52 protein-coding genes and 1 tRNA gene (1 of these 53 only partly in view) are annotated in these 49429 nt (G+C 62.5%); 33 read left to right on the plus strand and 20 right to left on the minus strand.

Translation table 11 applies throughout. The features are described 5' to 3' along the window. The 3 genes from ASD76_RS17145 to ASD76_RS17155 form a co-directional block, all read left to right on the plus strand. Positions 1-599, plus strand: the final stretch of a protein-coding gene (locus tag ASD76_RS17145) for an AIPR family protein (RefSeq protein ID WP_055926139.1). Its footprint begins 1096 nt before the window's first position; 599 of the gene's 1695 nt are visible here — the last part of the coding sequence; its start codon lies off the left edge, out of view; the stop codon is at positions 597-599. Positions 600-1026: 427 nt separating this feature from the next. Continuing rightward, positions 1027-2403, plus strand: coding sequence for an SIR2 family protein (locus tag ASD76_RS17150; RefSeq protein WP_055926142.1), 1377 nt, complete (start codon positions 1027-1029; stop codon positions 2401-2403). Between the two features lie 2 nt (positions 2404-2405). Continuing rightward, entirely contained in the window at positions 2406-4505 is a 2100-nt protein-coding gene (locus ASD76_RS17155; protein ID WP_082553946.1) for an ATP-binding protein, read from the plus strand. 98 nt (positions 4506-4603) lie between these two features. Here ASD76_RS17155 and ASD76_RS17160 read toward each other — a convergent pair whose 3' ends face one another. Beyond that, entirely contained in the window at positions 4604-6289 is a 1686-nt protein-coding gene (locus tag ASD76_RS17160) for an RNA-directed DNA polymerase (protein WP_162249696.1), read from the minus strand. Positions 6290-6820: 531 nt separating this feature from the next. Between ASD76_RS17160 and ASD76_RS17165 the strand changes: the two genes are divergently transcribed. Beyond that, positions 6821-7348: a hypothetical protein gene (locus ASD76_RS17165; RefSeq protein WP_055926148.1), complete on the plus strand. Its 528-nt coding sequence runs from the start codon at positions 6821-6823 to the stop codon at positions 7346-7348. 28 nt (positions 7349-7376) lie between these two features. On the opposite strand, the gene ASD76_RS17170 is transcribed toward ASD76_RS17165, so the two are convergent. The 3 genes from ASD76_RS17170 to ASD76_RS17180 form a co-directional block, all read right to left on the minus strand. Then, positions 7377-8213: a DUF5681 domain-containing protein gene (locus ASD76_RS17170; protein ID WP_156457795.1), complete on the minus strand. Its 837-nt coding sequence runs from the start codon at positions 8211-8213 to the stop codon at positions 7377-7379. Beyond that, positions 8210-9589, minus strand: a complete 1380-nt coding sequence (locus ASD76_RS17175; protein ID WP_414826697.1) for a site-specific DNA-methyltransferase — start codon at positions 9587-9589, stop codon at positions 8210-8212. Before ASD76_RS17175 ends, ASD76_RS17170 begins: the two co-directional genes overlap by 4 nt. A 1126-nt stretch (positions 9590-10715) precedes the next feature. After that, positions 10716-10806, minus strand: a tRNA-Ser gene (locus ASD76_RS17180). A 95-nt stretch (positions 10807-10901) separates the two neighbouring features. Here ASD76_RS17180 and ASD76_RS17185 point away from each other — a divergent pair. From ASD76_RS17185 to ASD76_RS17195, 3 genes are read left to right on the plus strand one after another with little or no spacing between them, the layout of a single operon-like run. Then, positions 10902-11306 (plus strand): metallopeptidase family protein, encoded by a 405-nt coding sequence (locus tag ASD76_RS17185; protein WP_055926155.1) that lies wholly within the window; start codon positions 10902-10904, stop codon positions 11304-11306. Positions 11307-11321: 15 nt separating this feature from the next. Then, entirely contained in the window at positions 11322-12311 is a 990-nt protein-coding gene (locus ASD76_RS17190) for a peptidylprolyl isomerase (protein ID WP_055926159.1), read from the plus strand. After that, on the plus strand, positions 12308-12634 hold the full coding sequence (locus ASD76_RS17195; RefSeq protein WP_055926163.1) for a DUF1905 domain-containing protein: 327 nt from the start codon (positions 12308-12310) through the stop codon (positions 12632-12634). The genes ASD76_RS17190 and ASD76_RS17195 overlap by 4 nt, the downstream gene beginning before the upstream one ends. Here ASD76_RS17195 and ASD76_RS17200 read toward each other — a convergent pair. Beyond that, positions 12631-14712: a RelA/SpoT family protein gene (locus tag ASD76_RS17200; protein ID WP_055926166.1), complete on the minus strand. Its 2082-nt coding sequence runs from the start codon at positions 14710-14712 to the stop codon at positions 12631-12633. The genes ASD76_RS17195 and ASD76_RS17200 overlap by 4 nt on opposite strands. A gap of 111 nt (positions 14713-14823) precedes the next feature. Between ASD76_RS17200 and ASD76_RS17205 the strand changes: the two genes are divergently transcribed. The 3 genes from ASD76_RS17205 to ASD76_RS17215 are packed head-to-tail and all read left to right on the plus strand — an operon-like array spanning position 14824 to position 16731. After that, the gene (locus tag ASD76_RS17205) at positions 14824-15087 is read left to right on the plus strand and encodes a helix-turn-helix transcriptional regulator (RefSeq protein WP_055926169.1); all 264 of its coding nucleotides are present in this window, start codon (positions 14824-14826) and stop codon (positions 15085-15087) included. Next, positions 15071-15598, plus strand: a complete 528-nt coding sequence (locus tag ASD76_RS17210) for a hypothetical protein (RefSeq protein ID WP_156457796.1) — start codon at positions 15071-15073, stop codon at positions 15596-15598. The genes ASD76_RS17205 and ASD76_RS17210 overlap by 17 nt, the downstream gene beginning before the upstream one ends. Beyond that, complete coding sequence (locus tag ASD76_RS17215) at positions 15595-16731, plus strand: aminotransferase (protein WP_055926175.1); 1137 nt, start codon at positions 15595-15597, stop codon at positions 16729-16731. Before ASD76_RS17210 ends, ASD76_RS17215 begins: the two co-directional genes overlap by 4 nt. Positions 16732-16878: 147 nt before the next feature. Here ASD76_RS17215 and ASD76_RS17220 read toward each other — a convergent pair whose 3' ends face one another. The 3 genes from ASD76_RS17220 to hemF all read right to left on the minus strand — a co-directional run bounded on the left by ASD76_RS17220 (position 16879) and on the right by hemF (position 20159). Continuing rightward, positions 16879-18768 (minus strand): M1 family metallopeptidase, encoded by a 1890-nt coding sequence (locus ASD76_RS17220; RefSeq protein ID WP_055926177.1) that lies wholly within the window; start codon positions 18766-18768, stop codon positions 16879-16881. 103 nt (positions 18769-18871) lie between these two features. Beyond that, positions 18872-19300, minus strand: a complete 429-nt coding sequence (locus tag ASD76_RS17225) for a GlcG/HbpS family heme-binding protein (RefSeq protein WP_055926180.1) — start codon at positions 19298-19300, stop codon at positions 18872-18874. Between the two features lie 4 nt (positions 19301-19304). Continuing rightward, entirely contained in the window at positions 19305-20159 is an 855-nt protein-coding gene (gene hemF, locus ASD76_RS17230; protein WP_055926183.1) for an oxygen-dependent coproporphyrinogen oxidase, read from the minus strand. A 125-nt stretch (positions 20160-20284) separates the two neighbouring features. Here hemF and pdeM point away from each other — a divergent pair, with 125 nt between their 5' ends. Both pdeM and infC read left to right on the plus strand, forming a co-directional pair. Then, positions 20285-20977, plus strand: coding sequence for a ligase-associated DNA damage response endonuclease PdeM (gene pdeM / locus ASD76_RS17235; protein WP_055926278.1), 693 nt, complete (start codon positions 20285-20287; stop codon positions 20975-20977). Positions 20978-21076: 99 nt separating this feature from the next. Further along, positions 21077-21598, plus strand: a complete 522-nt coding sequence (infC, locus tag ASD76_RS17240; RefSeq protein WP_055926186.1) for a translation initiation factor IF-3 — start codon at positions 21077-21079, stop codon at positions 21596-21598. Positions 21599-21615: 17 nt separating this feature from the next. Here infC and ASD76_RS17245 read toward each other — a convergent pair whose 3' ends face one another. Beyond that, a complete protein-coding gene (locus ASD76_RS17245; RefSeq protein ID WP_055926189.1) occupies positions 21616-22011 on the minus strand; it encodes a VOC family protein in 396 nt (131 codons plus the stop codon). 78 nt (positions 22012-22089) lie between these two features. Between ASD76_RS17245 and ASD76_RS17250 the strand changes: the two genes are divergently transcribed. From ASD76_RS17250 to ASD76_RS17260, 3 genes are read left to right on the plus strand one after another with little or no spacing between them, the layout of a single operon-like run. Further along, positions 22090-23499: an SLC13 family permease gene (locus ASD76_RS17250; RefSeq protein ID WP_055926192.1), complete on the plus strand. Its 1410-nt coding sequence runs from the start codon at positions 22090-22092 to the stop codon at positions 23497-23499. Positions 23500-23536: 37 nt separating this feature from the next. After that, positions 23537-24844 (plus strand): cystathionine gamma-synthase family protein, encoded by a 1308-nt coding sequence (locus ASD76_RS17255; RefSeq protein WP_055926194.1) that lies wholly within the window; start codon positions 23537-23539, stop codon positions 24842-24844. Positions 24845-24898: 54 nt separating this feature from the next. Then, a complete protein-coding gene (locus ASD76_RS17260) occupies positions 24899-25468 on the plus strand; it encodes a hypothetical protein (RefSeq protein WP_055926196.1) in 570 nt (189 codons plus the stop codon). Between the two features lie 27 nt (positions 25469-25495). Here ASD76_RS17260 and ASD76_RS17265 read toward each other — a convergent pair whose 3' ends face one another. Beyond that, positions 25496-26332 carry an SDR family oxidoreductase gene (locus tag ASD76_RS17265; protein ID WP_055926199.1) on the minus strand — a complete coding sequence of 279 codons (837 nt, stop codon included), beginning with the start codon at positions 26330-26332 and terminating at the stop codon, positions 25496-25498. A 127-nt stretch (positions 26333-26459) separates the two neighbouring features. On the opposite strand from ASD76_RS17265, the gene ASD76_RS17270 reads away from it, so the two are divergent. From ASD76_RS17270 to ASD76_RS18815, 5 genes are all read left to right on the plus strand, one after another. Continuing rightward, the gene (locus ASD76_RS17270; RefSeq protein WP_156457797.1) at positions 26460-27524 is read left to right on the plus strand and encodes a hypothetical protein; all 1065 of its coding nucleotides are present in this window, start codon (positions 26460-26462) and stop codon (positions 27522-27524) included. A 68-nt stretch (positions 27525-27592) separates the two neighbouring features. Next, positions 27593-28072 carry a nuclear transport factor 2 family protein gene (locus ASD76_RS17275; protein WP_055926204.1) on the plus strand — a complete coding sequence of 160 codons (480 nt, stop codon included), beginning with the start codon at positions 27593-27595 and terminating at the stop codon, positions 28070-28072. A gap of 310 nt (positions 28073-28382) precedes the next feature. Beyond that, positions 28383-29282, plus strand: a complete 900-nt coding sequence (locus ASD76_RS17280; RefSeq protein WP_055926207.1) for an OmpA family protein — start codon at positions 28383-28385, stop codon at positions 29280-29282. A gap of 139 nt (positions 29283-29421) precedes the next feature. Continuing rightward, positions 29422-30534, plus strand: a complete 1113-nt coding sequence (gene opgC / locus ASD76_RS17285; protein WP_055926210.1) for an OpgC domain-containing protein — start codon at positions 29422-29424, stop codon at positions 30532-30534. 180 nt (positions 30535-30714) lie between these two features. Next, entirely contained in the window at positions 30715-30894 is a 180-nt protein-coding gene (locus ASD76_RS18815; protein WP_156457798.1) for a hypothetical protein, read from the plus strand. Positions 30895-31027: 133 nt separating this feature from the next. On the opposite strand, the gene ASD76_RS17295 is transcribed toward ASD76_RS18815, so the two are convergent. Next, the gene (locus ASD76_RS17295) at positions 31028-32488 is read right to left on the minus strand and encodes a tetratricopeptide repeat-containing sulfotransferase family protein (RefSeq protein ID WP_082553939.1); all 1461 of its coding nucleotides are present in this window, start codon (positions 32486-32488) and stop codon (positions 31028-31030) included. 355 nt (positions 32489-32843) lie between these two features. Between ASD76_RS17295 and ASD76_RS18690 the strand changes: the two genes are divergently transcribed. Next, positions 32844-33053, plus strand: coding sequence for a hypothetical protein (locus ASD76_RS18690; RefSeq protein ID WP_055926225.1), 210 nt, complete (start codon positions 32844-32846; stop codon positions 33051-33053). Between the two features lie 57 nt (positions 33054-33110). Here ASD76_RS18690 and ASD76_RS17305 read toward each other — a convergent pair whose 3' ends face one another. Both ASD76_RS17305 and ASD76_RS17310 read right to left on the minus strand, forming a co-directional pair. Continuing rightward, positions 33111-33497, minus strand: a complete 387-nt coding sequence (locus tag ASD76_RS17305) for a hypothetical protein (protein WP_156457799.1) — start codon at positions 33495-33497, stop codon at positions 33111-33113. A gap of 79 nt (positions 33498-33576) precedes the next feature. Next, entirely contained in the window at positions 33577-34200 is a 624-nt protein-coding gene (locus ASD76_RS17310) for a LysE family translocator (protein WP_055926282.1), read from the minus strand. A gap of 263 nt (positions 34201-34463) precedes the next feature. Between ASD76_RS17310 and ASD76_RS17315 the strand changes: the two genes are divergently transcribed. Both ASD76_RS17315 and ASD76_RS17320 read left to right on the plus strand, forming a co-directional pair. Beyond that, positions 34464-34964: a 2,4'-dihydroxyacetophenone dioxygenase family protein gene (locus tag ASD76_RS17315; protein WP_055926231.1), complete on the plus strand. Its 501-nt coding sequence runs from the start codon at positions 34464-34466 to the stop codon at positions 34962-34964. After that, a complete protein-coding gene (locus ASD76_RS17320; RefSeq protein WP_055926234.1) occupies positions 34961-35665 on the plus strand; it encodes a nuclear transport factor 2 family protein in 705 nt (234 codons plus the stop codon). Before ASD76_RS17315 ends, ASD76_RS17320 begins: the two co-directional genes overlap by 4 nt. Before the next feature lie 49 nt (positions 35666-35714). Here the strand turns inward: ASD76_RS17320 and ASD76_RS17325 are convergent, their stop codons facing one another. Beyond that, a complete protein-coding gene (locus ASD76_RS17325; protein ID WP_055926236.1) occupies positions 35715-36269 on the minus strand; it encodes a YSC84-related protein in 555 nt (184 codons plus the stop codon). 307 nt (positions 36270-36576) lie between these two features. On the opposite strand from ASD76_RS17325, the gene ispG reads away from it, so the two are divergent. The 5 genes from ispG to ASD76_RS17350 all read left to right on the plus strand — a co-directional run bounded on the left by ispG (position 36577) and on the right by ASD76_RS17350 (position 39714). Further along, positions 36577-37716 (plus strand): flavodoxin-dependent (E)-4-hydroxy-3-methylbut-2-enyl-diphosphate synthase, encoded by a 1140-nt coding sequence (gene ispG, locus ASD76_RS17330; protein WP_055926238.1) that lies wholly within the window; start codon positions 36577-36579, stop codon positions 37714-37716. Next, complete coding sequence (locus ASD76_RS17335; RefSeq protein WP_235506894.1) at positions 37713-38003, plus strand: hypothetical protein; 291 nt, start codon at positions 37713-37715, stop codon at positions 38001-38003. Before ispG ends, ASD76_RS17335 begins: the two co-directional genes overlap by 4 nt. Beyond that, a complete protein-coding gene (locus ASD76_RS17340) occupies positions 38000-38485 on the plus strand; it encodes a GNAT family N-acetyltransferase (RefSeq protein ID WP_055926240.1) in 486 nt (161 codons plus the stop codon). Before ASD76_RS17335 ends, ASD76_RS17340 begins: the two co-directional genes overlap by 4 nt. 40 nt (positions 38486-38525) lie before the next feature. Beyond that, positions 38526-39035: a TIGR02281 family clan AA aspartic protease gene (locus ASD76_RS17345; protein WP_055926242.1), complete on the plus strand. Its 510-nt coding sequence runs from the start codon at positions 38526-38528 to the stop codon at positions 39033-39035. A 70-nt stretch (positions 39036-39105) separates the two neighbouring features. Beyond that, positions 39106-39714, plus strand: coding sequence for a murein L,D-transpeptidase catalytic domain-containing protein (locus ASD76_RS17350; RefSeq protein WP_082553940.1), 609 nt, complete (start codon positions 39106-39108; stop codon positions 39712-39714). A 4-nt stretch (positions 39715-39718) separates the two neighbouring features. Here ASD76_RS17350 and ASD76_RS17355 read toward each other — a convergent pair whose 3' ends face one another. After that, the gene (locus ASD76_RS17355; protein WP_055926243.1) at positions 39719-41059 is read right to left on the minus strand and encodes a L,D-transpeptidase family protein; all 1341 of its coding nucleotides are present in this window, start codon (positions 41057-41059) and stop codon (positions 39719-39721) included. A gap of 177 nt (positions 41060-41236) precedes the next feature. On the opposite strand from ASD76_RS17355, the gene ASD76_RS17360 reads away from it, so the two are divergent. Further along, a complete protein-coding gene (locus ASD76_RS17360; protein ID WP_055926245.1) occupies positions 41237-42124 on the plus strand; it encodes a DMT family transporter in 888 nt (295 codons plus the stop codon). Here ASD76_RS17360 and ASD76_RS18420 read toward each other — a convergent pair. After that, on the minus strand, positions 42121-42291 hold the full coding sequence (locus tag ASD76_RS18420; RefSeq protein WP_156457800.1) for a hypothetical protein: 171 nt from the start codon (positions 42289-42291) through the stop codon (positions 42121-42123). The genes ASD76_RS17360 and ASD76_RS18420 overlap by 4 nt on opposite strands. 115 nt (positions 42292-42406) lie before the next feature. On the opposite strand from ASD76_RS18420, the gene acnA reads away from it, so the two are divergent. Beyond that, positions 42407-45082, plus strand: coding sequence for an aconitate hydratase AcnA (gene acnA / locus ASD76_RS17365; RefSeq protein WP_055926247.1), 2676 nt, complete (start codon positions 42407-42409; stop codon positions 45080-45082). Between the two features lie 59 nt (positions 45083-45141). Next, the gene (locus ASD76_RS17370) at positions 45142-45666 is read left to right on the plus strand and encodes a rhodanese-like domain-containing protein (RefSeq protein ID WP_082553942.1); all 525 of its coding nucleotides are present in this window, start codon (positions 45142-45144) and stop codon (positions 45664-45666) included. 53 nt (positions 45667-45719) lie between these two features. Here the strand turns inward: ASD76_RS17370 and ASD76_RS18695 are convergent, their stop codons facing one another. Continuing rightward, positions 45720-45788, minus strand: coding sequence for a hypothetical protein (locus ASD76_RS18695; protein ID WP_414826698.1), 69 nt, complete (start codon positions 45786-45788; stop codon positions 45720-45722). Between ASD76_RS18695 and ASD76_RS18700 the strand changes: the two genes are divergently transcribed. Together ASD76_RS18700 and ASD76_RS18705 are read left to right on the plus strand one after the other, a co-directional pair. Further along, on the plus strand, positions 45757-46368 hold the full coding sequence (locus ASD76_RS18700; RefSeq protein ID WP_055926251.1) for a hypothetical protein: 612 nt from the start codon (positions 45757-45759) through the stop codon (positions 46366-46368). The two genes, ASD76_RS18695 and ASD76_RS18700, sit on opposite strands and share 32 nt — an antisense overlap. 12 nt (positions 46369-46380) lie before the next feature. Continuing rightward, positions 46381-46533, plus strand: coding sequence for a hypothetical protein (locus ASD76_RS18705; RefSeq protein WP_235506895.1), 153 nt, complete (start codon positions 46381-46383; stop codon positions 46531-46533). A gap of 329 nt (positions 46534-46862) precedes the next feature. Here the strand turns inward: ASD76_RS18705 and ruvB are convergent, their stop codons facing one another. From ruvB to ruvA, 3 genes are read right to left on the minus strand one after another with little or no spacing between them, the layout of a single operon-like run. Next, positions 46863-47891: a Holliday junction branch migration DNA helicase RuvB gene (ruvB, locus tag ASD76_RS17380; RefSeq protein WP_055926254.1), complete on the minus strand. Its 1029-nt coding sequence runs from the start codon at positions 47889-47891 to the stop codon at positions 46863-46865. Further along, positions 47881-48612: a hypothetical protein gene (locus ASD76_RS17385; RefSeq protein WP_156457801.1), complete on the minus strand. Its 732-nt coding sequence runs from the start codon at positions 48610-48612 to the stop codon at positions 47881-47883. The genes ruvB and ASD76_RS17385 overlap by 11 nt, the downstream gene beginning before the upstream one ends. Then, the gene (ruvA, locus tag ASD76_RS17390) at positions 48612-49214 is read right to left on the minus strand and encodes a Holliday junction branch migration protein RuvA (protein ID WP_055926291.1); all 603 of its coding nucleotides are present in this window, start codon (positions 49212-49214) and stop codon (positions 48612-48614) included. Before ruvA ends, ASD76_RS17385 begins: the two co-directional genes overlap by 1 nt. Positions 49215-49429 lie beyond the last annotated feature (215 nt).

A 49429-nucleotide genomic window follows, 5' to 3' on the forward strand; every position in this document is an offset into this window, starting at 1 on the left:
GCTCGAACGATTCGATCCAGATCCGGATCGAAAACGCGCTCGTTGGGCATGGCTATTTCTACGAGCGCAAGAATGATCAACACATCGAACAGCCGGCAGAGTCCCGAATCGATGCGGTGAAGCTGGGCCAGATTATCCTGGCCTACGTGCTACGCGAGCCGGACCGCGCCAAGACGTCGTCCAACAGGATTTTCGGCGAGTACTACGGCTGGGTTTTCGACGAGGCCATTCTCTCCGCAGAGAACATCATCGCCATGTGGCGCGTCTACCGAATGGTGGATGACGATCGGCGGCGCGCCCTTGCAGCGCTAAACTCCCGATTGAAGAAGACGTACGACGAGTCTTGGATCATCGAAGGCGTATACCACATCCTATACATGCTGAGCCTGACCTGTGAGCGCGAGGGAACAAGCCTCTACGATTTCGCGGGAGTGGAGAAGCACTATACATCGGTGAAAGCCCAAATCGACGATTTCATGGCTCAGAACAGGGGGCAGGCTGCCTATCGCGTTTTCCGTAGCGCTATGACGAAGCAGTTGCTTGCGCGCTTTGCCCGTGGCCATCAGCTAGAACTCGGTTTGGAAGCACCAACACCTTGAGCGCTTAAATGACGAGCGAGCTCTTAACCGCAGATCTGAACGGCAGGTGCTCACAGACGAGACTCGATTTGGATTGGTTCAACGGTCGGGCTGTCCGCGTCCCGATTTCCTAACCGGAACCTGCCCTCCCGCAAGTGGCCAGTTTGCGCCACTCCATGCAGAGCGAACCCCACGGACCGGGAATGGCCGTTAGCCGGCAGGCAGGTTTTGCGGAGGCGCCAGTGGATAGCTGCCATTCGCCGCCGCGTGATCACGCAGACAGGAACCGCCGCCATGTCAGACGTTGAGGGGGCCAAATGATCATCTCTACAGCGGTCGTTCGTTCATCCGGTTTGTAAAGGCGCGAAATGGAACATTCCTGTCGTCCCCAACGGTCAATCCTCTGTGATCGCTAGGCCGAGCACAAGTGGTTTGCTAACGTTGCAGTATGACAGAGCTAAAGGGCAATAATTCTAGCGAATATCGGCTAATCGGCCCCTCAGATGATGGGAAGGTTAGCGATCTTCTCAGTGGTATGAACGCGAAAGACAGTCGGCAGCGTCTTCAGGCACTCATCTCGGAATGGCTGAGGATGGAAAACTTGGTCGTGCTGACGGGGGCGGGCAGTTCGCGATCGTCCGGCGGCAAGCTGATGGGCGATCTTGAGGCGAGCGTACTGGCGACCGTCAGGGCGATGCCGCTTATTGCCCCAACTGCTGCCGCCATTTTGGACTCGCGGTTACAGCCTACAGACGAAGGCAAGAAAACGTGGTTAAGTTTTGAGGACTGGCTTTCGTATCTCGTCAATGCGGCGCATGTCGCAGGCAGCGATTCTTCACCCTTCACCGGCGTCATCTGGAAAGGCGATCTTAAACCTAATACAAAAGAGCTGAACTGGCTCGTCGATCGCATCGGCAAGGCGATCATGATTGAATGCACATTAAGGCTGCCGAATGATGTGTCTTCAAGCGACGCCGAAGTCACTTCTCCACATCTGGCGTTTCTCGCAAAGCTCGTTGCCCGCGATAGCAACTTGGGTCGGCCGCACCTCTTCACGCTGAATTACGATACCTTGTTCGAGCAGACGCTGGAGCTGCTTGGAATCCAGTATTTCGACGGTTTTACCGGCCGCGCCAACGCGCGATTCGACCCGTCCGTATACGGACTTGATATCTACTGGCCCGGAGAAATTTCCGAAGGCCGCGTCCGCCGATACGACAAGTTCCTTCATTTTTATAAGCTGCACGGCTCGGTTCACTGGCATATCAAGGACAGTGAGCTGCGCGCCCGTCACCCCGATTTGGCTGCGATCCAAACCTATCGACAACTGGAATTGGCGGAGCGCGCAAAGAAGCTCGACGAATTTGCAGCCAGCTTCCCTTCAGTCGGAATACTGCCGACCGCCAATAAGTTCACGCAAACCCTGACGATGCCATTTGCCCATCTTTTCCGATCTTTTCAGGTTCGACTGTCCGCGCCGCAGACATTCCTTCTTGTTATGGGCTACGGCTTTGGCGACGATCATGTCACGCGCGTTATCGAGACAGCGCTAATGAATCCGTCGCTCGTCATGCTTGTGGTAGAGCCTGATCCGAAGAGCGCAACGATCAAACGGATCATGAAATACAAGGAGCTGGGCAAGCGGGCGTTCGTGCTGACCTCCACTGAGAACGCGCACGCGGCTTCCCCGTTCAAGCTGGCGACCTTCGACGACTTCGCACGGAACATTATGCCCGACGTTCAGTGGCTGGAGGACTTCCTCCGACTTCGCCGGTTCGAAAAGCAGATTCAGGCTTCGCGATCACCTAACAGTGACGAGGAATGAGCTTGGAAAATCCGCGCATCATCGGTCACATTGTTGCAGTCCAAGGTTTCCGCGTAAAGGTGGAGCTGTTGCCGGAAACGCGTTCCGCGATGAGGGCAACGCTCGACGGCGTACAGGCAGCCGTCGCCATCAATGCCTACGTCACGTTCTCGATTGGCGCAGGACAGCTTGTAATTGGCATCATCTCCGACCTCGAAGCTCGGGAGAGTTATGATCCGTCGAGCGGGGACGATCTAACGCTCGAACTCATAAAGCCGCGCAGGATTGCGAGCGTTCAGTTACTCGGAACTATCGAACAAGACAGCGCGAGCGGCGCGTTTAGTCCGGGCATCACCATTCTTCCAACTCTCGACACCCCGGCGGAAATCGGCGCGCCGGAAATCCTGAAAGCCGTATTCGAAACACCGCCCCGCAGGAACCGGCCGGACGGGCATACAGGTGAGGACTACGACTTCGATCTCCATGTCGGTTGCCCCACCGGCCAACCTGCCAACAGGGTGAAGGCGTCCTATAACGATTTGTTTTCCCGCCCGCTGGCGATCGTCGGGAACACCGGGTCGGGCAAATCCTACACAGTCTCCAGTCTGGTTCAGAAAGCGATGGCGGCACTCGGTCAGGCCGGGAACGAGCCTCATATTTTCATACTCGACGTAAACGGCGAGTACGGACGCGCGTTCGGCGCGGCCGGAGAGGAGGGAAACAGGAAGCCAGACAGGATTTATTTGAATGGGGTGGAGTTCGCGATCCCGCTCTGGTTTTTCAATGCCAAGGAAATATGCGCCTGGCTTAGCGCCTCCGAGCAGACTCAGGAGCCAGTTCTCAAAGACTGGTGGGCGCTCGCGAAGGCTAAAAGCGGGGTCAAGAACGCCTCCTCGGACGCCAACTCAGTCCATCATGCCATCTCAAAGCTTCAGGAGATGCTGCGCCTACTCAACACCAACAAACCGCGTAAACAGGGGTGCGTACACCTTTGTAAGATCATCAAAGATTACCTTGGGGCTCGGGACACTGAAGGATATCCGAAGCTCCGCGAGACACTTCTTCCCTATAAAGATCAGTACGACGCGCAGAACCCGGACTGGAACGCTCCGCTTAACGAAGCCAATATCAGGGGGGCGGCCGAGGGTTTGATCATCGAGCTGAATGGCATCTTGTCTGGCGAGCTTGCGGTAGCCACGCTCAGCGCGACAACCGCTGATAGTCCAAGATACATTTCTAAGGATAAGCTGTTCGATCCAACGCTCTTGGACAGCGCCACATCGCCCGAAGACGCCGCACGCATAGAGTCTCACCTGGCTACGCTGAAGCTCCGCTTGAAGACGCGGCTTGATGATCCTCGCTGGCGTTCCTTTCTGAACTACGCAGATGCAGAAACGGAGATACCGTCGCTGGAAGAATGGATGCAACGCATCGGGCTCGGTGCAATGAACGGACCACGCGTTTCGATCATCGACCTGTCTATGCTCAGTCACGAAGTCCTGCCCTATGCGTGCACCGTGTTTGGTCGCGTGCTTCTCGAAGCCAGAGAAAATGTCGCGGCAGCACGCAGATACAAACACCCATGGGTGCTGGTTTTGGAGGAAGCTCATAATTATGCCCGGCCAGCGAGGTCGGACGAGGAAAGAGGGCAGACTCTTTCGCGCCTCGCTTTCGAAAGGATCGCGAAAGAAGGTCGCAAATTCGGCCTCTCCCTCGTGATCGCCAGCCAGCGCCCGAGCGAAATCAGTCCGACCATCATTAGTCAGTGCGCGAATTTTATAAGCCACCGTTTACAGAATCCGGATGATATCGATCATTTCCGGCGGATCATCCCGATGCAAGCACGCAGACTACTTGATCAAGTCACGATCCTTGCATCAGGTGAGGCGATCGTATTTGGGAGCGCGTTTCATGTACCCACGCGCGTGCAATTCGAGCCGCCCAAGCCGGGGCCCTACAGCCAAACTGCCGCGCCCTACCATGAGTGGAGCACTGATAAGACGCCATTCCCACTCGGCGAAGTTGTCACGTCGTGGGGGCTCGAAACACCCATTTTAGATGCCGAAGCTCCAGCTGTCGCTCAGCCTGCTAGACCGCTAGCCGGGGATGAAGCGCCCTTCTGAGTAAGTTGGGCTGACCGTTCTCGCTTCTGATTGAGAGTTTCACGATCCGCATAGCAGAACGCTAGGCAGCGTTCGGCCTCGCAAATCGTGAGGTCGAATCAAAGAAACTCGTCCAGATCAGGTAAATCTGGAGGAGCATTCCCATGCTCGTCATTTTCCCCTTCATCCTCTTGGTCGTCTTCGTCTTCGTCGCTTTCGTCGTCATCGTAATCGGAAGTGTAATCCTCGATTGCTTCATCAGGCCCCAAGTCCCCAAACCAATTGTCATCGTCGGGTCTCTCGGGGCGCTCGAATACGGCAGGGGCTGCTCCCCAATCGAAAAGGGTGCCGCCATTCATGTGAAGTTTTTTGACGGTATCGTCGCCGCCGCCGTCATCGAGTGCTGACGGTTTGGCATAGCCAAGGGTCATTAATTCCAGAGTGAGCGGCCAGAACGAGCCCGTGAAATGGTTTCCTTCAACGCTATTCCACAAATCGGCTCGAATTTGCCTATCGGTAGTGAGACCAGTGGCATGCATGTGAGCTAAAAACGCTGAAACAATGGGGCTGTTGGTCCTGATCATCTGACTAGACATCGCCTTGTTAATCTTCAAGTTCAGCTCCTTCATGAGCCAAAGGGACCATAGAGCTTCGGAATCCCGCCCTAACGTAGAAGATTGTCCTGCAACCTCACGTGTGACTTCTGCCCATAACGTTGCGTTGATGGCTAAGCCTTTACGGCGACGCCACGCGACGACCCGTGCGACATAATCGAATGAATGTGGATACTGGACAGCGCACTGCGCAAGAAAATGCTCGAGAACCTTCCAGTTCGCACTCCAAGAATGCCGTTCGTCGAGTTTTCGGATCGTGTGCCGGATTATGCCGTCGTCATTCGTCGAGCGCGCCCGTTCTAGCACCTTACCCAAAGTCGCGACCTGATCACCGCGAGGCTGGCCATAGCTTGGAAATACCTGACCCAGTTCTTCCGCTACCTCAAACGCCCATGACTCTCCGAACACCACGCTTGTGTTGACGATGCGGGTTTTGAGCTCGTTGATATCGAGCTCATACTCTCGAAGCGCCTGCCGAAGCACTTGAAGGTGCTTTTCGCACTCCTCCACGCTTGCCCCGCCGATCCAGTAGTCATCAACATGCCGCCTGTAGGTAACGCCTTTGGGGCCACTTCGCCTGATAAACTCTCGGTCAACAGCCGAGAGAATGATCTCACTGATGACGCGTGATGAGTCTGGTCCGACCGGGATTCCAATAGTCTGCCGATCCTGAGCCTGCCTTACCGCGAAATCCAATCGATTGCCGAATACGGTCGCCGAATTGGATTTTGTGTCATCTTTTGAAGCCGCTTTACCGTGGACCGCCCATGGAATGCTGTGGGTGTAAATCGACGGAAAACAGCGTGAGACATCGGTAACGAGGCAGAACTTGAACCTTGAAAATGCCTCGAGGCGGGCACGCGGCAGTGAAGAATGAGGCGTTATTTTTGTCGAACGGGGCCCGCTAACTGGGAAGTTTGGGCGCGACAGCGAGCCTGATGCGGCCTCCAGACCCGGTAGAATTTCACTCCAATGCTTTGCGAGGAATGCGGCTTGATCGTGGAAAAAAATGGGATGAGGCAAGCCAAACAGGCGTCGCTGAAATCCACGTTTGCTCGCATTGTAGGGTGAGACCCAGCCTGAACGCTTGGCAGTCACTATATAGGATGCATTGAACTCCTCGAAATGCGGCCAAAGCGCCTTCGAGGTTACAACGGATGGTAGGTTCTCAGGGAGCAGCCCCCGGTCCATCATCCTTTTCAAATCTGGCCGATTATGTGTCGCCATCGCCCCCCCAAGGATCGTACCTTAAAATGGTCGGGGCAGAATGGTAAAGAATCTTCGGTGATCCGCGTTGCGGGTGGCCTCACACGCGAGTGCCTAGCGTTGTCGGCGGACACGTCGCTGTCAGGTGACTTCCTCGGCAATTTCGTCACAACCAGACGTTCGTCGACGCAATATTTAGTGATCGGCTATGGCAGAAGGCGGTCGCAGCACCTTCGAGCTAACGTCCGCTTGATGTAGTCAGCGTCTGCAAGCTGACAGTCCAGACTGTCCGACTTTGCCGCCATCGTCATGTGTCGGGTAATGGGCGCGGGAGCGTCCGGTTTTAGGATCGACGCTCGGCGCGCTGGATGACGACAATGGGCGCAAAGGCGACTTTCGAAATGATTGCTCTGGCGAAGCTAGCCTTCCGCAAGCTAACCGTTGGGTCGAACACAAAGGAGAGGTATCCCGATCTTTGACTTTTCGAGCAACGATCCGACAGACGTGCGCACTCTCGTGGCTCACTTCACGGCGCCCAACGCGGGATGGATCCGTCTGCGGATTGAACCTTTGCACGATCTTTACGCCATTTCCTGCACACACATCTACGACCCGTTTGACGATCTAGTTGTCTGGCTTGAACAAATCGCCAGCGGAAGCGCAGCGGCGACCTGGTGCGTCAACCAAGAAGGTTCGGTAAGTCGTCTCCAGTTCTATGGAGGGGTGGTTGATGATCGCGCCGATTACCTGCTCCATGTCCAGAGCGATAAGCAGGGCATTGCCCGGATCCGCGGGGTACGAGTGGTACGGAGCCAGCTGGTCGAAAGCCTCTATTGCAGCTTTCGCTTAATGGCCGACGATCCCAACTACCAAGCCCGCGAATGGGAGGCCCATCCGCAGTTTCAGTTGCTGGATGACCTGGGCGACGATGAGTACACGCGCGAGATCCGCCGCTTCCCGTACAGCGGGCGGAACTTGCGAGAGGTGACTTCCGCTACGCTGGCGGCCTATCTCTCAGAGAATGACGACCCCGACCAATCGTGAGCCCGGGGCGTCTCGGGCGAGTGGGCCGCTATGAAAACTTGATCCCCAATTCTGAGAGCTCAACGACCGGCCAGTTTTTGCGCCGCCGCTCAAAGGGCAGCCCCAGTTCTTCGCATTCGCGCTCCAGATGGAACAGCCAATTACGGTGCACCGATTGCCGCCTTTCGATTGCGCGGTAGTCCTCCTTGGACATCCGCAAGCGCTTTGGCAGACCCACTTCGAGGGCGATGTGGCTCAGCAACCAAAAGCCGATCCGAGCCTTGTCGAGCGATCCCTCGCCGCGGCAGTGATCCTCTTCGTGGTATAGCGACAGCTCCAAACACAGGTGGCTGAGCCGTCTCTGCTGTTCCACCTGCGCGGCATCATCTGGGTCGCACGGTCCCGTAAATCTGACGGTGAGATGCGTATAGTCGAACACGATGTCGTCGGGATGGGGCAGGTACGTCGGCAGACCTTGGCCCCTTGTCGCAGCGTCTTGCATGCGGTCGCGCGCTTTCTGCACATAGCTCTGCCAGAACTTGAAACGCTCCTGTCTAAGACGAGCCTCCTCTCGGTCCAGCGCCGTTACCATCTGAATATAATTCCGCTGAGCGAGCGGTCCGCCTTTTAGGGCCGTATGCGCCAAGGCGCGGATTACCCCTCGGGTTGTAGAAATTTCCTCGCGCCCCTCGCCCTCTCGAACCGTGATAAGCCGCGTGGCCTCCTCCCGAAGGATCGCTTCGGTCGGCATAAGAGCAACGCTGGAAGGCTCTGGTGACCGCTTAGCAGGCCGGCCGGCCGGGTTGGCGGATTGACCCTTTTTGAAGCGCGAATGTTCAGGCGGCTTTTTGTAACCGACCGCGTAATCCTTGCCTTGCGCGCTCACAGCGCGCCTCCCTGGAGACGCTCGGCAGCGACGTCGTCGAAGCTGGCGCCGGTTGCTGCGAGTGCTGCCTGCTGACCCGTAAAGGTCTCGAAGCGGCGGATGATGGTGTCACAATAGAGCGGATCGAGCTCGATCACATGCGCGGTGCGACCAGTTTCGTGCGCCGCAATCAGGGTCGTGCCCGATCCTGCAAAAGGATCGAGCACGATATCGCCGCGCCGCGAACAGTCCTTCAACGCATCAGCCACCAAGGCGACCGGCTTGACGGTCGGGTGCATGGCCAGTTCTGCCTCTCGCGAAGCGGTCAGACTGCTAATCCCAGGATAGTCCCAAACATTGGTGCGATAGCGACCGGTCTCGCCCAAGCCGAAGCTGTTTACGTGCGGCGCCTGGCCGTGCTTGAAAACGAAGATCAGCTCGTGTTTCGAACGATAGAATGAACCCATGCCGCCGTTGGTCTTGTTCCAAACGACCAGGTTCTTGAGCTCCAGGCCCACCGCCTCGCCTGCATCGCTCAGCTCGCGCATGTGCCGCCAATCCATGCAAACATAGACGATGGCGCCATCGCGCACGTGACGGAGGGAAGCTCCAAGGGTGTCGGTGAGGAAGCTGGTGAACTGCGGGACGCTCATCTCGCCGACCCCCATGGCAAACTCGCGGTGCTGGATGCGGCCAAGACCCGAGACATGGCCCTCAATGGGTACGTTATAGGGCGGGTCGGTGAACACGATATCGGCCTGGCGATCTCCCATGAGAGCCGCATAGTCCTCGCCGCTACGTGCATCGCCGCACCGCAAGCGATGCCGCCCCAGCAACCACTGGTCACCCAGCCGACTGATCGCCGCAGTGCCAAGTTCGGGAACAAGGTCTGCGACCGCGTCCGAACTGGCCGGATCGCTATTGCGCGTAGCGTCGAGCGTGAAGTCAATCTCCGCCAGGCTGAAGCCCGTCAGCTCGACCTCAAAATCGAACTCGATCAGCTCCTTCAACTCGAGAGCCAGAAGATCCTGATCCCACCCTGCATTGAGCGCGATCTTGTTGTCGGCGAGTGCATAGGCCTTGCGTTCTTCGGGCGACAGATCGCCCACGCAAAGGACCGGCACCTGTGCCATGCCGAGCAACTTCGCCGCGGCCACGCGCCCGTGCCCGGCAAGGATCTGGTCATCGTGATCGACCAGCACGGGGTTGGTAAATCCGAAGCGCTCGATACTGTCCGCGATCTGTCGCAATTGTTTGCGCGAGTGAGTCCGTGGGTTGCGGTGCGCCGGCTTGAGCGCGTCAACCTTTCGCATGGTGACTTCACGACGGATTTTGATCGCTGGCTCGCTATTCATGCCCACCCCCTCATTCAGGAAGGTAAAGTATAGATAGTGCATTACTTTGCTGGCAAGCCGACCTCATGGATCATCAATACTATCGTTTAGAACCCTCTTAGGACAATCTTAGTACCCCCTCAACGATTCTTACTTATAATTTGCTTTCAGCGATACTTCTTCCATAGAAGTATAAACCGCGCGCCTGACCAGGCCGGACCCCAATAAGGAATCGCGAATGAAAGAAAAAAAGTTACCCCTTGGCTTTGATTAATTTATTTACTTTATCCCGCGCTCAGCTTCGAAAACGGCGAGAAGTAAACGTTCCCGGGCCGGCGGCTTAATGTCAGGCCGCGGTGCACCAACCGGATCCCGTGATTCGAGCCTGCTCATGCTGTCATCAACGCGCTGCGGGATCCCGCAACCAGCGCGATCGATCCCGCTACAGATCACCCCAGTTCCGCCAAAGGGCTTTCCGATCCCGCAATTGCGGGTGCGATTGCGATTATCGCTCTCGAAATCCCACTTTAGCCTTCGGTAATCCCGTAAAAGGGCAAGACAGTCCCGCAATAAGGGCCCTCAATCCCGCAATACCGTCAACAATCCCGCAATTGGCCGTTGAGAATTCCCTGTTCCTGGCTCGAGCCTTCCCTGTTCAGAGGCAACGAATTCCCTGTTTGGTGCGCGAAGCTTTCGGCACGACGGGAGGATAAGAGGCGTCACTTCAACCAGTTACATCGGCACAGCGGGTGATGCTCTAGGAAGCGCAGTTAGTCGTTTTCCGGCACTATCAGGGAATTCGCCAATCCGTACTGTGCCAAGGGGTCGCAGAGAACACCTGGGCATTCTCCCGGAATGCACGTTCAAGGATGATTCTCCGCACTACCGAAACGCACAAGAATCTCGCGGAACCGCGCCAAAAATGCGGCCCGGAATCCGAGATATTCCCTTCGTTTTCAGATGGATAAGACTGGGTGGCGGCCAGACGTGGATTCGAACCATCAATTCTGTTTGTGCCTGCTAACCTCCGGAAGTGTCGGCATTATTCCCGAAAAAGTGTGCGAAGAGACTGAAAAGCCTGCCAAATTCCAAAATGCGGAATTGGCCTCCAAAACAGTACCGTTCTGGATTGCGGTTTTTTGAGTCTCGATCGATCGGAGAAAAAACAGAGACTATTCAGGGGACTAGGTGGCGGAGCGGGTGGGATTCGAACCCACGATACGCTTTTGACGTATACACACTTTCCAGGCGTGCGCCTTCGACCACTCGGCCACCGCTCCGCATGCCTGACGGGAGCGGCGCACCTAGCGAGAGGGGCGCGGCATTACAAGCCATGTGACTTGTCGCAATGGATTGTGCCCCCTATCCAGATCGAATGACCCGTACGATCGGTCTGGCACCGTCCGCTGATGAAATCGAAACGCTTGCTCGCGCGGCGCTGGAGCGGTTGCCGGAGGAGTTTGCCGTCCACCTCCAGGATGTCATCCTCCTGGTTGAGGAATTCGCCGATCAAGAGCTGCTGGCCGAGTTCGGGATCGAGGACCCGTTCGAACTGAGCGGCGTCTACGAAGGCACGCCCCTGCACGAGAAGAGCATCGAGCATTCGGGGCGCATGCCGGATCGCATTCGCCTGTTCCGCGCCCCCATTCTCGACGAGTGGATTGCGCGAGGGGATGAGACGCTCGAGCATCTCGTGGCCCATGTGCTCGTGCACGAGGTCGGGCATCACTTCGGCCTAAGCGACGAAACCATGCACACGCTTGAGAATGCCGCGAGTTAGCGGCAGTGTGGGGGCATGAGACTGCTGCCCGCCCTCGCCCTCGCCCTTGCGCTCTTCGCCACGACCGCGTCCGCGCAGGAGAGTCCGCCACAGGTCACTCCGAGCTCCATCGTTGCGGCAGCGCCGGCGGCGGACTGGCGCGCGATCGACCCAGCGGACTTGCTGGTGATGACGCTCGCCCCCGACAGCAGCGGGAAGCCCCGGCAAGTCGTGATCCAGCTCCTTCCATCGCCCTTCAGCCAGGGATGGGTCGGGAACATCCGTACCCTCGCCGGCCAGCACTGGTGGGACGGAACCACGGTCTATCGGGTGGTCGACAACTGGGTGTCGCAATGGGGCGATGGCGAGGATGACAAGGCCGACGCCAAGCCGCTGCCCGATGGCCTCAGGGTGGTGCCGGAAAGCGAATATACCGCGCCGATGAAGTGCGAGGTCTATAAGTACGAAGGGAAGGTGCTCGACGAACGGTGCGAGCCGGCGTTCAACGCAATCGACGCGATCGATCCCTATGTCATGCAGGGTCAGACTGGCTTCTCTGCCGGTTGGCCGGTGGCTTTCCAGCTTACCCCGGAAGGCAACCGGATCTGGCCGACGCATTGCTATGGCACCGTGGGTGTGGCGCGCGACCTGTCGCCCGATACCGGGACCGGGGCCGAGCTCTATGCAGTGATCGGTCACGCACCTCGCGCGCTCGATCGCAACATCGCTGTTGTCGGGCGGGTTATCGAAGGGATCGAGCATCTCTCCACCCTGCCGCGCGGCAAGGGCGAGGCAGGGGTCTATGACGATCCCGCGCTCAAGGTCCCGATCGTCTCCGTCCGGTTTGGCAATGAGCTGCCCGAGGCAGAGCGGCCGCATTTCGAATACCTCGCCGGCGAGAGCGCAAGCTTCGGTTTGCTGATGAAGGTCCGCGCCAACCGCCGCGACGAGTTCTACAAAGTCCCTGCCGGTGGGGTGGACGTGTGCAACGTGCCGGTGCCTGTCCGGCGAGTGGCCGCGCGGTGAGTGCCGATCCGGTCACCTTCTCTGCCCCGCTGCAGATCTGGACCAACGAGGCTGAGAACAGTTCGGTCGGTTTCGTCATCCTGCCGGCCGAGGCTGCCGAGCAAGTCGCCGGGCATGAGCTGGTGCGGAGATTGGAACTCGGCAAGCGGCGTGGCTTCGGCTCGGTCAAGGTCACGGCTCACGTCGGCAGCAGCACCTGGGACACTTCGGTCTTCCCGCAGAAGGGCCGCGAGAGCTGGTTCATGGCGGTGAAGGTTGGCGTCCGCCGGGCCGAAGCGATCGAAGAAGGCGACCTGGTCGAGATCGAACTAGAGTTGCACTAGATACGCTCGGCCTCTGCCACCGCATCACTCGCCCGGAGGGCACTGACGATGCGGGTAAGGTGGGCGAGATCCTGCACTTCCATGTCCACCTCGTAAGTGTGGAACGGGTCGTCCAGTTCGGTCTGCTCCAACGTGATCACGTTGGCGCGGTTCTTGGCGAAGATGCCGGCCATTTCCGCCAGCGTACCTAGCTTGTGATAGAGCACGACCCGCAGCCGCCCAACGGCGCCTTGCGACCGTTCGCCCCACGAAAGGTCGATCCAGTCGGCATCGACGCCGTTGGCAAGCTCCATGCAGTCGATCGCATGAACCTCGACCCCTTCGCCCTTGCGCCTGAGGCCCACGATCCGGTCGCCCGGGACAGGGTGGCAGCATTCGGCGAGCGTGAAGCCCATGCCCGGCGTCAGGCCCTTGATCGAGATCGCCCGCGCCTGTGTCGGCTCGTCGGGGAGATCGACGGTGCTGCCGGGTACGAGCGCTTCCATCACCTCGCGATCGTCCACCTTGGCGGCGCCGATGGCGTACATGAGGTCTTCCTCGTCCTCGAGGTCGAGGCGCTCGGCGGCTGAGGCGATCGCCTTCTTGCCGATTTTGGCGGGCAGGCGCTCGGCGATCTGGGCGAACAGCTCGCGCCCGATGGTGACGACTTCCGCGCGCTCCTTCGCGCGCACCGAGCGGCGGATCGAGGCGCGCGCCTTGCCCGTCACCACGAAGGCGAGCCAGGACAATTGCGGCTCAGCGTTGGCGCCCTTGATGATCTCCACCACGTCGCCGTTGTTGAGCGGCGTGCGCAGCGGCATGTGGCGGCCGTTGATCTTGGCGCCGACGGTATGCGCCCCGAGGTCCGTGTGGACGGCGAAGGCGAAGTCGACCGGGGTCGCGCCTTTCGGCAGCTGGAACAGCGCGCCCTTGGGGGTGAAAGCGAAGATGCGGTCCTGGTAGATCGCCAGCCGGGTGTGTTCGAGCAGCTCTTCGGCGTCGTGGCTGGAATCGACGATCTCGATCAGGTCGCGCAGCCAGCCGACCTGGCCATCGGGCTTGTCGCCCTGCTTGTAGGCCCAGTGAGCGGCGAGGCCGAACTCGTTCAGGCGATGCATCTCGCGCGTGCGGATCTGCACTTCGACGCGCATCGAGTTCTCGAAAATCAAGGAGGTGTGGAGCGACCGGTAGCCGTTGGTCTTCGGGGTCGAGATGTAGTCCTTGAACCGGCCCGGCACGAACTGCCACGCCTGGTGCAACACTCCGAGCGCGCTGTAGCAATCGCCCACCGACTCCGCGAGCACGCGGAAGGCCATGATGTCGGTGATCTGTTCGAAGCTGACGTGCCGTTCGGCCATCTTCTTCCAGATCGAATAGGGGTGTTTCTCGCGTCCCCAGACTTCGACCTTCATCCCCTCAGCGGCCAGGGCCTGCTTGATCTTGAGCGCGATCGCATCGACTTGCCCGCCTTCGGAACTGCGGATCTGTTCGAGCCGTCCGGTGATGGTGGCGTAGGCTTCGGGCTCGAGCTGTTCGAACGCGAGCAACTGCATCTCGCGCATGTATTCGTACATGCCCACCCGCTCGGCCAGGGGGGCATAGATGTCCATCGTCTCGCGGGCGATGCGCTTGCGCTTCTCCGGGCTCTTGATGAAGTGCAGCGTGCGCATGTTGTGCAGCCGGTCGCCGAGCTTGACCAGGAGCACGCGGATGTCCTCGCTCATGGCGAGGAAGAACTTGCGCAGGTTCTCCGCCACGCGCTGGTTCTCGGCCAGCTGCTCGATCTTGGAGAGCTTGGTAACCCCGTCGACCAGCTTGGCGACATCCGAACCGAAGTTCTTCTCGATGTCCTCGATCGTCGCCAGCGTGTCCTCGACCGTGTCGTGCAGCAGCGCGGTGACGATCGTTTCCTGGTCGAGTTTGAGGTCGGTCATCAGGCCGGCCACTTCGACCGGGTGGCTGAAGTAGGGGTCCCCGCTCGCACGCTTCTGCGTGCCGTGCTTCTGCACGGTATAGACATAGGCGCGGTTGAGCAGCGCCTCGTCGGCATCCGGGTCATAAGCTTTGACCCGCTCCACTAGTTCGTACTGACGCAGCATTACCCCTGATGTGCGTTGCAGCGCGGCGGGGGGCAAGGGGGCTTTTTCCGCTCCTCGATCAGGAAACGCATAATTGTTGTGTTTACATAACGAATCAGCTTATATGCGAACATGAGCGCACGAATATACAACCGCATCGCTGTATTCCGCGCCGAGGTGGGGATGACCCGCAAGGCGCTTGCCGAAAAGGTCGGCGTCAATCCGCAGACGATCGGGTTCCTCGAACGGGGGGACTACAACCCCAGCCTCGAACTCGCGCTGCGTGTCTCGCAGGTGTTCAAGGTGCCGATCGAGCTGCTGTTTTCCTTTACCCCATTCCCGAGCGTGGCGGCGACCCTGCTCGGCCAGGAGAGTGATGATGCCTTACAAGGGTGATCCAATCGCCGAGAAGCTCGACAAGGTCGCAGAGGCAACCGGGATGCCGCAGTTCTCGCGCAGGCTGGCGAACCGGTATCCTGTTCGCTTCCGGATCTTGCCCCTCATCTTGCTGGCCGTCGCGTTCGGCGGTCTATGGGTGCAGATCGCCGTCAGCGAGATCTACGGCTACTTCGTGGTCATGTTTGCCTTCCTCGGCACCACGGGCCTCTTGCCATTCAGCCCCTTGAAGAAGGTAGGCCGTGGGTTCGACGAACGAGAAGCGGCGCTTGTTAAATCGGGCCACTTCATCGGCCTTCTCGTAACGGCGGGCATCGTAGTGCTCGGCTGCGTGGCCATCGGACTTGGGGTGGTTGCTACGCAGATTGGCTTTGGCCAGTTCTGGGCGCCGGCCAAAGTGACTGACTGGTTCGCGCTGGCGCTGTTGCTTGCTACCGTTGAGATCAATGTCGCGATTTTGGCGTCCAGTGCCCGGCTGCCTTCTGACGATCCGAACGACGAGGACGAATGAACCCCCCTGCGACCACGATCTTCGACCGCATGTCCGCCCTGGCGCGGGAGCTTGGCGCGATCAATCTGGGGCAGGGCTTTCCCGACTTGCCCGAGCCGCCAGAGCTGCTGGAGGCTGCGCAACGGGCGTTGGTCGAGAAGTCGAACCAGTACCCGCCGATGCGCGGGCTGGCCGAACTGCGCGATGCCGTCGTCAGCTACTACGCGAGGGAGCAGGGGCTGCAGATCAAGCCTGAAGAGGTCATCGTCACCTCTGGTGCCACCGAGGCGCTTGCAGCGGCCATTCTCGCCTTCTTGAGACCAGGCGATGAGGCGATCCTGTTCCAGCCGTTCTACGACGCCTACTTGCCCCTGGTGGAGCGCGCAGGCGGGGTGGCTCGCACGGTCAGCCTGGTCCCGCCGAATTGGACATTACCGCTCGATCAGTTCGAAGCCGTGATCGGGCCGAGGACGCGGCTCGTCATTCTCAACACTCCCAACAACCCAACCGGCACGCTGGTGGACCGCGCCACGCTGGAAGCCTTGGGCGAGTTGTGCGAGCGCCACGACCTCATCCTGCTGTGCGACGAGGTGTGGGAGGGCATGATCTATGGCGGTGCAACGCACGTTTCCCCGCTCGCAATCTCGTCCCTGCGCGAGCGTGCGGTAAAGGTCGGATCGGCGGGCAAGCTCTTCTCGCTTACCGGGTGGAAGATCGGTTGGGCTGTTGCCGCGCCGCCGCTGGCTGAAGCGATCGCGCGGCAGCATCAATACCTGACCTTCACCACGCCCACTCCGCTGCAATGGGCCGTAACCGAAGGGTTGGCGCTGCCGACCGAATGGCACGCGGTGCACCGGGCACGCTACGAGGCTGGACGCGAACGGTTGGTAAGCGGACTGACGGCTGCCGGCTATGTCCTGCTGCCGTCGGAAGGAACTTGGTTCGTCACGGTAGACCTCACCGCATCAGGTCTGCCGCCCGACGACGAAGTCATCGCCGAGCGCATGATCCGCGAGGTTAGCGTGGCTTCGATCCCGCCGTCGGTGTTCTACCGGGACGATCCCGAACGCGGTTACCTGCGGCTCTGCTTTGCCAAGGAGGATGCCACTCTAGACGAGGCGATTGCGAGGTTGGCACGGTTTAGAAACGGCTAAATCTTCGATCCTCTCCGAGCTTGCTCGGGGAGGTGGCGCGCGTCGGAGACGCGTGACGGAGGGGTAAGCGGAACAACTCAACGCCCCTCCACCATCCGCTTCGCGGACGGTCCCCCTCCCCGAGACAAGCTCGGGGAGGATCAAGAGTTAACCGCCCGTAGCGACCAACTTGTCGACCGAGCCCTGCGTCACCGAGTGATACCCCGCCCGCGTCTCCGCGTAGATCCGCTTGGCGATCGGCTGGCCCCACTCTGCCTCGCCCCACAGCGCTTCGAACAGCGGTAGGACGAACTTGCGACGACCAACTTCGCCGAGGAACTTTTCGGCCACGGGCACAGCCGGGTCGTAGCGATTGGCCAGCGCCAGCTCGAGCCAGGCGAACAGGACTTCGCTGTTGCCCGAATGCGAAAGGCCGAGGTCGCGGTCGAGCCGGTCAAGCTCGTCATGGCTCAGCTTCTTCGGCAGCTTCGCGATCAAACGCTGGCGCTCGGCTGTGGTCCAGCCTGCCCAGGCTTCAGGATCGATGAAGTGGGTCGAGGGATAATGCGAAGCCGCAGCGTCCACTTCCGCGAAGGCCGAGGCTGAGGGACGGGCGACGTTCGAGGGCAGGCCCGGCGCATAGACCCACTGGTCGAGCATGAGCTGCTCTTCCAACTGGGCAGCGCCTGCGATCAGGTGTTCGCGCATGTCGGCAACGATCATGGCCGAAGTCGCCGGCTGGAACGCGTGGCTGTCGAACCACTGGCGCAGCCAGGCGTCGAACCGTTCGCGGCCGACTGCCTTTTCGACGGTGCGCAGGAACACCGCGCCCTTGTCGTAGACAATGCCGGACTCACTGTCGTCCACGCCGTCCGCACCCTTCGGCAGATGCAGCGCCGTCACCGGTGCATCCGCACCTTTCTTCGCCAGCACCTTTTCGACCTCGGCAAAGCTCAGCGCCGCCTCCTGGCTCGCCCGGCGCGAGCCATAGAGCGCTTCGACAATGCGGTTCTCGAAGTAGCTGGTCACGCCTTCGTTGAGCCAGGAGTCCGACCAGTTGGCATTGGTGACGAGGTTGCCCGACCAGGAGTGCGCCAGCTCGTGCGCGACAAGGCCAGTGAGGCTGCGGTCGCCGGCGATGAAAGTCGGCGTGAGGAAGGTCATCACCGGGTTTTCCATGCCGCCGTAAGGGAAGCTCGGCGGCAGGACGATCATGTCGTAGCGACCCCAGCGATAGGGACCGTAAAGCGCCTCGGCCGCCCCGACCATCTTCTCGGTGTCGACCAGTTCGGCTGCAGCGGCATCGAGCATCGAGGGTTCGGTCCACACACCGGTGCGCGGGCCGAGCTCGCGGAAGGCGATGTCACCCGCGGCAATGGCGATCAGATAAGGTGCAACCGGTTTGTCCATCGCAAAGCGGAACGCGCGGGTGCTGCCGAGGTCCTCGGGCTCACCGATCTTGAGGCCGGACATCACTACGGTCAGCGGCTTGGGAGCGACGATGCGCGCCTCCCAGGTCTGGCGGATGCCGGGGCTGTCCTGCGTCGGCACCCAACTGCGGTTGAGGATCGCCTGGCCCTGGCTCAGAAGGTAGGGATATTTGCCGCCTGCGGTTTGCTCCGGCGCCAGCCATTGCAAGGCCTCGGCTTCGGGTGCTGCGGCATATGTCACCACGATACGGCGGGCCTTGCCGATAGTGACAGTGACCGGCGCGCCCTTGCCCTTGACCTCGTCTCCCACTGTGAAGGCCAGTTCCCGCCCTGCCTCGTCGGTGATGCAGGCGATCTGCAGCCCCTCGCTGTCGAGCACGATCGTATCCGCGTCAGGCCGCGCGGCGATGTCGAGCGTAGCGGTGCCACCCACGCTCTTGGCCTCGAAGTCGAGCGCCAGATCGAGCGCTACGTGCGTCACCCGCGCCACTTCCGGCTGGGCAAAACTCCACGAATCGCGCGCGTCTTCGCTCAGGAGCACCGGGGAAACCATCTCGGCAGACTGCGCCTGCACGGGGACTGCGGCAACGGTCGCGAGGAGCAAGGCAAGCGAGGCAGCGAAACGCATTCGAATCTCCGGGAGGGGCGGGAAGTTTCGCCTGTAACGATAGGTAGCTGAACAGGGGTTGTCACGCAGTGCGCGCGTGTGAAGCCCCGGAGGCGCGCAACGCTTAGTTCTTGGCGCGCAAACCTACTGCTTCGATGGCTGCGAGGGCACAGGCTTCGTCGTTGTCGCTAGTGTCACCGGTAACGCCGATCGCGCCCACGACGGTGCCACCCGCATCGCAGATGATTACTCCGCCGGCAGCCGGAACCATGCCGCCTTCGCTCATCGTATCGACTGCCGCGATGAAGTGCGGCCGGTCGACCGCCATGTCGCCGATCGTGCGGCTCGACACGCCCAGCGCCAGCGCACCCGCGGCCTTCCCGCCGGCGAGCTTGACCCGCATGTTCGAGGCCCCGTCCTGCCGCTGGCAGGCGATCAGGTAGGCGCCGGGATCGTGGATCGTGACGGTCAGCGGCTTGAGGCCAAGCTCGGCGCCCCTGGCGAGGGCGGCTTCGATCAAAGCGTTGGCTTGGGCGAGGTTCAGGCGATGCATGATTTCAACTCCACTTAACCTCGGGCGGCAGGCTCATGAGGATGGCGTCGATATTGCCGCCGGTCTTGAGGCCGAACAAGGTGCCGCGGTCGTAGACCAGGTTGAATTCGACATAGCGACCGCGCCATTCGAGCTGGGCTTCCTTCTCTGCGGGCGTCCATTCCTGGCTCATGCGCTTGCGCACGATCCGGGGAAACACGTCGAGGAAAGCCTCGCCAACGTCCTTGGTGAAGGCGAAGTTGCGGTCCCACTCGGGATCGTCTGCGCATTCGAGATGGTCGTAGAAGATCCCACCAACGCCGCGCGCCACGTTGCGGTGGGGAATGAAGAAGTACTCGTCGGCCCACTTCTTGAAGCGCTCGTAATATGTGGGGTTGTGCGCGGCGCAGGCGGCGCGGAAACGGGCGTGGAACTCCTCGGTGTCCTCCTCGTAAGGGATCGGCGGATTGAGGTCCGCTCCGCCACCAAACCACGCCTTACCGGTGGTCAGGAACCGCGTGTTCATGTGCACCGCCGGAACGTGCGGATTGGCCATGTGGGCGACGAGGCTGATGCCCGTTGCGGTGAAGCCGGGGTTCTCGTCCGCTCCGTGGATCGTGCGGGCGAACTCGGGTGAGAACTGGCCCGAAACGGTCGAGACGTTGACGCCGACCTTTTCGAACACCTGCCCTTTCATCACGCCGCGCACGCCACCGCCGGGATTCTCGTTGCCGGCCTCCTGGCGATCCCAGCCGGTGTATTCGAACTGCGCGTCCGAGCCGGCCTCGCGCTCGATCGCTTCGAACTCTGCGCAGATGCGATCGCGCAGGCTTTCGAACCAGTCCTTGGCGCGGGCGGTGTGGGGGGTCCAGTCGATCATCAAGTCCTCACTTGCAGGAGATGGGCATGAGCCGCACCTGCCCGGCCTGGCAACTCGTCGCATTGACGAAGCTCAAGCGGCGCCGCTCCCTTGCCAAAGCCGTCGGTCGGGAGCAAGGGAAGCGCATGGTTCCCCTTTCGTTCGCTGGCGAGGAATTCCTCCTGACCACGGGCCGCGCGCTCTACTGGCCGCGCGAGCAGGCGCTGCTGGTGGCCGACCTGCACCTCGAAAAGGCGAGCTTCTTCGCGCGCCATGGCCAGATGCTGCCGCCCTACGACAGTCGCGAGACCCTGGAGCGGCTGGCACTGGCGATCCGGGAGACCGGGGCCCGGCGAGTGTTCACGCTGGGCGACAACTTCCACGACTCGACGGGAACCGAGAGGCTGGAACCGCACGCCGCCGGCATGCTCGCCGCCCTCACCCGCGCAACCGACTGGGTCTGGATCACCGGCAACCACGACGCCGCGATGGAAGCCCAAGCGGGCGGCACGCTGGCCGAAGAGCTGGAGATCGCCGGCATGGTCCTGCGTCACCAGGCCAAGGCCGGCGAAACCCGGCCGGAGTTCTCCGGACATTACCACCCGCGCCTGCAACTGACGGTGCGCGAGCGCCATATCCGCCGCCCCTGCGCCGTCGTGAGCACCGATGGAACCGGCAGTGGACGGATGATCCTGCCCGCCTTCGGGGCGCTCACCGGTGGGATGGATGCCGCCGACCCGGCGATCCTCTCTGCGCTCCAGCCCGCGCAAGCCATCGACGCCGTGGTAACGGCTGGCGGAAGGCTGGCGACATTCCCCCTTTGGCGGGCCGCAGCCTGATACACCGCAACCCCTAGCGCGTTTCGCCGTTAGCCACTAAGTAGCCGCCTTCGTTAAACCGATTCAGGAGATTGCCCCATACCCCGTCCACCCCGGCGCATGCTCGCGCCCCCGGTTAAATCCGGCCCTCGCTTCGATGATATGATTCAGTCCGACAAGGTCCGCGTGATCGACGAGAACGGCGAGAACCTTGGCGTCATGTACACCCGCGAGGCGATCGAGCAGGCCAACGACGTGGGCATGAACCTCGTCGAAGTGTCGCCCAACGCCGATCCGCCGGTGTGCAAGTTCCTCGATGTCGGCAAGTTCCGCTACGAGGCACAGAAGAAGGCCAACGCCGCTCGCAAGACTCAGAAGACGCAGCAGATCAAAGAGATCAAGATGCGTCCGAACATCGACGATCACGACTATGACGTGAAGATGCGCAGCGTGGTCAAGTTCATCGAAGAAGGTGACAAGGTGAAGATGACCTTGCGCTTCCGCGGTCGCGAAATGGCGCACCAGGACCTGGGTATGAACCTGCTCAAGCGGGTGCAGGAAGACGTCGCCGAGATCGCCAAGATCGAAGCTTATCCGCGCCTCGAAGGCCGCCAGATGCTAATGGTGCTGGCGCCTAAGTAAGACACTGCGCTCCCCGGTCAGTCAGCGACGGCCGGGGGCTCCCACAATTCGATCGGATTGCCTTCGGGATCGTGGATGCGGGCGAAGCGGCCCACGTCCGGATGGTCCCATCCGGCCTTGGTGATCACCTCGATCCCGGCCGCGCGCAGGCGTGCCAGGAGGGCGTCGATCCCCGCGACCTTCAAGTTCACCATCACCTGTCGGTCGGCAGCGAAGTAGTCGCTCGCCCGCGGGAAGATCGAATAGACGGTATCCCCTCCCTGGGCCGCCCAGAACCAGTCTCCGTCGGGAGTTGGTTCACCCGCCGACGTAACCGGGAAACCCAGGTGGTCGCGATACCACGCCGCGAGCGCCGCCGGATCGTCGGCCCGAAGGAATATGCCGCCGACCCCGAGAACCTTGCCCTCGCCCATCGCCTGTCCCTTTGCCCTTGCCGGGATGAGACGAGAGCCTAGGATCGCATTGGAAGAGGGTAAAGGGGGGACTGCCGCATGTCGGCAAAGCGTATCGGCTTCATCATCGGTCTAGCCGCTTTCCTGCTCACCTTTGTCATCCCCGCCCCTGCCGGCATGCCGTCCGCTGCATGGCTCACCGCCGGCCTGGTGGCGTGGATGGCCGCATGGTGGATGACCGAGGCGGTTCCCCTGACCGCAACCGCGCTGCTTCCGTTCGTGGTCCTGCCTCTTGGCGGCGTGATGACTGCCAACGAAGCGGCGAGCAGCTATTACTCGCCGACCATGTTCCTGATCCTGGGCGGCGCGTTCCTGGCGCTCGCCATCGAGCGGACCAATCTGCATTGCCGCCTCGCCGTCGGTATTCTCAACACCATGGGCAAGCGCGGGGGGCCCAACCAGCTGCTGTTCGCTTTCATGATCGCGACGGGGCTGCTCTCGACCACAATCTCCAACACCTCGACCGCGCTGATCATGATGCCGATGGCGCTGGCGGTGCTCGGCGCCGGCGGGGTCTCGGCCGATCGGCAAGATGGTCTCTCCGGCGCGCTGCCGATGGGCATCGCCTTTGCCGCCTCGATTGGTGGGCTGGGCATGATCATAGGTTCGCCGACCAACGCCATCGCGGTCGGCCTGCTTGAAGAGACCATCGGCGTGCAGATCAGCTTCGTGCAGTGGATGATCTACGGCATGCCGATCGTCCTGCTTGGAATACCGCTCGCCGCGCTGATCATCTCAAAGGTGCAAAAGGTCGGGCAGGATAGCTTTGACGTCGCCGCCGCCCACGCCGCCATCACGACGCAGCGCGAGTGGACCGTGCCCGAAAAGCGCCTCGTGCCGCTATTCGCGCTCGCGTTCCTGCTGTGGGTGACCCAGCCGCTTACCGAGCCGCTGTTGCCCAAGGGGGCGCTGACTGACGGCACGATCGCGGTGTTCGTCGGCCTGTTGCTGTTTATCGTGCCTGATGGAACCGGGCGCCCGATGCTCACCTGGCCCGAGGCCAACCGCGCACCGTGGGACGTGATCATGATGTTCGGCGGCGGACTTGCACTCGCCGCCGGAATGACCGCCTCGGGCCTCGCGACCTGGCTCGGCCAGTCGCTTCTGCCGCTGGCTGCCCTGCCGTTGTGGGTCGTGGCGCTGGCGGTGGTCGCCCTGGTCATCCTGATCACTGAATTCGCCAGCAATGTCGCCACCGCCAGCGGGATCATGCCGGTAGTGGCGAGCCTGACCGTCGCGCTCGGCGCCGATCCCCTGCTGCTCGCCCTGCCCGCGGCGATGGCGGCTAGCTGGGGCTTCATGCTCCCGGCCGGCACTGGGCCCAACGCCATTGCCTGGTCGACCCGGCGCATCGCTCTTCCGCGCATGGTGGGCGCGGGCTTCTTGCTCGACATAGCCGGGATATTTTTGCTGGTCGGAGCGGTTTGGGCCGTAGCCGCGTTGTTCTGACTGGTGGCCTACCAGTGAGGTCGTTACAGTAGAAACCATGCCTGAACCGATCGACCGCACACCGCGCCGCAAGCCCAAACCCGAGGTCAGGACGCTGGACGGGCGTAAGCTCAAGCCCTCCACGCTGATGATGGGCTACGGCTACGATCCCGTGCTGTCCGAAGGATCGCTCAAGCCGCCGATCTTTCTCACCAGCACGTTCGTGTTCGAAAGCGCAGAGGCGGGGAAGCGGCACTTCGAAGGCATCACCGGCAAGCGCGCTGGCGGGGCGGTGGGCCTCGTCTATTCCCGCTTCAACGGGCCAAACCAGGAAATCCTCGAAGATCGCCTGGGCGTATGGGACGGCGCCGAGGACGCCTTGGTCTTCTCAAGCGGCATGACCGCGATCTGCACCCTGATGATGGCCTTTTGCGAAGCCGGGGACGTCATTGTCCATTCCGGACCGCTCTACGCCGCGAGCGAAGGGTTCGTGGCGAAGGTCCTGGGCCGGTTTGGCGTAAGCTACGTTGATTTCCCCGCCGGGGCGACGCGCGAGGAGCTCGACGCTGTGCTGGCCAAGGCCAAGGCGCAAGCCGCGGCCTCGGGCGGCAAGGTCGCGATGATCTATCTCGAAAGCCCCGGCAATCCGACCAACGCTCTGGTCGACATCGAAGCCGTGCATGACGCGCGAGACGCTGCGCTCGATCCAAACGTGACGCCGATTGCGATCGACAACACCTTCCTCGGTCCGCTCTGGCAAAGCCCGCTGCAACACGGTGCGGACATCGTGGCCTATTCGCTGACCAAATACGCCGGCGGGCATTCGGACCTGGTGGCCGGCGGCATCTCGGGCGCGAGACGCTGGATGGAGCCGGTGCGCGGGCTCAGGAATACCATGGGCGGGATCTGCGACCCCAACACCGCCTGGATGCTCCTGCGCAGCCTCGAGACGCTCGAAATCCGCATGCAACGCGCCACCGAGAACGCCATTCGCGTGTGCGACTTCCTCAAGGATCATCCCAAGGTGGAAGGCGTGGGCTTCCTCGGACTGCTCAAGGACCCGCGGCAGAAGGACATTTACGACCGCCACTGCACCGGCCCCGGCAGCACCTTTTCGCTGTTCATCAAAGGCGGCGAGGCGGAGTCCTTCCGCTTCCTCGACAACCTCAAGGTCGCGAAGCTGGCAGTAAGCCTGGGCGGCACCGAAACTCTCGCCAGCCATCCCGCGGCGATGACCCACCTGTCCGTTCCGCCCGAACGCAAGGCGATGCTGGGGATCACCGACAATCTGGTCAGGGTATCGATCGGCATCGAGGACGCAGATGACCTGATCGCGGACTTCGAGCAGGCCCTGGCGGCGGTTTAGCGCTCAGGTTGCGCTCCCGTTTCCAGTCGTCCAGAGTTGGCGGCGGGGGATCGGATGTTCAATTCTACAAAGCTCTACGCGCGCTCTTTCAAGCCGGTTGAGGGTGGCTACCTCTACTATCCGCATAGGTGGAGCCAAGGTTTCCTCATCAGCCCGGACGAATATGACCAGCTGATCGAAAACTGGCGCCGAATCACGAGCCTCCGAGGACAATTCAAGTTGATCGCTTTTGTGATGATTGTGGCGATCATCCAGGTAGCCTTGGAATCAGCGCTCGGCTTTTCAGACGCGGTGTCTAGCTGGATGACCATCGCAATTGCATTTGCCGTGGTCGCCTACATTCTCTGGAAGAGTACCGCCGCCTATCGTCTTGTCCGCCAGAGGGCGCCGATTGCTCCGAGACGGAACCGCAGGGAAGCTGAAGCCGACATGGCCGAAAGGTTCTCGTGGCCCTTCCTCCTGTTCGCGCTCGTTTTGTCGCTTTGGTTCACGTTCCTTTTCTTCCTGGTCGCCTTGGCCAACCCCTTGATCGGCTTGCCTCTTTTGATCTTGTTCGGGGCATCGGCATTCATGAATGCCCGCGTCGCCTTCCGAAAATGGAGCACCGAACGCTCCGAAGCCTAGGCACTCCCTCCCGCAGCGGTCTGATCGCTAAAGGATGAAGTAATCCCCCGCAGCCCGCACGGTCACCTCGGCAATCGAGACACCCCACGGCTGGTCAATGGCGTGGATGATCGCGTCGGCGATGTGTTCGGGAGCGAGCGAGGCGTAGTCGATGTTGTCCTGGTCGAGCCGCTCGGCCGGGAAGGTCCCGTCCTGGAGACCCATGACCATGTCGGTGAACTCGCCCATATTGTGCGCCAGGATGCCGATGCCGGCGGCCTGGTTGACGATGGTGGCGTTGAGGCCCGTGACCGGAACGCCGGTCGGCCGGATAACCGTGACCTTGATCTTCCCGCGCCCTTCGACGCGCAGCGATTCCGAGAGGAAGTTCACCGCGCTCTTGGTCGCGCCATAGACGGCCGCGCCGATCACCGGGTGGTTGCCGTAGATCGAGGACATGTTGATCACGTGGCCACGGCCTTGCGCCATCATCTGGTCGAACACCGCGATGGTGCCGTGCATCACGCCCTTGAAGTTGATGTCGATGCAGCGGTCCCAGGCTTCGAGCGCGATCTCGTGGTCAGCGAAGAACGCCAGCGGCATGGTGCCGGCGTTGTTCATCATCACATCGATCGCGCCGTAGGCCTCGACTGCGGACTGCGCGAGGGAGCGCATGTCGGCCATCTTGGTGACATCGGTACGGACCGCCTGGGCCGATCCGCCTGCGGCCCGGATCTCCGCGACGACTGCCTCGACCGCTTCGAGGTTGATGTCGCCGCAGGTCACGCGCGCGCCGAGGGCCGCCGTCTTCTGCGCCACCAGCCGGCCAAAGCCGCTGGCTGCCCCGGTGATGATTATCGATTTGCCTGATACATTCCCGCCCATTGGCGCAGCTTAGCCGTCCGCCCGTCAGGTGCAAGGCAGAGCGGAACTGGGTCTTCGCCTCCCGTGCCGGTTGCGGTGGGCGGAGCGACGTGGTTCTATCTCCACCGCTAAATCGGAGGAGAGGACGATGAAGCTTTCGCGTGTCGCAATTGGTGCCGCTGCCTGCGTGATGGCAGCCGCCTCGCTTTCGGTTTCCGCCCAGAGTCCGGTCGAGCTGGCCGCGGCTTCCGGGGCTCCGGCCCCACCGGCCGGCTGGGCCGCCCCGCGCACCGAATGGGGCGATCCGGACTTGCGCGGCACCTGGCCGCTCGATGCGGTGGGCCGCACCCCGACGGAGCGGCCGCCGAACCTCGGCGACAAGGCCTATCTGACGGACGAAGAATACCAGGCCGCCATCGCCTCGGCAGAGAGCACCGCGCAGGGCTACGACCGCGAGGACCAGGCCGGCACGATCGGTTCGGGCCATTGGTTCGAATGGGGCCGTCCGCTCAAGCAGACCTCGCTGATCGTGGAGCCCGCCAACGGCCGCATCCCCCCGCTGACCGCGCAGGGCGAGACGCTGTCGAGCGCCATGCGCAGCAGTTGGAACGTGCAACAGTTCGACCGGATCAGCGACTTCAACTCGCTCGACCGCTGCATCAGCCGCGGGTTGCCGTCCTCTATGACGCCGTTCCCGTACAACAACGGCATCCAGATCTTCCAATCGCCCGGCTACGTCGTGCTGCGGCTGGAGATCGTGCACGAGACCCGGATCATTCCCCTCGACGGCCGCCCGGGCCTGCCCGGCACCATGCGCAACTACCTGGGTGAATCGCGCGGCCACTGGGAGGGCGACACGCTGGTGATCGAGACCACCAACCTCACTGGCGAAACCCCGATGAACATCGTCGGCCCCGGCAACAAGCCGATCCCGACCAGCCCAGAGCAGAAGGTCACCGAACGCCTGACGCCGGTCGGCCCCAACACGATCCTCTACGAGGCGAAAATCGAGGACCCGGTGGTCCTGACCGCCCCCTTCACCCTGCGCTTCCCGTGGACTCGCGACGAGAACTACAAGCTGTTCGAGTACGCCTGTCACGAAGGAAACACCGTGGTCCCGAACTACATCAAGACCACCTCGCCGCGGTTTGTCGGCAAACTGGAGAACCCCTCGGACCCGGCGGAATGGGTGCGGGATACCGTGCAGAGGTAGAGGGCAGCAAATTTGTAATTCCGCGCGGAAGCTTTGCCCCCTCGTTGCGTCTTTGCGGAGCAGCGACAATGCGTACAATAGCTCTGATCGTGTCGGCGTCGGCGCTCCTGGCCAGTACGAATGCCCAGGCCGAGTGGCAGGCAGCCAACGCGGCCGTGGCTGAAGCTGCGCGAGACCCGCGGATCGCCGGCGCCCTGGCCCAGGCGGCGCGCATGGATGAAGCGCTCATCACCGATGACCAGGCGGCCTTCCGCGACGGCCTCTCGTCCGATCTCGTCGTCAACAATCCCCAGAACGCCATTTCCCTGCCGGGCGACACGGCTCGACTGCAGGCCAAAGGGCGCATCCGCTACGACCGCTATGTGCGCTCGATCGAATACGCGGGTCTCCTTGGCGACCTCGTTCTCCTGATGGGCGAGGAACGGGTCGTCCGACGGGGAGCGGCGCCCGAGGAGATCGAGGTCCGCCGCTTCACCGACGTCTGGCGGCAGGAGGACGGGAAGTGGCGGCTCGCTGCTCGACAGGCCACGAAGGTGCCGGTGAGTTAGGTCTCTCGGCGGGTGTCGAGGCGGACATTAAACGCCCTCGAAATCCAACTTGGCGCAATTTGAGAAAGCGGTTCGCCGCTCGCGGCGGTCTGACTACCCGTAAAGTGCACCTTGCGGTCGGATTCGTTCATTTGCCAGCAAGGTTAGCGTGAACAGTCCTGACGTCGGACGCGTTCGAGCACTGGGTCGCAAGCCACAAAGTTGTTCAGCGAGATGATGGGCTTCTGACCGCCAGACACTCGATCACGGAGTTGTCGGGCGAAAAGTCGCGAACGCGAGGAGGTGGGTAGTCTTTTGAAGGAGCAGAAAAATGAGGGTTTTATCCAAAGGGTCGAGCGTTCCCATCCTGTTGGCCGCGCTTGCCATGCCCGCGTGGGGTGGCCTGTCGGCACAGCAAGGGCCAACCAATAGCTCGGATTCGATTACCGTGGTCGGCACGGCGCCGACCGATCTGACTGGTTTGACCGAAGGACCTGAGATCGAAGGCATCATTTCCGCGCGCACGGGCGAGCGGTTGCAGGTCACGGGCGCCGACGGCGCCAACACGGCGATCCTGGTCTCCGAAGCCACGCAGATCCGGTCCAGCGGGGGCCCTCTCGGCCTCAGCAGTGCCAAGCTTGGCGCAGACTCGCTGCTCAACGGTCTGCCGGTTACCGTACAGACAGTGCAGTGGGACGGTGGCCTCGTTGCAAGCCGCGTCAAGTTCAAGAAGAGCAATCTCGCGACCGCCTCGATGATCCGCAACGGCACGGCGCAGCGCTTTGGCGAACATGATACGGCGATCGCGGAAAATGCTGCGGCGACAGAGGCCCTTCGTGGTCGCGTGGGCGATATTGACCAGTACAATATCCGCGGCACGACCAACGTATACTTCGACACCGGCAAGTGGGGGTTGACGGATTCCGCCGAGGCCGATCTTTGCGCCGCGGCAGCCGAAGCCAACTCGATGGACAACGCCCTGTTACTCGTCGTCGGTTACACCGACGCGGTCGGCAGCGAGGATTACAACCAGGAGCTCAGTGAACGGCGCGCTGGCCGCGTCGTCAACTATCTGCAGCAGAAGTGCGGCTGGGCACCTTATCGCATGCTGACCCCGACCGGCATGGCCGAGTCAGACCCGCTGGCGGACAACGAGACCCCCGCAGGCAAGGCGCAGAACCGCCGCGTCGCGGTGAATATCCTCGTCAGCAAGGCTGTCGAAGGCCTGTAAGACGCGTGGGGTGGGCTTCGGCCCACCCCCATTTTTTCGGCGGGGCGGCGTCCTGCCGGAACTCACCGCGCCCTGAGACGGTTGGGATCGGCGAGGAGGCGTACATGATGGTCAAGAACGCCGTAGCCAGACGGTCGGTATGCGCGATGAGCGGTTAGACATTCTGCGCGGCTACGCGATGGTGACGATCGTCCTCAACCATTCGAAGGATCTGCTGTCGCAAGTAGGCCTGGACGGTTTCCCCATACCGACGCTCACCAGTTACGGCTTCTCTTCCGCGGCCGAGATCTTCTTTCTGATGTCGGGGTGGATGGTCGGCCTCGTCTACCTGCGCAGACCCAACCGCGATGCGGCCGTCTTGAAACGCGCAGCGACAATTTATGGCTTCAACGTCCTCTCATTCATTGCGGCCATTTTCGCGGCATGTCTCGCCGGGCCGGCCGTGGTCGCAGCAACCGACGTCGGCTTCACTTTGGCGAATCCTCTGACCGAAGTTGTGCGGTTTCTGGTGTTTCTCCAGCACCCTTACCTGTTGGGTGTGCTGATGCTCTACGTCGTGTTCATGCTAGCGGTCCCGCTCGCTGCGCGCTTGCTCGATCGGTCGCCAGCCCTGTTGATCGCCGTCTCCGTCGCACTCTACCTGTTCGTGCAGGTGGTGCCCGGGTTCAACTTGCCGGGTGGCTCGCCAAAGGGCGATGGGCAGTGGAACTTCAATCCGTTTGCGTGGCAGCTCCTGTTCTTCATCGGCATGTGGCTCGGCAAAGTCGGCTTCCACCGCACCGCCTTCGATTATCTCTCGGGAAGGATCTGGACGGCGGCGGCCCTGGTCGGGCTCCTGCTACTGTGCGCCGTTCTACACCGCCTAGAGCTGCGCGGGGTCCTACTGGTGCCGTTCACCGGCAAGGAGAACCTGGAGCCGGTTCGACTGGTCCACGCCGTATTGGTGGTAACGACCCTGGCCGCGCTTACGGTCAATGCGCCCTCGATATTCAGGCCGGTGCTGGACTGGCTCGCCCTCAATGGTCGGCAGACGCTCTATTGCTTCACCGCCAGCATTCCCCTGACCTACCTCGCCGCAGGGCTCTGGCTCACGCTCGGCGGCGGCTATCTCACCTACCTTGCACTCACATCGCTGTTAGTGCTGGCGATCACCCTCACGGCCCAGATCGCCGAACGATGGCGCGGCGGCGGCAAGACCGCTGTCCCCGCGGTCGCAAGCGTTGCAGAGCAACCTTCGCCGATCGACCGCTAGCGGACTTCAGGTCCAGTTCGATCAGAAGCCTGTCTTGTTTGGTGTGGAAGGCGGTCAGTCCGGTTCCGGCTCGGACCTGTTTGCGAGCTCGGCCATAAGGCGATCGAGCCAGGCTTGCGCTTGCTTGCGTTCACCCACGGCTTGCGGACCGACCGGGCCGCGTGAATCAAGGAATTGCTGATGAAGCTCGAACGGGGGCATCGCGAGCTGCTCTCTCGCACGGTCAATCGCTTCACTTATGTCGTTCAGATTGTCGATGACGGGTGCAATCGCCTCGCGAGTGCGTCGATCGCCGTTATGATCGAACAGCCCCAACTTCCCGGACGCTGCAACGCGAAGTGCATCAAGCAGCGCGTCTGAATATTCCGCTTCGAGTTCCAAGCGGCGAGTGTCCAAGCGTGCAAGGCGATCTATTTTTGCCACCACAGAGCCCTAAGCCGCTGTGGTGTCGGCCGCAACAGGCCAGCACCACGACCGCCAAGGGTCTGACCTGCTAGCTCGCGTAAGCTGCCAGAAACGGCTGCAGGAATTCCCGATACGGCTCCGCAGACCCCACCGCTCGCCGGTTGATCGGCTGGCGGACCTGCATCACGCTCGAAGTCGTCACAATCCGCTCGTTCTGGTGTGGCTCGAACGTCTGCGGTTCTTCGGCGAGCCCGCAATGGCGCAAGATGCGGCGGGTCCAGCTGGCTGGATCGCCCGTCAGCGCTTCATAAGGCACGACCAGCAGCCGGTCGCCGAGGATCTGTTGCCATTGCCCGAGGAGTTGATCCTCAAGACGAAAGTGGAAGGCGATATCTTCGAGGTCGTAGCTCCACTCCACGCCGGCGAGGAAGTGGGTGCGGAAGCAGGACCAGGCGCAATCGAGCGGGTCGCGCTTAAGCCAGACGATCGGCGCTTGGGGCAGCAGGGAGGCGGCGAGACCAAGGTACCGGCTGGTCGCCATCGACTTGTCGACCACGCGCCCCGGAGCCGGAAAGCGCTCGTCCATCCAATGCCGCCATAGGCGCGCAGTGGTCGCGGTGCCGTTGGCGGCGGCATGGCGGTTGAGCGACGGATAGGCGGTGCTGCCGACTTCCCGCGAGAGCATCGGCAGCCGGTTGATCTCGGCCCCGTCAGAAACCTCGCTGTGGCTGGTGAGGATCTGATCGACGAGCGTCGTGCCCGAACGCGGTAACCCGCTGACGAAGATCGTGCGATCGGTCGGCTCGCTTTGCTGACTGGCGATGGCCGCGACCGCATCGGCGTCGTAGCCGCGCACCGCTTCGGCCGCGGCGGCGCGGTCAGCCTGCCGGTCGTAGGGCCGCTCTGCCTTCTTGAGCGCAGCCCCCTTCGCGAAAGCCGCGAAGGCCAACGAGGGCTCGCCGAGATCGGCATAGGCCTTGCCGAGCGCGTGGTAGTAGGGCGCCTGCGCCGCTGGCGGAGCTTGGCGCATCTCGCGTTCGGCGGCGACGATCCGTTCGGCCAGTTCGGGTTCTTCGGCGAAGTTGACCAGAGTCGACAGCGGTAGCCAGGCCTGCCCCAGCTGGGGACGCAGCTTCGTGGCGCGCTCGAGCAGTTCGCGTGCTTCCTCGAGCTTACCGATGAACACGGCCGCAGCGCCGCGGCTGTAGGCGTAGACGGCGGGGTCCGGCACGTTGTCGGGCAACGTCTCGAGCAAGGCGTAGGCCTCGTGCAGCGCCCCGCCCTGCGCAAGCAGGCCCGCTTGCTGGTACCGGGCCATGGGGTTTCCACCCGAGGCTTCGACGTAGAGGGTCATCGCCTGGCGCGAGAGGCTGAGTTCGCCGTGATCGGCCGCCATGTAGGCAATCTGCTGCCACTGCGCGCCCATGGGCACCCGGCGGCTGACCAGCTGGCGAACGACGTCGACGATCCGGGCCCGGTCATTCCGGCCCAGCGCTCGCTGCAGTTCGTCTACTAGGGCTAGCGACGCGGCCAGATTGGGGCCGGTCATTCTGCCCGTGCCTGGGGGGCTGGACACTATCTGGGCCGTACTTTTGCGTTGTTCTTCAAGCGCAGAGAGGCGATGCACCGCAGGACATCAATGCCAAAAGTGTCGTAAATTGTGTCGATAGTGGCCCATTTGTCGCAAAACGCGATGAATTCGTCTTGCAGTCCAGCGCTGTCCCAGCTTACTCAATCGTCAGGAGAGGCTGCCGCTTACGTCGAGTCCAATCGACGAAGCTGCTAACATGAAGGGGTGGGTGGCTATCGCGACCCGTGCTTCCAAGGCTGGAAGGGGAAATACCCCTGTCCAGATTCAGGCGCAATTTCTGCGCGATCAACCGGCTTATACGCCTGTCGGGCCGATGTCCGGCTTCGCGTTCATCCCCGAAGAAGAGGCCCTTCGCCCGGTAGGGATCGCCGCTCGCGATGGCGAGCCTTGGCAGGAACAAGACGTCCAGCGCGCGATCGGCGCGGCCCAGGCGGCTGGCCTGTCAGACTACCGCGTCGAGCTCGCCCCCGACGGCACGATATCCATCATCGTGGGCGCGCCGTCGGCCGCGGCGGACGAGTAGTGTAACAGCCCGTGAGACGCGCTGGGAGGACCGCTCTCAGCGGACCTTCGCTTTTTGCTATTCCTCAGTGTCTCGCTTCGAAGGCGGTAGCGCGCGCAAGCTTTCGATCTCCCGCGCCGTGCGTTCGGCCGGGTCGGTCGCGATGGTTTCGAGGGTCGCTACCCGGTCCTGCAACTTGGTCACGAGGTTGCGCAGCCGCTCGTTCTCTTCGTCGATCGACTTGAGCGTCTTGACCGGCTTGGCCTGGGTCTCGGCGAAGAATTCGACAAAGCCGCAATCGGTACACCGCCGGGCGGTCAATTCTGCCGACTTCGACCGGAACGCGCCCATGACGGCCTTCCAGAACCCAGGCTCCCCGTCCATCCACGTAACGCGTCCGCCGGTGTCCGGAAGATACATGAAGCCCTGGGTCATCCCGGCGCGGCATTTAGGACAGTCTGCCATCTAATCCTCAAGTGAACGGTGCATTGCCTGCATAATACACCGATCGCACTTCGCCAATCAAGTAATCAGGGTCACGCAATCACCTGGCAAGCGCCAGCTTCGCTCCAAAGGCGACGAACACGCCCCCTGTAAGTCGGTCCATGGTTTTCACCGCACGAGGCCGGCGCAGCAGGCGCCCGATCGGCGTCGTGAGCGCCACGAGAACCGCGAACCAGACCAGGCCCAGGAAGACCTGAATGCCAGTAAGCAGTAGCGAGAACGGAACGACGCTCACTCCCGCCGGGATGAACTGCGGCAAGAAGGTGATGTAGAACACGCCGACCTTTGGGTTGAGCATGTTGGTGAGGAACCCCTGCCTTAGCGAATGCCATCCGGCGACTTTGGCCGTTTGGTCCCTGGCAACATCGAAGCTGTCGCGCGGTCGCAGGATGAGCTTGAGGCCCAGGTACAGGAGGTAAGCGGCACCAGCCCATTTCAGCATCGTAAATGCGAGGGTGGATGCGGCAAGGAGCGCCCCGAGACCGATCGAAGCTGCGGCACCCCAAACAAAGCACCCAAGGCCGATACCAGCCGCGGCAAACGCCGCCTGGCGCGCGCCACCGGCTGCGGCCGATCGCAGGACCATGGCGGTGTCCAGGCCCGGCGTTAGCGTCAGGACTGAAGCTGCGGCGAGAAAGGCCAGCAAGGCTTGGGCAACGGTCATCTTGAACCCCTTGGCAGGCAAATCCCGGTAAGCGCCGCACATGGCTTTGGGCTGAACGGCGGCTTTCCCTCCATAGGGAATCTTCGTCTGGCGCGAACCCACGGAAAGCGAAACGACGGTAGCGCATGCATAGACTTGTTGGCGGCGGCCGATAGCGCCGCGATGCAAGTTGTCGCTTGTTGACTGGTCGCAGGGCGCTAGGTTGGAGCGGGCATGGAAGGGTGAAGATAACACCCGGCGCAGCGAAGTGGCGGAGGGTGTCGATGATCATTCCTGAATCCTTCCATTCCGATTCAAGCGATCTGCCGTGGGCGGACAACTGGGCGGGCGATCCCGGGATCAAGTTGAAGCTGCTCATGGCTGACATCGAAGGCGGGCGTTATGCGGTCCGCATGCTCTTCGAGCCTGGTTTGCAAGTGTTTCCGCACAAACATACCGGCGAGATCCATGCCTTCACGTTTGCCGGCGAGTGGACCTACCTCGAGTATCCCGAAAGCCCGAGCAATCGCGCTGGTTCCTACCTTTTCGAGCCGCCGGGCAGTACCCACACGCTGAAGGTGTCGGACAATGTCGTTGGACCTACCGACGTTCTGTTCATCATGTATGGCGCCATGCTCCACCTGGGACCGAACGGAGAGGTGGTCGGCGTGACCGACGCCGAAAGCGTCCTGCGCGAATATCCCGAGCTTTTGCGCCAGCAAGGCAAGGCGGTGCCCGATGTACTGCCCGTGGGTGGTTCGATGGCCTACCGAGCGTTCGCATGAGCGCCGAGGACGCCATCACGGAAGAGATCCGGTCGCTCAGACAGGCGGTCGACCGACAGGCTCTGGAACTGGCCGAGGCCCGCCACGCGATCGCTCTGCTCGAGGACAAGAACGAGATTGAGCGGCTGCAGTATGCCTACGGCTATTTCATCGACAATCGCATGTTCCGCGAGATGGCGGACTTGTTCTGTGATGAAGGAAGCTGGATCGAGATAGGCCAGCGCGGCCGCTACTACGGCAAGGAGCGCATCCACCAATTCTTGCTCGAAGTTCTGGGCGATGGGCGTTGGGGTCTGCTCAAGGACGAGGTGATCAACCATGTCCAGCAGCAACCCATCATCACCCTTGCCGATGATCGACAGCAGGCGTGGTCACGTGCGCGGGCCCAGGTCCAAGGCAATTCTCCGCCCGACACACCGCATTTCCTGCTGGCCGACGGCATCTACGAGAACGAGTATGTGCGCGAGAACGGGCGCTGGAAAATCCGCGGCGTCACGGTCACGATGACCTTCTACACTGCGCTGGAGCGGGCGAAGATCTGGTTCCCTTCCGCTCCGCCGAGCGAAGTCATGCCTCCTGACAGTCCGAGCCAACCTGTCGTGCAGGCGCTGGGTCGGCAGTTCAACCCTTGGCACTTCCGCCACCCGATCGAAGGCTATGAGATCGCGATCCCCACCTCTGCTTCGGCTTCCGACATCTGAGCATTAGTCGGCGGCAGACAGCGAACAAATCGCGAGGACGCGGAAACGCTTACCTCTTGATCCTGGAGATCTTCGACCCTTCGAGGTCCACCCCGGCCATCAGCCCTTTCTGGTCGAACGGGAAAGCGTAGACGTCCTTCCTGAGCGTCGTCGAGTTGGCAGTCTCGGCCGCCCCTTCATTGACCACGACCACGCTCGGCCCCGTGCCGATCGCCCATCCGTCGTTCTCTCGAAGATAGGTGATCGCGCTGTCGTTCATCAGGAACAGCGCGTAGCCAAAGGTCTGCCCGCCGGCCTGCAAGCCAATCGAGGCCGCGGAAATCCTGAAATAGCCCTCTGGCTTGCCATCGACGAGAAGAACGCCCTCCCCGCTCTGCCCGCCAACGACGAGACCGGCCTTCACGATCTTTGGAAATACGAGGATTGCGCGAGCATCCCGACCATAAGTGCGCGCCTTGGCAGATTGGGCGTAGAGCCTCTCGAGCGCAGCCTTGCCGTCCGTGGCCAATTCCGAGGCGCTTGCCGCAACGGCGCTTTGCGATGGACCGACGGTCGTGACCATGGCGAGGCTCAGCGCCAACAGGCAGTTGCGAATTCTGCTCATTTTTCCAACCTTCGAAGGTGAATGTGCGAGCAGTTTGACCGACGAAGCGCGGGCTCACCATCAGCATTTCACCTGAGAAGGACGCCGTCGCATGACCTCGCGAGGACTAAACCCCCATTTTCCTACGCGCGGCAAAGCTGCTAGAGCCCCGCGCGATGACCGACCCTGCGAACCTCACCGTCTTTCGCGCCGACACGTTGCGTCGCATTCAAGGTGACACTTGTAGGGTCCAAAGTGACACTTACCTCTTGGGCCGTGTCACCCCTGTCACTTTGCCCTCCTGCCTGTCAGGGAACTGCTAATTAAGATGAACGAAATCCGTCCCTGGCGAACGATTGAACGGCGCGAATGCCGGCAGATCATGGTCGGCAAGGTTCCGGTTGGCGGAAGTGCGCCGATCTCCGTGCAGACGATGACCAACACGCTAACCTCCGACGCAAAGGCAACGATCGACCAGATCCGCCGCTGCGAGGATGCCGGCGCCGATATCGTTCGCGTGTCCTGCCCCGACGTGGAGAGCACTGCCGCGCTCAAGGAAATCGTCCGGGCGTCCAACGTGCCGATCGTCGCCGACATCCACTTCCATTACAAGCGCGCGCTCGAAGCGGCGGACGCTGGCGCGGCGTGTCTGCGGATCAATCCCGGCAACATCGGCTCGTCTGAACGGGTGGCCGAAGTGGTCCGCGCGGCCAAGGCCAACGGCTGCGCGATCCGCATCGGTGTCAACGCGGGCAGCCTCGAGAAGGACCTGCTCGAAAAGTACGCCGAGCCTTGTCCTGAAGCCCTGGTCGAGAGCGCGCTCGACCATATCAAGCTGCTGCAGGACCACGACTTCCACGAATACAAAGTGGCGGTAAAGGCGAGCGACGTTTTCCTTGCCGTCGCCGCTTACATGCAGCTGGCCGAGACGGTCGATTGCCCGCTGCACCTTGGCATCACCGAGGCAGGTGGGCTGATCGGCGGCACGGTGAAGAGCGCCATCGGCATGGGCAACCTGCTGTGGGCCGGGATCGGCGACACGATCCGCGTCTCGCTTTCGGCCGAGCCTGAGGAAGAAGTCCGCGTCGGCTATGAGCTGCTCAAGAGCCTCGGCCTGCGCACCCGCGGCGTGCGGGTGGTTTCGTGCCCCAGCTGCGCGCGGCAGGGGTTCGACGTGATCCGCACGGTGCAGGCGCTCGAAGATCGGCTGCAGCACATCAAGACGCCGATGAGCGTCTCGGTGCTCGGCTGCGTGGTCAACGGCCCGGGCGAAGCGCGCGAGACCGACATCGGCATCACCGGCGGCGGCGCGGGCAAGCACATGGTGTTCCTCTCCGGCGTGACCGACCACCATGTCGAAAGCGAGCGCATGCTCGACCACATCGTCAGCCTGGTCGAAGCCAAAGCGGCTGAGATCGAGGCCGGTACCTCGGTGAGCATGGATACGCTGCACGGGAAGGCGGCATGAAGCACAAGGCTGACCTGGCAAAGTACAAGCCCTCGCTGTCGCGCAAGAGCGTCGGCATCGGTGCCGCGGCTACGGGCGCCACCGCCACGGGCACTTCGGCCTTGGGCAGCGGAGCCATTGGCGCGCTTGCTCTCGGTGCTTTTGCGCTGGGCGCCTTCGCGATCGGGGCCCTTGCGATCGGACGTCTCCGTGTCGGCAAGGCTCGCATCAAGAAGCTGCGGATCGACGAACTGGAAGTCGGGCGCATCACTTTGCTCGATCCGAGTGAGGAAGAGGGCAAGGAGTGAGCCTTGCGATCCGGCCGGCAACGCCAGCCGACCTGCCGCTCATCGCCGAACTGATCCGCGCGCTCGCCGAGTACGAGAAACTCGCCCATGAAGTGCGCTTCGAAGAGGCGGTGCTGGGCGAAAAGCTGTTCGGACCGCGGCCTTACGCCGAGGTACTGATCGGCGAAGTGGACGGCGTGGCACAAGGCTTCGCGCTGTTCTTTCACAACTTCTCGACCTTCGAGGGCAAACCGGGGATCTACCTCGAGGACCTGTTCGTCAGGCCCGAAGCGCGCGGCGCGGGGCTCGGCAAGGCCCTGCTCGTCGAACTGGCGCGGCTGGCGCTGGAGCGCGACTGCGCCCGCCTTGAATGGTGGGTGCTCGATTGGAACGAGCCGTCAATCGGCTTCTACAAGTCGCTCGGCGCGAGGCCGATGGACGAGTGGACGGTGATGCGGGTCGATGGCGAAGCGCTGGGCGCACTCGCTGGGGCCGCGAAGTAGCTTTACGAGCGTTTAAGCATGCCTGGGCTATGGCGGCCCGATGAAAGTCGAGCCGCTCTTCGCCCTGCTCGCCGCAGGCATGGTGATCGCCTGGTTCGCCCCTGACCGGGCGAGCGACGGCGCGCCAGCGTCAGGCAAGCTCGAAACGACGGCGGAAAAGGTCCAGGTGGTACGGGAAGAACCCGGCCCCATCGTCCTGCCACGCGAAGCCGACGGCCACTTCTACGCCGACGTAATCATCGATGCCGCGTCGAGCGAGATGCTGGTCGACACTGGCGCCACGGTCATCGCGCTGACCGACGAAGATGCGAAATCCATGGGCATCGAATGGAACCAGGATCAGGTTCGGCCCGTCGCGCGCGGGGCAAGCGGCGACGTTTATGGGGTCAACGTTGTGCTCGACACGGTGCGTGTCGGCGATCTCGAGGTTCGCGGAGTGGAAGCCATCGTGGTTCCAGACGGGCTCGACATTTCCCTGCTCGGCCAGTCGTTCCTGTCGCGAGTGGGCAAAGTGCAAATCGAGACAAACAGAATGATTCTAGGCAGTTAGATGAAGGCGGCACTCCATCCGGTCGCATCAGGCTGGACAGGGGAGGTTGGAAAGGGGCAATATAGGTCCAGTGAATAGGCGGGAATTCATCGCTTCGGCTGGCCTGGCGGCGGGATCGCTGGCTTTGCCTGTACGTGTGGCCGCGCAAGTCGGGCCGGACCTGCGCACGACCGCTATCCTCGACTCCGCGCGCGCTGAGATGAACCGCTCCGGCGCCCTACTATGGCGCCGCGACATCGTCGGCGTCGCCGATTTCGCCGCTCACTCGGCCTACCCCCGGTTCCACATCGCCAACCTCGAAAGCGGAACTGTCCGCTCGTTACGGGTGGCGCATGGGGCGGGTTCTGATCCCGAGCATGACGGCTGGCTCAAGTGGTTCTCGAACGTGCCGGGCTCGAACGCCACCAGCCGCGGGTCCTACATCACCTGGGAATGGTACTACGGTAAGTACGGCACCTCGGTGCGGCTTGGCGGACTTGATCCGGACAACTCCAACGCGTTCGACCGGGCAATCGTCATGCACTCGGCCGAATACGCGACACAGGCCCACCTCGACCATTGGGGCAAGCTCGGCCGGTCGAACGGCTGCTTCGCCTTCTCGCCTGACGATTTCAACGAGGTCCTGGGGACGCTCTCAGGCGGACGGCTGATCTACGCCGACCGCCTGGGCTTTGTCTGACGCCTCAGGAAGTCTGCAGGTCGTCGACAATTTCGATGACTTCTTCGTCAGTCACCCGCGAACGATTGCCGACCCGCGGAGCCTTGAAGCTGGCGATCACGGCTGCGTCCCGACCATAGAGGTCGTTGAACGTCCGCAACTGCCCGTCGATGTCGCGCGCCATCGTGAAGTAGGTGATGTAGACCGGCATCGACTTCTTCACCGGTACGCGGGTGTATTCGCCCGAGGTGGAGATGGTCACCGTCTCTTCGCGTGTGGCGCCCTGCCCCAGGATGGCAATGGTCATCGCCAGTTCCAAGGCCCGCTCGACACGGACACAGCCGTGGCTCAGCGCACGGTTGTCAGAGGCGAACAGATTTCGCGACGGCGTATCGTGCAGGAAGATCGAGTGCGGATTGGGCATGTCGAGCTTCATCTGCCCGAGCGAGTTCCCTGGCCCCGGCTGCTGCACGACGGTGATGAAGCCGTTCTCCGCGCGAGAACCACGATAGCCGTTGGCACGCGCCCAGCCGGGATTGCCGAGCACCCTGGCACCGAGCCCTTCGCCCTTCACGATTGATTGCGGCACCGTCCAGGTCGGGTTGAAGATCACGCCTTCGACCGTTTCCGCCAGCTGCGGAGTCGCAGTGCGCCCGGGCTTGCCGACAATCGTGCGGTAGCTGCGGATGATATTGTTGTTCACCGTCAGCCGCAGCTGGAACTCGGGCACGTTGGTGAGCAGGTATTGCACGCCCAGATCGCGCTGCAGCCACCGCCAGCGGTCCATGTTGGCGCGGATGAGATCACGCTTCGTGGTCTGGTTCTGCGGCGTCGCAGCCAGCGTTTCCTTCAGCGCCGCATAGTCGGGATGAGTCGGCAGGACCGAATCGATCGCCGCGGCAACCGCTCCGGTCGTGGTCGCCCGCTCCATCAACTGGCCGGTGGGCGTGAGGTCGGCGTCGGGATCGATGACGAACCACTGCCGACGTGCATCCATCGGTGTGCGCCCGTCGCGCAGGTCTTCGACGAGCCAGGTGAACGTCTGGCTCGCAGCTTCGTCAAGCTGAACACCTTCGCCGGTTTCAATCGCGGCGCGGAGATCCTTCACGGCGTAGTCGGCGGGATCGAGGCCTTCCGCCCCGACGCGCTCGGCGTAAGCCAGCAACAAGCGGGCGTTCGTCAGCGGCCACTGCATGATCGCAGGATAGAGCGGCGCCGGCGGCAGTGTTACAGCCGACGTCATCGGCGCGGTAACCACCTCCGCATCCTGGTTCAGGACACGCTGGGCCTGGATCTGTTGCGCCGCAACCGGCGCGCCTAGCGCCACGGTCACGCCAGCCAGCAAGATTGTGCGCCACGCTTTCATCGTAATTCCATGCCCCTGTGAGTGTTCAGAAGCCCCTGCCATGCGGGACCCGTCCGGACAACGGGCACTGCATTCTTCCCGTTTCGTGCCCCGCTATCAAGCAGGACGGCTGACTCTACGGTGAATCGTGCGACGGTGCGGATTGTCCGCAACGGTTTGGCCGGTAAAGCAGGCAGTATGACCCGCGAGCGACCTTTGCTGCCCTTTGCCATCACTCTGGCCGCAGTGGCGCTCTATTCGCTGATGGACGCTCTGATGAAAGGGGCGTCAATTGCGGTCGGGGCGTATAGCGCCTTGCTGCTGCGCTGCGCTCTGGGAACGATGATGATCGGCCCGGTGTGGCTGATCAAGCGCACGGCTTGGCCCTCCAAGCCGGTGATGCGGCTCTATGCAATACGGGCTTTCGTTGGTTCGGCGATGGCTTTCACCTTCTTCTGGGGCCTCGAGCGAATCCCGCTGGCGGAGGGAATCGCCCTGTCGTTCGTGGCTCCGCTGATTGCGCTCTATCTGGCGGCGATCGTACTTGGAGAGCGGATCAACCCGAGCGCCATCGGCGCTTCATTGCTCGGGCTGGCGGGGGTGACGGTGATCGCGTTCGAACGCGTCGGACCCGGCACTCCGGCAAACCCGGACGCGACTTGGGGTGTCGCCTCGATCCTGTTGTCCTCGGTGCTCTATGCCTGGAACCTGGTGCTGCAGCGCCAACAGTCGCTGGTGGCAAAGCCCGTCGAGATCGCGACCTTCCAGAATGCGGGAATGGGCCTCGTCCTGCTGCTGTTTGCCCCGTGGATGTTCGAAATGCCGGCATTGGAAACCTGGCCCGTGATCGGCGCGTCGGCGGGACTTGCCGTGGTCGCCGTCCTGCTGCTGTCCTGGGCTTATGCCCGGGCGGAAGCCCAGGCGCTCGTGCCGCTCGAATACTCCGGGTTCCTGTGGGCCGCGCTATTCGGCTGGCTGCTATTCGACGAGAGCCTGCGAGTGGCAGTTCTCCTGGGCGCAGCGTTGATCGTGGTCGCCTGCTGGATTGCCGCGCCGCGCAAACATCCCGAACAGGCCGCGGCCTAGCTTCCCGCCTTGGCAGCCGGAGCAGCCGTCTCTGTCTTCGCCCCGAAGCCCGCTGCATGCCAGATCAACCCGAACGCAGCGCCGAGGATCGCAGCGAGAATCAGCGCCAGGGCCATCGGTATCACGTAAAGCGGTTCCTGCCGCCTGCCCGAAGGTCCTGTTGTCATGACACGCTCCTGATTATCGCCGTGCCTTGACCTAGCGCGCCTGAACGCGCAAGCGCCAGCGCAAACCGGCCCTTCACGCGGTCGGATTCAGCATTATCAGGAGGCCCACTCGCCCATGACCCAGGTCGGCAAGAATTCGCTCGATACCCGCAGCACCTTGGAGGTCGCGGGCAAGAAGTTCGCTTACTACTCGCTCAACAAGGCCGCGGAGAAGATCGGCGACGTCAGCCGCCTGCCGTTCTCGATGAAGGTCCTGCTCGAAAACCTGCTGCGCTTCGAAGACGCCGGGTTCACCGTTTCGGTCGGCGACATCCAGGCGATTGCCGACTGGCAGAAGGACCCGGTCACGGGCAAGGAAATCCAGTACCGCCCGGCGCGCGTGCTGATGCAGGACTTCACCGGCGTGCCTTGCGTGGTCGATCTCGCCGCGATGCGTGACGCGATCGCCAAGCTCGGCGGCGACACCTCCAAGATCAACCCGCTGGTGCCGGTGCACCTGGTGATCGACCACTCGGTCATGGTCGACGAGTTCGGCCACCCCAAGGCGTTCGAGAAGAACGTCGAGCTCGAGTACGAACGTAACCTCGAACGCTACGACTTCCTCAAGTGGGGCTCGAAGAGCCTCGCCAACTTCAAGGCCGTACCTCCGGGCACCGGCATCTGCCACCAGGTCAACCTGGAGCACATCGCCCAGGGCGTGTGGACCAGCCTCGACCAGGACGGCGCCATGGTCGCCTATCCCGACACTTGCGTCGGTACCGACAGCCACACCACGATGATCAACGGCCTGGGCGTGCTCGGCTGGGGCGTCGGCGGGATCGAGGCGGAGGCAGCGATGCTTGGCCAGCCGGTCTCGATGCTGATCCCCGAAGTCGTCGGCTTCAAGATGACCGGCCAGCTCAAGGAAGGCGTTACCGCCACCGACCTCGTGCTGACCTGCACCCAGATGCTCCGCGCTCGTGGCGTGGTCGGCCGGTTCGTCGAGTACTTCGGCCCCGGTCTCGCCTCGCTCAGCCTCGCCGACCGCGCGACGCTCGCCAACATGGCTCCGGAATACGGCGCGACTTGCGGCTTCTTCGGCATCGACGACAAGACGCTCGAATACCTGCGCCTCACCGGCCGTGACGAGGATCAGATCGCGCTGGTCGAGGCTTACGCCAAGGAGCAGGGCTTCTGGCTCGACCCCAATGCGCCCGATCCGGTCTTCACCGACACGCTCGAACTCGATCTCGGCAGCGTCGTCCCCTCGCTCGCCGGCCCGAAGCGCCCGCAGGACAAGGTCGCGCTGCCGGACGTGGACGACCTGTTCAACAGCGAGCTCAAGTCGCTCTACGGCAAGTCCTCGCCCAAGCGCACCCCGGTCGAAGGCGCGAGCCATGACATCGGCGACGGTGACGTGGTCATTGCCGCGATCACCAGCTGCACCAACACCTCCAACCCCGACGTGCTGATCGCCGCCGGCCTCGTCGCCAAGAAGGCGAACGAGCAGGGCCTCAAGCCCAAGCCGTGGGTCAAGACCAGCCTCGCTCCGGGATCGCAGGTGGTCACCGACTACCTCGAGAAGGCCGGCCTGCAGCAGCACCTCGACGCGATCGGCTTCGACCTCGTCGGTTATGGCTGCACCACTTGCATCGGCAACTCGGGCCCGCTGGCCGAACCGATCAGCCAGGCGATCAACGGCAACGACATCGTCGCCGCCTCGGTCCTGTCGGGCAACCGCAACTTCGAAGGCCGCGTCAGCCCCGACGTGCGCGCAAACTTCCTCGCCAGCCCGCCGCTGGTGGTCGCCTATGCGCTCAAGGGCACGGTGACCGAAGATATCATCTCCACGCCGATCGGCGTCGGCAAGGACGGACAGGACGTGTTCCTCAAGGACATCTGGCCGAGCAACCAGGAAGTCGCCGACCTGCGCGCCGGCAGCATCAACCGCGGCATGTTCGTGGCTCGCTATGCCGACGTCTACAAGGGCGACACGCACTGGCAGGCGATCGACGTGGTCGGTTCCGACACCTACCAGTGGCGTGCGGGCAGCACCTACGTCGCGAACCCGCCGTACTTCGAAGGCATGAGCATGACTCCGGCCGCGGTAACCGACATCGTCGGCGCACTGCCGCTGGCGATCCTCGGCGATTCGGTCACCACCGACCACATCAGCCCGGCGGGCTCGATCAAGGCTGACAGCCCCGCGGGCCGTTACCTGCTCGAGCATCAGGTCGATAAGCGCGACTTCAACTCCTACGGCAGCCGCCGCGGCAACCACGAAGTCATGATGCGCGGCACCTTCGCCAACATCCGCATCAAGAACGAGATGGTCCCGGGCATCGAAGGCGGCATGAGCCGTTACGGTGAAGAGGTCGGCGCGATCTACGACGTGGCCATGCAGCACAAGGCCAATGGCACGCCGCTGGTCGTCATCGCCGGCAAGGAATACGGCACCGGCTCCAGCCGCGACTGGGCGGCCAAGGGCACCAACCTGCTCGGCGTGCGCGCCGTGATCGTGGAGAGCTTCGAGCGTATCCACCGTTCGAACCTCGTCGGGATGGGCGTGCTGCCGCTGCAGTTCAAGGACGGCGAGAGCCGCGCCACGCTTGGCCTGACGGGCGACGACAAGTTCAGCATCCACGGGCTTGCCGGGCTGGAACCGGGCCAGGACGTTGCAGTGGAAGTCACTCGCCCGAACGGCGAGAGCTTCACCTTCACCGCCCGGTGCCGGATCGATACGGCGAACGAGATGGAATACTACCGCAACGGCGGCATCCTCCACTACGTGCTGCGGAAGCTGGCGGCCTGAGGCCGTTCATCCGCGGTTTTAGGATCGGGGCGCAGCTTCTCTCGTGAAGGGAGAAGTCCATGCGCCCCGTCCGAACCGCTGTTCTCATATCCGTTTTAGCGGGCTCGCTGCTGGCTCTGCCGTTGCAGGCCCGTGCCGAGCTGCCCGCCAACCCTCAGGTCGACTACGAAGGCTTCGTCGAGCTGGCGGGCCGGCTAGGCGAGTACCGCGAAGGCAGGCGCCTGGGCTGGCAAGAGTTCGCTCGGCGCGCCCAGCACGATGGTGCGATCCTGCTAGACGCCCGGTCGGAAAGCGCCTTTGCCGCTGGACACCTGGACGGAGCCATCAATCTGCCGCTGCCGGATTTCACCGCCGAGCGGCTCGCTGAAGTGCTCGGCCCGGACCAGGGCCGGCCGGTCTACATCTACTGCAACAACAACTTCGCCGACGACCGGCCACCGGTGGTGGTGAAGAAGGTCGAGCTGGCTCTCAACATACCGACTTTCATCAACCTGGTCGGGTACGGCTATGCCAACGTCTGGGAACTGGCGGACGTGATCCGCACTGACGGGCCGGGCGTGAACTGGGTTTCGACCGCCCCATAAACGAAAGGGCGGCCCCCCCGAACCGCCCTTTCACCGCATCGAAGGTAGTGGGTTCAGGCCGCCGCAGCGGGTACCTTCCTGCGGCGTCGCATGAACACGGCAGCGGCGCCCACCCCGAACAGGACCATCATCGGCGGTTCCGGAACTTCGGTGCCCGAAGTGGTGCTGGACACGCCCGAGCTCGAGCCGGTGGAAGAACTGGTCGAGCTCGATGTCGAAGTGGACGAGCTGGTCGACGTCGAGCTTGAGGTCGACGAACTCGTCGAAGTGCTGCTCGAGCTCGATGTGCTGGAAGTGATGTCGCCGGACGTCGAGCTGGTGCTGGTCACGTTGCCCGAGCTCGAGGTGGTCGTGCTGCTGATCGTCCCGGAGCTGGTCGACGTCGAACTGCCCCCGGTCGACGTGGAGGTCGAGCTGCCGCCCGACGAGGTCGAAGTCGAACTGCCGGTGCTCGAATTGTCGATGTCGATATTGATGCCGCTGGTCGAACCCGAACTGGTCGTGGTTGTCGTCGTCGTGGTCGTGCTCTGCGGGGTGCCCGAAGATGAGCTCGAACCGGACGTCGTGGTCGAAACCGTGATGCTGCCGCCGCTGCTGCCCCCGCCGAAGAAGCCTCCGAAGAAGCCGCCGCCGAAGCCACCGCCGCTCGAACCGCCGATCACGACGGGCGGTGGGCTGCCTGTCGCCACGACGGCTGCCTGAGGCAACGGTGCGATGGGAATTGGGGCGATCGGCGGCGCATCGATCACGCGCTCGATCGGCGGGAGTTCGGGCGGCGGGGCTTCGGCCACCACCACCGGGCGCGGTGGGGGCGCCTTTACCTGCTTGATCGGCCGCTCGATCGGAACCGACTTGCCGGACTTGTAGTCCGTGGTCCGCGCCTGCGGTTCGGCCTGGTGGACCGCGCCACCGACGAGCGCTCCGCTTGCCGCGAGAGCGGCCAGTTTGGCGAGGGCTGTGCGTACCGACATGCGTTTTCTCTCTCAGTGGCCAGGAGCGCTGCCAGTCCGAATTGGACCTCCAGCCCTTCTCCTCCACTGCCAAGAACACGCGCTAGCGAGGGGTCGGCAATCGGATTAACCAAGATTCCGAGAGCGCGATGTCGTTTTTTGCGAAGTCTCAGAGGCCGGCGAGCGGCTCTGTCCCGATCTGGAACCGAACTGCGCGCGAATCCGAACGACCGTTAACGGCCGCGGCTACTTTCCGGGATCGAACAGGCCGGTCTGCGAGCCGCTCGGCGGGGTGATTCCCAGGTGATTCCATCCCGCATCGTTGAGGCAGCGCCCGCGCGCCGTGCGGGCGACCAGGCCGAGCTGGATCAGGAACGGTTCGACCACGTCCTCGATCGTGTCGCGCGGCTCGGCGAGGCCCGCGGCGAGCGTTTCCACGCCCACCGGGCCGCCTTTGTAGATGTCGGCGATCATGGTGAGGTAGCGCCGGTCCATCGCATCGAGGCCAAGCGTATCGACTTCCAGCCGGGTCAGCGCCTTGTCCGCTACCTCGGAGGTGATCAGCGGCGCTCCCTCAACGTGGGCAAAGTCGCGCACCCGGCGCAACAAGCGTCCGGCCACGCGCGGTGTGCCGCGCGACCGGCGAGCCACCTCGCGCGCACCCGCGGGATCGATGGCCATGCCGAGCAGCGAAGCGCTACGCGTCACCACCCGCTCCAGTTCGGGCACAGTGTAGAAGTTCAAGCGCACCGGAATGCCGAAGCGGTCGCGCAACGGCGTGGTCAGCAGGCCCTGCCGGGTCGTCGCGCCAATCAGCGTGAACGGCGGCAAGTCGATCCGCACCGAGCGCGCCGAGGGCCCCTCGCCGATGATCAGATCGAGCGCGCGGTCCTCCATCGCCGGGTAGAGCACTTCTTCGACCACCGGATTGAGCCGGTGGATCTCGTCGATGAACAGCACGTCGTGCGGTTCGAGATTGGTCAGCAGCGCCGCGAGGTCGCCAGTCTTGCCGATCACCGGGCCGCTGGTAGCGCGGAAGCCGACGCCGAGCTCCTTGGCCACGATCTGCGCCAACGTGGTCTTGCCGAGGCCCGGCGGGCCGAAGAACAGCACATGGTCCATCGCCTCGCCCCGCCCGCGTGCGGCTTCGATGAACACGCGCAGGTTCTCGCGCGCCGCTTCCTGCCCCACGAACTCGCCGAGCGACTTGGGGCGCAGAGCGGCGTCCTGGTCCTCGGGCTGGCGCTGAGGGGTGAGGGTGGGGTTATCGGTCATCGTTCGCAGTCCACCAAGGTTTCCCGACACTTTGGAATCGCTCGATGACACTCTCAAAATCATCGTCAGGTGCAGCGGTGCCGTTAAACCTGAGGCTTGACACAACAGGCCCTCTTTCCAATTCCGTCGGAACGTCTTCAGATTGGCCCCGTGCATAAGGGAACAAAGCACCGCATAACTGACGTATCTTTGCGGCCTGCAATTGATATTCCGCGATGTTCATGTTGATTCCTAAGCGGAATACGTCCTCATCAGCGATCAGTGACACGAGGCGAGCGTTCAGAATCTGAATTTGCCGAAGCAATTCACTCACCAGAGCGTTTACCGTTTCAACGTCGCTAGTTTCAACGAACTCCCCCAAGCTGACGGGGATTTCGCTCGGGAAGACCGGCGGGCTCCAATGCCCGCTTAGTCGACCATTGGGTGTAGATCGAAGGATTGCGCTCGCCTCGGAAAGGCTCCTAATCACCTCGTTAGCGTAATGCGTGGCGGTAGAGAGCGTAAGAGGTAGAACGAAGCGTTTCGCTCGATGCAAACGCATCAGCCGCTTGTTTTCCAGTTTGTCCGCGTGGCGGATCTGCAGCCTGATGGCCAAGTAACCTATCAGTGCTGCCAAAACTGCAAACGCGCCGGTTTCGAGCGATTGCCACTCATAAAGGCACTGACTGAAGTCGGCGGTCCAGTCGCTTGGAACATTACACCGCACCAAGGGTGTTACCATCACCCCGCCGCCCTCTTCAGCGCCACCCGCACCAGCTCGTTCAACCCGGCACCCTCGCCCAGCTCCGCCTGCGCATGCGCCACGGCGCTCGCCGCAACAGCAGGCTTGAACCCGAGGTTCTGCAACGCCGAGACCGCATCGGCACTTGCGCTTCCCGGCTGCGACACCGCCACCGCCACGCCCGCCGAACCACCCGGCAACGCCCCGGCCTTGTCCTTGAGCTCGTTGACGATCCGCCCGGCCAGCTTCGGCCCGACACCCTGAGCGCGCGCCACTTGCGCCGCATCTCCAGCCCCGCAGGCCCGCTGCAGTTCGTCAATCGACAACGCCGAGAGGATCGCCAGCGCGACTTTGCTGCCGACGCCTTGGACCGTGGTCAGCAGGCGGAACCAGTCGCGCTCCCCCGCATCGGCGAAGCCAAGCAGGCGCATATCGTTCTCGCTCACCTGCAAGTCGGTGAAGACCGTGCACTCATCGCCGGCGATGCCGAGCGCGGCGAGAGTCTTGCTCGAGCAATGCACGAGATAGCCGACGCCCTGGACGTCGATCACCGCCCAGTCCGCCCCGCTTTCGTCCAGCCGTCCCGTCAGCTTCGCAATCATGTTTTGTTCCTGCCCGAGCGTGGCGGGTTTGGCTAGGGGCAAGCGACCGGCATCCACCGGTGCGGTAGCGGGGGTGACGGGGTGAGGTGAAGGTTGGCTCCAACGGCAGCTTGGCAAATCGGGCTATCCGTTGCAGACACTGGTCAAAATAATAACGGGACACAGTCCCGATTGAGGGGATGACCATAATGCGCCTGCGATCGCGCCTGCTCCGT

It is taken from the genome of Altererythrobacter sp. Root672, assembly GCF_001427865.1.
Taxonomy (GTDB): domain Bacteria; phylum Pseudomonadota; class Alphaproteobacteria; order Sphingomonadales; family Sphingomonadaceae; genus Croceibacterium_A.

What these genes read in the sequence shown, in the direction of transcription:
- ASD76_RS17355 (WP_055926243.1), bottom strand. Translation starts at nt 41,059, where the DNA reads ATGAAAGCGTGGCGCACAATCTTGCTGGCTGGCGTGACCGTGGCGCTA.
- ispG (WP_055926238.1), top strand. Translation starts at nt 36,577, where the DNA reads ATGAACGAAATCCGTCCCTGGCGAACGATTGAACGGCGCGAATGCCGG.
- ASD76_RS17305 (WP_156457799.1), bottom strand. Translation starts at nt 33,497, where the DNA reads ATGGCAGACTGTCCTAAATGCCGCGCCGGGATGACCCAGGGCTTCATG.
- infC (WP_055926186.1), top strand. Translation starts at nt 21,077, where the DNA reads ATGCTCGCGCCCCCGGTTAAATCCGGCCCTCGCTTCGATGATATGATT.
- ASD76_RS17320 (WP_055926234.1), top strand. Translation starts at nt 34,961, where the DNA reads ATGAGCGCCGAGGACGCCATCACGGAAGAGATCCGGTCGCTCAGACAG.
- ASD76_RS17185 (WP_055926155.1), top strand. Translation starts at nt 10,902, where the DNA reads ATGACCCGTACGATCGGTCTGGCACCGTCCGCTGATGAAATCGAAACG.
- ASD76_RS17200 (WP_055926166.1), bottom strand. Translation starts at nt 14,712, where the DNA reads ATGCTGCGTCAGTACGAACTAGTGGAGCGGGTCAAAGCTTATGACCCG.
- ASD76_RS17370 (WP_082553942.1), top strand. Translation starts at nt 45,142, where the DNA reads ATGCGCCCCGTCCGAACCGCTGTTCTCATATCCGTTTTAGCGGGCTCG.
- ASD76_RS17265 (WP_055926199.1), bottom strand. Translation starts at nt 26,332, where the DNA reads ATGGGCGGGAATGTATCAGGCAAATCGATAATCATCACCGGGGCAGCC.
- ASD76_RS17360 (WP_055926245.1), top strand. Translation starts at nt 41,237, where the DNA reads ATGACCCGCGAGCGACCTTTGCTGCCCTTTGCCATCACTCTGGCCGCA.
- ASD76_RS17335 (WP_235506894.1), top strand. Translation starts at nt 37,713, where the DNA reads ATGAAGCACAAGGCTGACCTGGCAAAGTACAAGCCCTCGCTGTCGCGC.
- ASD76_RS18705 (WP_235506895.1), top strand. Translation starts at nt 46,381, where the DNA reads ATGGGAATTGGGGCGATCGGCGGCGCATCGATCACGCGCTCGATCGGC.
- ASD76_RS17260 (WP_055926196.1), top strand. Translation starts at nt 24,899, where the DNA reads ATGTTCAATTCTACAAAGCTCTACGCGCGCTCTTTCAAGCCGGTTGAG.
- ASD76_RS17270 (WP_156457797.1), top strand. Translation starts at nt 26,460, where the DNA reads ATGAAGCTTTCGCGTGTCGCAATTGGTGCCGCTGCCTGCGTGATGGCA.
- hemF (WP_055926183.1), bottom strand. Translation starts at nt 20,159, where the DNA reads ATGATCGACTGGACCCCCCACACCGCCCGCGCCAAGGACTGGTTCGAA.
- ASD76_RS17175 (WP_414826697.1), bottom strand. Translation starts at nt 9,589, where the DNA reads ATGCACTATCTATACTTTACCTTCCTGAATGAGGGGGTGGGCATGAAT.
- ASD76_RS18420 (WP_156457800.1), bottom strand. Translation starts at nt 42,291, where the DNA reads ATGACAACAGGACCTTCGGGCAGGCGGCAGGAACCGCTTTACGTGATA.
- ASD76_RS17250 (WP_055926192.1), top strand. Translation starts at nt 22,090, where the DNA reads ATGTCGGCAAAGCGTATCGGCTTCATCATCGGTCTAGCCGCTTTCCTG.
- ASD76_RS17315 (WP_055926231.1), top strand. Translation starts at nt 34,464, where the DNA reads ATGATCATTCCTGAATCCTTCCATTCCGATTCAAGCGATCTGCCGTGG.
- ASD76_RS17345 (WP_055926242.1), top strand. Translation starts at nt 38,526, where the DNA reads ATGAAAGTCGAGCCGCTCTTCGCCCTGCTCGCCGCAGGCATGGTGATC.
- ASD76_RS18700 (WP_055926251.1), top strand. Translation starts at nt 45,757, where the DNA reads ATGAACACGGCAGCGGCGCCCACCCCGAACAGGACCATCATCGGCGGT.
- ruvB (WP_055926254.1), bottom strand. Translation starts at nt 47,891, where the DNA reads ATGACCGATAACCCCACCCTCACCCCTCAGCGCCAGCCCGAGGACCAG.
- ASD76_RS17280 (WP_055926207.1), top strand. Translation starts at nt 28,383, where the DNA reads ATGAGGGTTTTATCCAAAGGGTCGAGCGTTCCCATCCTGTTGGCCGCG.
- ASD76_RS17295 (WP_082553939.1), bottom strand. Translation starts at nt 32,488, where the DNA reads ATGACCGGCCCCAATCTGGCCGCGTCGCTAGCCCTAGTAGACGAACTG.
- ASD76_RS17385 (WP_156457801.1), bottom strand. Translation starts at nt 48,612, where the DNA reads ATGGTAACACCCTTGGTGCGGTGTAATGTTCCAAGCGACTGGACCGCC.
- ruvA (WP_055926291.1), bottom strand. Translation starts at nt 49,214, where the DNA reads ATGATTGCGAAGCTGACGGGACGGCTGGACGAAAGCGGGGCGGACTGG.
- ASD76_RS17225 (WP_055926180.1), bottom strand. Translation starts at nt 19,300, where the DNA reads ATGCATCGCCTGAACCTCGCCCAAGCCAACGCTTTGATCGAAGCCGCC.
- ASD76_RS17255 (WP_055926194.1), top strand. Translation starts at nt 23,537, where the DNA reads ATGCCTGAACCGATCGACCGCACACCGCGCCGCAAGCCCAAACCCGAG.
- ASD76_RS17190 (WP_055926159.1), top strand. Translation starts at nt 11,322, where the DNA reads ATGAGACTGCTGCCCGCCCTCGCCCTCGCCCTTGCGCTCTTCGCCACG.
- ASD76_RS18690 (WP_055926225.1), top strand. Translation starts at nt 32,844, where the DNA reads ATGTCCGGCTTCGCGTTCATCCCCGAAGAAGAGGCCCTTCGCCCGGTA.
- ASD76_RS17205 (WP_055926169.1), top strand. Translation starts at nt 14,824, where the DNA reads ATGAGCGCACGAATATACAACCGCATCGCTGTATTCCGCGCCGAGGTG.
- ASD76_RS17210 (WP_156457796.1), top strand. Translation starts at nt 15,071, where the DNA reads ATGCCTTACAAGGGTGATCCAATCGCCGAGAAGCTCGACAAGGTCGCA.
- ASD76_RS17245 (WP_055926189.1), bottom strand. Translation starts at nt 22,011, where the DNA reads ATGGGCGAGGGCAAGGTTCTCGGGGTCGGCGGCATATTCCTTCGGGCC.
- acnA (WP_055926247.1), top strand. Translation starts at nt 42,407, where the DNA reads ATGACCCAGGTCGGCAAGAATTCGCTCGATACCCGCAGCACCTTGGAG.
- ASD76_RS17325 (WP_055926236.1), bottom strand. Translation starts at nt 36,269, where the DNA reads ATGAGCAGAATTCGCAACTGCCTGTTGGCGCTGAGCCTCGCCATGGTC.
- ASD76_RS17220 (WP_055926177.1), bottom strand. Translation starts at nt 18,768, where the DNA reads ATGCGTTTCGCTGCCTCGCTTGCCTTGCTCCTCGCGACCGTTGCCGCA.
- ASD76_RS17310 (WP_055926282.1), bottom strand. Translation starts at nt 34,200, where the DNA reads ATGACCGTTGCCCAAGCCTTGCTGGCCTTTCTCGCCGCAGCTTCAGTC.
- pdeM (WP_055926278.1), top strand. Translation starts at nt 20,285, where the DNA reads ATGGTTCCCCTTTCGTTCGCTGGCGAGGAATTCCTCCTGACCACGGGC.
- ASD76_RS17275 (WP_055926204.1), top strand. Translation starts at nt 27,593, where the DNA reads ATGCGTACAATAGCTCTGATCGTGTCGGCGTCGGCGCTCCTGGCCAGT.
- opgC (WP_055926210.1), top strand. Translation starts at nt 29,422, where the DNA reads ATGCGCGATGAGCGGTTAGACATTCTGCGCGGCTACGCGATGGTGACG.
- ASD76_RS18815 (WP_156457798.1), top strand. Translation starts at nt 30,715, where the DNA reads ATGAAGCTCGAACGGGGGCATCGCGAGCTGCTCTCTCGCACGGTCAAT.
- ASD76_RS17150 (WP_055926142.1), top strand. Translation starts at nt 1,027, where the DNA reads ATGACAGAGCTAAAGGGCAATAATTCTAGCGAATATCGGCTAATCGGC.
- ASD76_RS17215 (WP_055926175.1), top strand. Translation starts at nt 15,595, where the DNA reads ATGAACCCCCCTGCGACCACGATCTTCGACCGCATGTCCGCCCTGGCG.
- ASD76_RS17160 (WP_162249696.1), bottom strand. Translation starts at nt 6,289, where the DNA reads ATGGACCGGGGGCTGCTCCCTGAGAACCTACCATCCGTTGTAACCTCG.